We start from the raw sequence: 57,671 nt of genomic DNA on the forward strand, positions 1-57,671 counted from the left end.
GTGGTGGGAGGGTTGGAAAGGGGCTGAAAATAACAAAGCCCGTTGACGACCGCGTTATCCAATACCAGTGCCGCGTCGCCGTTTACTTTCGCGCTTGACGTAGCGGACCCCGCAGAGCCGTATATATTTATTCTAAATGAAGAGCCCTCTAATCTCTTGAAATTATTGCCTTGGAATTCAAGACGAACTCCGCCTGTATCGGCGGTTGAATTGTTTCCATATACACGTCCGGAGGGAGAACATGTACTGCCGATATTTATATCCCCAGACGAAGAGATAAATATAGAGGCGGCGGTGCCGTTGATATTGGCGTTAGAAGCGTCTCCATTTACATATCCGGACCCGCTGTATGACGTGATTGTACCGGACTCTATCGTCGTGGTTACATTTCCTTGGACCTCAGCGTTTGAAGAACCGGCGTTTACATATCCGGCCCCATAGTAGTACGAGATTGTGCCGGACTCTATCGTCGTGGTTACATTTCCTTGGACCTCAGCGTTTGAAGAATCGGCGTTTACATACCCGGCGCCAAAGCATGAAGAGATCGTGCCGGATTTTATCGTTGTACTCACGTCGCCTTGGACATCAGCACTTGAAGAACTCTCTTTTACATATCCGGCACCGTAGTAGTATGAGATTGTACCGGACTCCATCGTCGTGGTCACATTGCCGCGGACCGCAGCGTCTGAAGAACCGGTGCTTACATATCCGGCGCCGTAGTATGACTTGATCGTACCGGATTTTATCGTTGTGCTCACGTTGCCTCCCGCCGCCGAAGGATTGCCGTCGAGATCGAATCCCACGGTAGCTTTGCTGTTGGCTACACTAGCTCGTCCCGCGGCGTAAAGGCCGGTCCATGTCCCGTTCGTACCATCAACGATCGTCGTTATGCCGCCTCCAACGATACAGCTTCCAGCAGCGTAACCGCCGGCGCCTGTGTAACCGCCGCCGATAAAAGATGAAAGTTTCGCGTTTTTCCCTATGTGTGTCGTGATATCGCCGCCGATAAAAATAGCGCCGTCAAGAACATATCCGCCTGAGAAAAACCAGGAGCCGGAGAGCCCGTCGCCGATAGTTATTTTGAGGTCGTCGCTGATTTTTATAGAGGCTTCGCTGCTGTCAACGGTCTGACCAGTTCCGTAGAAATAGCCGTGGCTACTGGCCCCATTTAGGTGAAAATCATTCCCAATATCAATGCGGATGTTTCTGACGTTCAATTTTCCCTTAACGTAGCCAGCTCCGCAAAAAGGATTTATTGTGGACATCCTGTCGCCTGCGGTAATAGATATATCTCCGGATATATTAACCGAGCTATTTTCATTGTCTATGTTAACGCCAGTTATTCCGTAACAGGCAAAATCGTCGCCGATCTTTATCCTGACGTCGCCGCTGATATTTACGGTGCCCTTTGATGGATTTATGGAATTTTCGATGTCCGCGCAGCCGATAATAGAGGAAGATTGATTAAGCTCCGGATCCAGCATGGAACAACCATTTCCGACATTGACATCGATGTCTCCGGATATATTTGCCTCTCCGCCGCCCGAGGATATTTTTACGCCGCCGTTGACTCTTGCGTTGTTATGTTTGCTTGCCGCGCCGTCGTGAAGGTTGACCGTTATATTGCCGCCGATGTTGATTTTTCCGCCGTCAATCATCTCCCCGCCGCCGGTGACGCTGGTGACGTATGTCGTGCCGGTGGTTATTTTGTGAATATCCACCGTTATGTCGCCGGATATCTCCCCCGTATGACCCTGCCCATAGGCATAAGGGCCGCCGTTGATGCCGAATCCGAGGCTGTTGTCCACGCATCTGTTAATGTCCAGATGTACGTTCCCGATCACCCTTGATACCGTGCCGCCGTTTCTGTTCCAGTCGTCGTCTATACCCGTGTACGCATATCCGCCTCCGCGGATACCGTCTATGCGGTTTTCGTTTCTTGTGTCGGCAAAATCAGCGCTTGCCACTTCGATGTCTATGTTTCCGATGATCTCCTGTACGACGTCGCCGGAGGCCGCGGAATGGTATGGCCGTGAAACCATGCCGCCGCCGAAGATTAGGACAACGTCGGCGTTAGTCTCTCCGGCGAATGATTTTTTACCTGTCAGGATTTTTACGTCGCCGTACTCTCTGAAGGTTCCCACTGCGTTCACGACTTTGCCGCCGCCAAATATGCGGGGACTGCTGGATCGCATGTAGCCAGACCTGCCGGTGTCTCCGCCCTCAAGGTCGATGGTTACCGGTATCGGGTTTGCCTCCGTTCCGATGTTTGAGTTATAACCGCCGCCGAAGATATAACCAAGATTCCCCGTCTCCGTGAGGGTGATTTTGATCGCCGAACTGCCCTCGGAGGTCATGTCGGCGGAGTCGCATCCGCCGTATATCACGGCGCTCTTTCCTTTGACCGTAATATCGATGTTTTCTCCGTCTTTTAGGATGAGGTCCCTGGCGTGGGAGCCGCCATAGAGGGAGCCGTCGAAGTAGACTTTTTCACCGATCGTAATGGGGATGCCGTTGGCGTACAGATTGAGCGAGGCGTCACCGCTTGACGTGCTGATTTTGCAGTCGCCGGAGGCCGACTCGATTGAAAGCGAGGTTAGCCCTCTGTCTGTCGGCACGTTGATGTCGCTGCTGTCGGGCATAAAATTATCTCCCGAGAGAATGACCGTCAGGTCGCCGATGTCGCCGGCGGAGACTTTGTCAAGGTTTTTCAGCGCGCCTCTGAATGTCTCAAACGGGTCGCTGTCCGTTCCGGAACCTTTGTCGTCGCTTCCGTCACCGCCGCCGGAATAATGCACGTAAATGGTGGTATGCGCTGGAGTGGCTGCTGCGAAGCTATGCAGTAAAATTGATGAGGCTAAAATGAATAGTAGAAGCGGTAGAATTAAATAAACTTTGCTATATCTTTCTGGGGGGGGCAATCCGAGTTGATTTTTGTGGTACATCATGGGATTTAGCTAGACCAGGCATAATAAAACTCTCCTCTTTAAGTATCGGGGTATTTTATGAGTCCAATAATACACTCCTAAATTATCTTTTGCAAGTTTTGTGAAGGGTAAAAATAAGGATAAAATTTTATTTGAATTGTTTGGTTTTTGCCGGTTTGTTTTTAACCTTTTCGCTATACGAATCGTTTGGATAAAATGCCGCCGCTGCGGCGGCATTTTATCCGGAGTTTTTATTTTTTGTATATCATCGGTGTGTATCTCATACCATTGTTCGTCTGTTCTTCCGTCACGGCGGTAAATCCGAGCCTCTTATAAATGCCGACGGCAAAGGCTGAAGAATTTACGGTGATCGTCTCCGACGAGCTCTCGCCGAGGGCCGCCTCGAAGAGTTTTCTGCCGACGCCGCGCCGCTGGTGCCTTCCCTCGACGAAGAACAGCGTGACATGTTCTCCCTCATTGCCCATGGCGATCATGCCGGTGAGTTCGTCTCCCTCATACGAGCCGTACATTTCGAGGGCCTCTATCTTTTCTCTGTCCGCCAGAAAACGCCGGAATGTCTCTATGCCCTCTTTCGGGTAATCGTGTGCCTCGTACTGTATAAAGACATCCATCGCGAGCGCCAGCGCCAGCTCCCTTTCCGCGGGGAGAATCTTTTTTATAAGCATGACAGCCGCCCTATTCGCCGAAGCCGCGCAGATTCAGCTTTTCGGAGAGCAGCTCCAGCGCCTTTATCCCCGCGACGGAGTTGCCCTTCGCGTCGAGGGCGGGGGAGAAGACCCCGATCCCCATACGTCCGGGAACGGAGACGAGAATGCTGCCGGAGACGCCGCTCTTGCCGGGCAGGCCGACGCGCACCGCAAACTCCCCAGACTCGTTGTATAGCCCGCAGGCGCTCATAAGTCCGAGCACCGTGAAGACGGTTTCCCTTGTAAGGATCTTTTCTCCCGAGTGGATTGATATTCCGCCGGAGGCGATCATCGCGCCGATCTTCGCCAGGTCGCCGCTTGTGCAGCGCAGACTGCATAGTGTGAAGTAAAGGTCAAGGATCGCCTCGACGTCGCCGTGCAGCAGCCCCATGCTCTTCATAAAAAAGGCCAGCGCCCTGTTCCGGTCTGCGCTCCGTTTTTCCGAGGCGAAGACCCGTTCGTCGAAGCCGTTTTCCCTGCCGGTGATACTCTTCATAAATGCGATGAGCCTGCAGGCGGACTCATCTTTATATGCCTTGTAGATGAGCGAGCATACCGCGATCGCTCCCGCGTTCATGAAGGGATTTGACGGTTTGGAAGAGGTCATCTCAATACGCATGAGCGAGTTGAATGAGTCGGCGCTCGCCTCCATGCCGACATGACGAAATACGTTGTCCCTGCCGAAGTTCTCTATCGCGAAGGCTAAGGCAAGGATCTTGGAGATAGACTGCATGGTAAAAAACTGCCCGCTGTCGCCCGTCTCTATCATTTGGCCGTCAATGGGCTGACAGCTGAGCGAAAAAAGCTCCGGAGACATGAAAGACAGCTCCGGTATATAATCCGCGACTCTTCCGTCTGCAGACATGACGCGGGAGATATTTCCAATGTCGTTTAGAAGCTGCTCTTTTAATAAATTATCTTGTTTTTTCATGGATAGCTCTCCTTGACCGTTTTTTATAGCTTAGGGTTCACTTATAGCACATACAAATAATAGCGATAATCGCTGCCATAAATGGATATATTTAGACAATTATGGCTAGTCCGATACTAGAATGCGATATCCTAATAGTCCTACGCCGTGGTGAATGGCATGCTGACACACATTGTAGCAAATGCATCCTGTGCCGTATAGCATTTGCCAAACCCGGTATTGGTGATAACAGAAGATAATAACCTATTTGTATCTGCATACGGAAAGCGCCGCAATTCACAGTCAAACCTCAGTCCATTAAAAAGTCAAATGGAAACATTAAAAAAGCGCGCTGTATATTTCTAAATATTCACGCTATGCTGTAACTGTAAATTTCATAAAGGATATATTCGTTTGTAATTTTTGGAATTTACCCACAATAAAACTGTTTTTTAATCATAGGTATGTGGCTGAATGAATCCGCAGCAGTATTTGAGTTGGTCAGAGCCCCCTGTTCAACTTACTGTTGTTTTATTGTCCGAAGGGAGAGGATAGATATCAGTGCTCTGGCATAGATTACGGTCAGTGAATATTTAAATATGCAATTTAGTATAACAAGAAGCTAAATATTCCACAGATATTTTACTTGTGCTTATGGTAAGAGGGTGACGGTTATGATTTATGTCGATGATACAACAATAAGACAATGGCTTGAGAAACGAGCGAAAGATGAAGCGGATAAGGTTTTCTGCATTTATGAGGACGTACCTATCACGTATGGTGAAATAGAGGAAAAAGTTAACCGGCTTGCAAATGGTTTTCTCAATCTTGGTTTCCGGCGCGGAGATCGTATCGCTATAATGATCCCCAATCACCCGGACTTTTTCTTTATGGTATTTGCCTGCGCAAAAGTTGGTTTGACATATATTCCCCTCAATACCAACCTCAAAGGTGCCAACCTCGACCTGCTGCTGCAGCTTTCAGACCCTCGTGCTCTGCTCGTTGACGAAAGTTTTGCGGATATTATGGCGGAGAGTTTGGGCCGAGTCGGTTTGAATAATATTGAGTTTATCTTCACGCGCGGCAATGCCGATTTCTCTGAAACTGGTATTGCTCACCAACTACCTTTTTCTTCGGTAGGTGCGGATGCTGAAGCTACTCCTCCTATCGTTCCAGGCGCAGGACCTGAAGATGTACTGGCGATCTCCTATACATCAGGAACCACTGGTGTACCTAAGGGAGTCTTATTGACAGATAGAATGTTGCGCACGTGTGCTAAAGGCGCGGCGATTGCCAATGAGGCTGGTCCTGGTGAAGTAATGCTGATGTGGGAGTCATTCTGCCATATTGGCGGCGTGCAGATGATATGTGTATGCTTGATGTATCTTTCCGTTATGGCTTTGCTTCCTCGTTTCAGTGCGTCGCGTTTCTGGGATCAGGCCCGACATTACAAAGCGACTCGTGTGCACTATCTGGGAAGTGTATTGCCGATCTTATTAAAACAGCCGCCAAGAGCCGATGATAAAAATCACTCGGTAAAAATCGCCTGGGGGGCAGGTGCTGCCCGTCAAGTTTGGAAAGAGTTTGAGGATCGTTTTGGTGTGCAGATTCATGAGGCATATGGCATGACCGAATGTTCCAGCCTGACGACGGTCTGTCTTGATGGCAAAATTGGTTCTATCGGTAAACCACTGCCTTACTTTGAGGTACGCATCATGGGAGATGACGGCAAAGTCGTGCCGACAGGAGAACTTGGTGAGATTCAGGTTAGAGGTAAACAGCCAGGGCTCATTCTCAAAGGATACTTCCGAAATCCGGAAGCGACAAGTAAATGCCTGCTTCCCGATGGTTGGTTCGCCACTGGTGATTTAGCTTACATGGACGAGGAGGGGTATATCTTTTTTAAGGGTAGGTCAAAAGATAGCCTTCGCATTAACGGAGAAAATGTTTCGGCCTGGGAAGTGGAGCGGGTCATCAATGAATATCCAGATATTGAGGAATGCGCCGTTATAGGCGTTCCCGGTGAATTGGGCGGGGATGATATGAAGGTATTCATAAAGTGTGTTTCTGGCAGGAACAGACCGAATCCCGCCGACATTGCCAAATGGTGTGAACCACGGATGGCTAAATATCAAATCCCACGTTATTACACGTTTATAGATTCGTTCGAAAAAACAGAAAGCCAACGAACAAAGAAAAATGGACTTTCACGCTCTATTGACGATAGTTGGGACCGATATGCAAAGTAATTGATTTTTGTTCGTTGCTTTATGTTCGCAAATTATATTCAAATTATATTAAGGAGGTAATGCTATGAGTTCTGTAATTATCTATGAGAAGAGGGACAAAGTTGCCTATATCACAATTAATCGTCCTGAAGTGTATAATGCCCTCAATAACGAAACGAAGCATGAACTATTCCTGGCGATTAAGGATTATTCCAAAGACGATTCCTTGCGCTGCGCGGTATTGACAGGCGCAGGCAAAAATGCCTTTTGCGCTGGCCAAGACTTCAACGAAAGCCACGATATCAAGCCTGACAAAGCTAAGGAATGGATTGACTCATTCCTGCCATTCTATGATGAAGTCAGAGGGCTTGAGAAACCGATAGTTTGTGTGGTTAACGGCGCGTGTGCCGGCTCAGGTTTCCAGCTTCCTTTGCTTTGCGACATTCGCATTGCGACGCCCAATGCGCGTTTTGGTATGACGGAGATCGACGCAGGATTCCCCACAATCACTGGCAGCAGTCTCCTGTGGACAAACCTTGGAAAGAGCCTTACTGTAGATCTGTCTTTGACCGGACGTCTGATGAGTGCAGAGGAAGCTCTGCATCATGGTTTGATCTCAAAGATCATTCCTTGGGAAAAACTGGACGAAGAGGTTGCGGCGTATTGTGAAATGCTTTGCTCTAAGCCGCCGACGGCGATTCGCACGATGAAGAAGTGGTTCAATATGATTGAAGAGCCGCAGTATCGCGCCAGCTTCTATTACGCGGCGGAGGCTCATTTCCGTGGCTATGCATCGGGTGAACCTAAGATTTGGCAGGAACGCTTTATGGCTAAGCATAAGGCAAGAAAAGAGGCAGAGAGTAAAGATTGATGTCTGCTTATTTGTGTGAAGCCTTGTTATAACGGGCGGTATCTGTTATAGGTTGGGTATTTACCCTTTTGTTGGCGGTTGTCATCGCTTGATGCAATGGCAGCCGCCTTTATGAAAGTTAGCCTAAATAACATGATGACTATTTTTTTAAAAAGGGTGACGGATTAATGGGTAAACCTTTGGATGGTATATTGGTAGTAGATTTTACGATATATTTCGCCGGCCCGTCTGCCGGAAAAATTTTAGCAGACTGGGGGGCAAATGTCATAAAGGTTGAGCCGTTAGAGGGAGAACCTGGGCGTTATTCAGGTGCGGTTATGGGGTTGAGGGCGGACGATGGTTCCAACCCATATTGGGAGCTGTTAAACGGGGGAAAACGCACGATATCAATAAATATGAAGAGCACTGATGGACAAAAAATAATGGACCGCCTACTGGCGCGGGCTAATATTTTTATTTCTAACTGCCGGCTGCAGGCGTTATCTCGTCTAGGATTGGAATATGAAACAATGTCGGTCAAGCATCCTCACATTATCTGGGGTCACATATGCGGATATGGGCATAACGGAGACGAGTCTGGGAAACCGGGATTTGACGCTGCCGCATTTTGGTCTCGTTCTGGAGCGCTTTTGGATGTGGCGGATAAAGACGGCAATCCGCTGACTAATCCGTTTGCAATGGGGGATATAGCTACCGGTTGTTCACTTGCGGGAGGTGTTGCCGCCTGCCTTTATAAACAAGCGATGTCTGGACGGGGAGAAAAGGTGGTAACGTCGCTTTATGCGACAGGTATTTGGCATTCAGCATGTTTAGTCCAGTCAACATGGCATGGCGATGAATGGCCGAAAAGCCGCAGGCAGCCATTTAGCCCTCTGTGCAACTCATTCCGCTGTAAAGACGGCAGGTGGCTGTATATGTCTATTATGGAATATAAGCGTTACTTTAGTGTTCTTTGCCGTGTCGTTGGCAGGCCAGAGTTAATCGTTGATCCACGTTTTAACAATGAGCCGGCGCTGCGCGAACATTGTGCTGTTTTTACGAAAATACTGGATGAGGCTTTTATGGAAAAAGATTATGAGGAATGGGATCGTTTATTGATAGAGGCGGACATCGTACATGATCGTATCGGTCATTTCAAAGATGTGGCAAGTGATCTGCAGGCGTTAGCGAACAATTATGTCTACTTTACACATGACAGGGAAGGTACGGATGAATTGATCCCCGCAACCCCTGTGCAATTTGGCGAGTGGAACATGGAGCATAAGAACGCTCCACTGATGGGCGAAAATACAGATGAAATAATGACAGAACTAGGCTATTGCCAGGAGGATATTGAGCATTTTAAAAAAGGCGGTACTATTAGTTAGCCATTGCATATAAAAACTCTTACTTTTCAGAGAGATTATTTGTCAGTCTGTACCTGTTTTGTCTTTTGTTTTTTCACAACCATTTCAGCACATTCTATAAAGGATTTTGTGGCAGGGGACGCATCTGACAACAAAGGTACAGCCATTCCCAATGTGCGGTAACAATGAGGTGATAGCTCCCTTAAAACTACTCCGTCCTTTTCGTTTTCGGCAATTAGTCCAGGTACCAAGCAAACCCCCAAGTTTTGCCGCGCCATGCTTATCAGCGAATAATCAAAATTGGTGGTATAGACAACCCTTGGGGTTATCTGGGCTAGAATTTTTTCCACATCTAAATCTCGGCCCGTGGGTGCGACAAAATGTAGTATTGGAGCATTGTTAAGCATTTTAATCGGCAGTGGATCGTACTCAGCCAACTGGTTTTCCGGCGACATTGCAGCATAAATAGGATCTTGCAGCAGTTCAATAAAATCATAGCTATGGTAATCCTGCTGACTTAAAAACGCGACGTCAATAGTGCCTTCGTCAAGACATTTTTCCATATCGCTGCAATTGCCTTTCATTAGCGAGATGTCGATATTCGGGTGCTGTTTGAGAAATTCTTTTAAAATCTCCGGCAGATAAAATAAAGTTACGCTTGTATAACTGCCTATACGGATACTGCCCCGCGTCAAACCCTTAATCTGCATTATTTTGTGATTCATTTGATGATTAATATCTACTAAATCAGTAAAAAATTGTATCAGCTGTTCTCCATCGGGTGTCAAGGAGACGCCCGAATGACAACGTTTTAGCAGACGGAAGCCAACCTCTTTTTCTATCCCGTTTATAATGTGAGTTATTCCTGATTGAGTATAACCTAAGGATTCCGCAGCTTTCGTTAGGTTATTATGTTCTATAACTTTTAAAAATACCTGCAGCTTATTGATATCCATAGAAATCTCCCCTTATAAAAATTCTTTCCTTAATTTTATACAAAAATTCATAAGATGTTCATGAAAGAATGTAATGGAAAGATTAACAAATATAATTATCATCATAGGTACGTGCGTGTTAATATTTATTTAGATAATTCAGCCATATTAATAAAGCAAATGTGTATATTTATATTTTTTGCTAAACTTCACAAAGCATTAAATTACTACCTATGATTTTAAGTTCGCACGGCGAAGGGGCTCGCCGATTCGAACTACACAAGAAACAGTATTGTGCCGTACTCGATTAGTACCGCTGTTTTGTTTTTTGTACCGCATATTCAGAAAACCGAAAAAGGAGAATATAAAAATGGCTGAAAACAGAACATTCCGTAAACCTACATTGGCCGAAGCTATCATTGTCGTACTGGCACTTTTTCTTCCAATCACGATAGGTAATATAATATTGGGCTATAATATAATTTTAATGTTGTTAGTCGCAGGTTCCTTGGCATCTTTAATGGCCATGTGCATCGGCTGGCGATGGAAAAAAATTGAAACTTCCATCATCAAGCATTTGGACGGAGCCATGCCTTGTGTGTTCATACTATTTATGATTGGTGTCGTAGTCGCATCGTTTATTTTTGCCGGCTCCATACCGATGCTTATCTATTATGGAATGCACATGGTAAACCCTAAATTTCTGATGCTCTGCTCGCTGTTGATTTGCTCTGTGTTGTCCGTAGCAACAGGTTTGTCTTGGACTTCTGCCGGTACTGCTGGTGTCGCTCTGATGGGTATTGCCATGGGGCTCGAAGTTCCGCTTCCTCCCGTTCTTGGAGCTATCGTTGCCGGTGCAGTTATTGGTGACAAATTATCCCCTCTTTCCGATACTACGAATCTTGCCGCGATGGCCACCGGTGTTTATCTTTATGACCATATCAGAAGCATGCTGTGGACGACTGTTCCGGCTTTTATAGTTGCCGCAGTCATTTATACAGTCTATGGTTTAACCAGTATTTCCGGAGGTTCTCTAGAGTCTGAGAATGTTACGATTATGCTGCGGCAGATGGATCAAATATATAATTGGAATATACTTTTGATGATTCCGTTTGTCATTATGATCGGCGGAGCTCTTTTGAAATATCCCGCAGTTCCCTGTATGTTCGGGGCATCACTGGTAGCCATTGTTTTGGGAGTCTATGTACAGGGTTTCAGTTTTGCTGACGGCGTTAATTGCCTGATGTCAGGTTTCAAGGTAAGTATGGCCTCATCTTCAGGCATAGACCCGGAAGCTATTTCTCCCGCTGTTTTAAAGCTTCTACATCGCGGTGGTTTAAACAGCATGTTCTTTACAATTTGTATTGTCATCAGCGCATATACCTATACTGGAATTGCTCAGGGCGCAGGCTATTTTGATATATTGCTGGAACACCTTGTCGGTAAAAAGGCATCACAGGGTATGACCGTTCTTATAGCGGTTATTTCAGGAATATTTCTGACGATTTTTGGCGGTATCAGTTACATTCCGATCATTATGCTTGGCACGTTATTTAAAAAGCCATTCCTGCGTCACAATCTTGACCTCAGCAACTTATCGCGTACCTGCGAAGATACCGGTACGATGTTCATTGCCTGTGTTCCTTGGGCGTCCTCAGGGGTTTATTATCACGGAGTCTTTGGTGTCAGCGTGCTTACCTTTGCTCCCTGGATTATAATTTCTTTCATTTGTCCGGTTCTTGCCGTTATTTACGGGTACACTGGCTTTGGGATGAAAAAGATATCGCCAGAGGAGGCAAAACGTCAGTTAGCTGCATTAGAAGCAGAGGATTCCGTTATCGTGTAGGAGTTTTGTGAACGTTATGGATGTTAAGATTTATTAAATTAGCAGGATTTTAGGTGATGTAAAACAATTACATTTTGTAGGAAATATCGTTAGTTTTATTTATACCGACAAAATAGAAGGCGCGGTCATATTTTTGCCCGCGCCTTCGTCGCGTTGCTCGTATGCTTAAACCAGGCCGTAAAATGCCAGCCGTTTTTTCGTCTCTTCTTTTCCGAGCTGGCTTGCCACCTCGAAGACGCCGGGGCTGACTTTGCGGCCTGTGAGGGCCCAGCGCATCGGCGTAGCAGATTCTTTCATCGAACTTTCGTTGGCGGCGAAGATAGTCTGTGCCTGCTCGTGGAGGTGTTCAGGGGTGCCATCTCCCCACGCCGCAAGCAGTTCACCGTAGATTTTTTTGAGCTTCGGATGCAGCTCTTCTTTGATATCGTTCCCGTCGTAACGCTCCTGCACTTTGGCGAAGTCGAGGAAGTAGTCGCTGTATTCGGCGACCTGGATCGTCGTCTGGCCGCGTCCGCCCATCGTCTTTAGCGAGGCGGCGAGGTAGCCGTCGCCGAATTTGTCCACGGGCAACCCCATCTGTATCCAGAACGGGCGTATGACTTCCAGCAGTTTTTCCGGAGCCATGCGCTTCATCTGTTCCTGGTTTATGTGGTTGAGTTTGTCGATGTCAAGCACAGCGGGTTTTCTCGTGACGTTTTTGATGTCGAAGAGCTCCACCGCCTCGGCGCGGGAGAATATCTCCTCGCCGTTTCTCGGCGACCAGCCGAGCAGCGCGAGGAAGTTGAATACGCCGTCGGGGAGATAGCCCAGGTCGTTGTATTCAAATACGGAGGTCGCGCCCTGGCGCTTCGAGAGCTTTTTCTTGTCTTTGCCAAGTATCATTGGCAGGTGCGCGAATCCCGGCCTCTCAAAGCCGAGGGCGTCGTAGATTAGGAGCTGTTTCGGTGTGTTGATGACGTGGTCCTCGCCGCGGATGACCATGTTTATCCCCATCGTGTAGTCGTCGATGACGACGGCGTAATTGTAGGTCGGCATGCCGTCGCGCTTCATAATGACGATATCTTTTATGGTGCCGTCCTGATTGACGGAGGCGTTTTCACTCTCGACGTCGATGTCGCCGTAGACTTCGTCGTGGAAGTGGATATGTTTGCCCGGCAAAACTTTGAAGAAGACCGCGCCGTCCTGTTCGTAGGCCTTGCCCTCGTCGAGGAGCTGCTGCGTGTATTTTTTATAAAGGTGCATACGCTCCGACTGGCGGTAAGGCCCGTAATCTCCGCCCTTGTCGGGGCCCTCGTCCCAATCCAGTCCCATCCAGCGCATGCCGTCGAGGATGCTCTGTTCGTATTCCTTTGTCGAACGCTCCAGGTCGGTATCCTCGATGCGAAGCACGAAAGCGCCGCCAGTCCGGCGCGCGAGTAGCCAGTTGAAGAGCGCGGTGTGCGCTCCGCCGATGTGGAGCGATCCCGTCGGGCTCGGTGCGAATCTTACTCTTACCTTATCGGTCATTTATTATTTCCTCCCCTGAATTTTTACATATTCTATGTGGCGATAACAGAAACGATTCCTTTAAAATAGTCTTTGGAGTATTATAGACGAACCGCACTGGCGGCGTATAGACTCATTGCCACAAGTGAATATTATATCCTAAAGACTGCGAGGATGGGTTATGAAAAAACAAATGCTATTGATAGACGGACACGGGCTCGCGTATCGGGGCTTTTACGCGCTGCCGGAAAATCTCGCGGCGACGGACGGGACGCCGACGAACGCCATCCTTGGGTTTATGAATATGCTGATGAAGGCGCTTGAGGAGTGGCCCTCCGAAGGGCTGGGAATATTTTTTGACGCGAAGGGGCCGACGAAGCGCCACGAACTGTTTGAAAATTATAAGGAGGGACGCAAACCGATGCCCGATTCCTTCAAGGTACAGCTGCCGCTTATCGTGGAGCTCTGCGCCGGAATGGGGCTGCCGGTCTTCATGCGCGAGGGGGTTGAGGCGGACGACTGTATCGTCTCCACGGCGGTGGCCGGCGCACGTGACGGCTGGGGCGTGAAGATACTCTCCGCTGATAAAGACCTGTTTCAGGCGATAAACGGTGATATAGCGGTGATCCGCCCCTCGCGCGGCGTGACGGACTTTAACCTTTGTGACGAGGAGAGTTTCAGGGAGAAGTACGGATTTGAACCTATGCTGATGGCCGACTATCTCGCGCTGGTGGGCGACGCGGTGGATAACATCCCCGGTGTTCCCGGCATCGGCGACAAGACGGCGAAGGAGCTGGTCGGTAAGTTCGGCGCGCTGGAGGGGATTTATGAAAATCTCGATTCGGTGGCCAAGGCGCGCCGCGGCAGGCTTGAAGAGCATCGGGAGCTGGCCTTCCGCAGCCGCGAGCTGATCGTTCCGCAGCCGACGGCGCCGGTGCCTTTCGCAGAGCTGGCGGTGGGTGATCCGCGGATGGAGGAGCTTCTGCCCTTATGCCGCCGTCTGGGGCTGAAAAAGCTGTTGGAACGTTTCGCTGACGGCACGGAGCCCGCTGCCGGCGAGGAGGCGCAGAGTGTCATGACCCGGGAGATAAAGGCTGTTGATGTTTCGCTAGATGAGCTGCTTGCCTCGGACGATCTTGCGATAGCGCCGGCGGTGATTTTGCTCGGCGGTTTCGCCCTCGCCGACAGGGAGGGACGGACGGCTAACCTTGACCTTTCCTCTGCCGAAGATGTCGAAAAGTTCCGCGGCTGGTCTGAGCATGGGACGCTCACCCTCTATGGCTGCCGGACGCTGATGTCTCTCTCCCCGGAGCTGCCGCTGCCGCCATTTGAGAGGATACGCGACCTTGAGATCGCCAATTATCTGCTTCATCCCGACCGCGGCGGCTTAAAGGGCATCGCGCGCGCCATCGGCGGAGATCTGCCGGAGGACCGTGAGCTGGCGCTGCGTCTCTTCGACCTGTATGAGTTTTTTGAACCCGATATAAAGAGGTACGGTCTGGATAAGGTGATGCTGGAGATCGACCTGCCGCTCTCCAGAACGCTCGCCAAGATGTACCGCACGGGGATACACGCGGACGCCGAGATGCTTGCCGCAGTGGAGGATGAGCTTTCGCACAACATCGCCGCCGCGGAGGCGGATATCGAAAACTATGTTGGCGAGAGGATAAATCTTTCGTCTCCGAAGCAGGTGAGCCAGCTTCTCTTTGAGCGGCTGATGCTGCCGCCGATAAAGAAGAACCACAGGGGCTATTCTACCGACGCTTATGTGCTCGAGGAGCTTTCCAAGCTGCCCGAGCCGCTCTGTGTCGTACCGCAGAAGATAATAAACTACCGCGAGGAGTCTAAGGTGCAGACGGGGTTTGTGCAGCCCTTCCTGAAGCTGAGCCGCGAGGGCGACGGCCTCATCCATTCAACCTTCGACCACCTGGCTACCGGCACGGGCCGTCTTGCCAGCAAGGACCCCAACGTTCAAAATATGCCGGTCTTCGGCGACTGGGCAGACCGCTTCCGCGCCTGCTTCACGCCGCGCGACGGGGAATCTGTTTTTGTCGCGGCGGACTATTCTCAGATCGAGCTGCGTGTTCTGGCGGACCTGACCGGTGAGGAGAAGCTTATTCAGGCCTTCCACGACGGTCATGATGTTCACCTTGAGACGGCCTCATGGGTCTTTGGACTGCCCTCCGGCGATATCACCCCCGAGCAGCGCCGTTTCGCTAAGGTGGTAAATTTTGGCCTGATTTACGGCATGAGCGCCTTTGGCCTCGCGCAGAGGCTGGGTATTCCGCGCAACGTGGCGGCGCAGATGGTGGACAAATATTTCAGCGTGCTGCCGAAGGTGCAGAAGTATATGAGTGACAGCGTCTCGGAGGCGAAGGAGCGTGGTTACACGATGTCGCATTTTGGGCGGATACGGCCGCTCTCCGAGGTGGCGACCATCGATGGACGCGGCAATAATCCTATTAACCGCGTGGCGGTGAATACCCCGCTTCAGAGCACTGCGGCCGACATCGCCAAGGTCGCCCTCTTTCGCTTCGACGAGGTGTTGGAGAGGGAATTCCCCACGGCGAAGACTGTACTTCAGATACACGACTCCATCATCTGCGAGTGCCGCCGGGACGAAGCCGAGGCGGTGGAGAAGCTGCTGGTAAAGACAATGGAGGCCGTCGATATCCTCAAGGTGCCGCTCAAAGCGGAGCCGAAGCGGGGGCTCTCGCTGAAGGAAGTCTAGCCATTTGGACTATATCTGAGCGACCTGCGGGTTTATCGTTCCGCATATGCGGCGGGATGGCGGTTCCCTGCCGTTCTGCCGCTTAAAAGTATCTTATCGACGAAAGAGGGAATATAGGATGTTTGTACTGGACAGTCAGATCGCGTCGGAGGAGCTTGACAACGGTGTTGTGAGAAAGATCAAAGGTTACATTGACGATCTCATGCTTGTCGAGCTTACCTGGAAGGCGGGGCAGGAGGGCGTTCTGCACCATCATCCGCACCGTCAGTGCGATTATGTGGTGAAGGGGCGTTTCGAGGTAACCCTTGGCGGCGAAAAGAGGGCGCTTGGACCGGGGGACTGTTTTTATGTCAAGGCCGACGTCCCGCACGGCGTTAAAGCGCTTGAGGACGGTGGCGTATTGCTGGATATCTTCACGCCGATGCGTGAAGACTTTATAAAGTAGTAAGAGGGCCTTTATATTATGCAGAATTTTACCTATTACGCGCCGACGAAGATCGTCTTCGGCAAAGAGACGGAGAAAGAAACCGGCGCACTGATCCGTGAACAGGGATGCGAACGGGCACTTATCGTATACGGCAGCGGCAGCGTAAAGCGCAGCGGGCTGCTGGAGCGCATCTCCGCCTCGCTTGAGGATGCCGGAGTCTCCCATGTAGAGCTGGGGGGCGTCATTCCTAATCCGCGCCTTTCAAAGGTCCGCGAGGGAATAGAGCTCTGCCGCCGTGAGAAAGCCGACTTTTTGCTCTCCGTGGGAGGCGGCAGCGTTATCGATACCGCGAAGGCGATCAGTTACGGCGTTCCGTATGCGGGAGATGTGTGGGATTTCTTCGCGGGTAAGGCCGCAGCGCAGGCTGCCCTGCCGATGGGCTGCGTGCTGACGATCGCCGCCGCGGGCAGCGAGATGAGCAATTCAAGCGTCATCACGAACGAGGAGAACGGACTTAAGCGTGGATACCGGAGCGACCTCTCGCGGCAGCGTTTCGCGGTGCTGAACCCCGAGCTCACATACACGCTGCCGCCATACCAGACGGCGAACGGCGCCGTCGATATCATGATGCATACGATGGAGCGCTACTTTACCTCCGAATGCGACCTTCTCTTAACCGACGCGCTTGGCGAGGGGCTGATGCGCACGGTGATGGAGTGTGCTCGCACGCTGCGCGATGATCCCACGAATTACGCCGCCCGCGCCAACATGATGTGGGCCTCCAGCCTTTCGCACAACGGACTGACGGGCTGCGGTTCGGTCGAGGACTGGGCCTCTCATCAGCTGCAGCACGAGCTTGGCGGAATGTTCGACTGCTCGCACAGCGCGGGGCTCGCGGCGGTATGGCCCTCATGGGCGCGTTATGTGATGGACGCCGATTACGTGCTGTTCGCCCGCTTCGCCGTGAAGGTGATGGGGGCAGCTCCCGCAGCGGACGAGCGGGAGACGGCGGAGCGTGGCGTCGCCGCCGTTGAGTTCTTCTTCCGTTCGATAGGGATGCCGACAAATATTCGAGAGCTGGGTTACGAACTCAGCGAGGCACAGATCGCGGAGCTCGCCGAAAAGTGTACCAACGGCAGAACGCGCACCGTAGGCGGCTTAAAAAAGCTGGGTTACGGAGACATCGTAAAAATTTATGAGGGCGCGCGCGGTTGAGGACAGTGTTTTTTCGTAACGCGCTTATAATCAGGTAAATGAAATAAAAAACTTGCGTCTGCCGGCAATCTGGCATATAATACATTGCTGTATGTTAGACGTACTTGAACATCTGGAGGTGCAATAAATGAAGAAGGACATCCACCCGAAATACGAAACCTGCAAGGTCACCTGCGCCTGTGGCAATACATTTGAGACTAAGTCCACTGTGGGCGATATGAGAGTTTCGGTCTGCAGCGCATGCCATCCTTTCTACACTGGTAAGAAGGGCCGCGTCATCGAAGCGGGACGTCTTGAGAAGTTCCGTCAGAAGTATGCCGGCGTGAATTACGGACAGAAGAACGTCAGCGAGACCGCCGAATAGCTTTTCGATTTAAGAGGGGGGCGCTTAGGCGAACCCCTCTTTTGTTTAGCCAATAGTGGCAGCCCGCGTCATTTTAGGCCGCGGGCGGAATCGCCCCCCCGGCAGTCGTATCTGTGAAGTTTCGTATCTCCCGGCTTTATATGCCATGAGCGGCGGCATCCGACCGATATATAAGCGACTTGTACGAAGTCCAAGATTTAGACTTTTCGCTATTTATCGGCTGACCCAAATGCACGTATTTCTAAGCGTCTTTTATTTATGTGAGCTGAAACGATAATGAACGTCTTTTTATTTCGCGTTTGCGAGTGAAAATTAGCCTTAATAATAGTGACAATAACAGAGGAGTGGAGCCGGAATGAGCGTTTTTGTGAAACTTATCGCCGCTACGCCCGAGGCGGACAGAGTAGTCGCCGCCGCGGCAAAGATATGCTACAGCCCGTCGGGCGCGGCCGAGATATTTGACGGCCTCGACACGGCAAAGACCGCTTCGTTTTTAAAGATGCTGCGCGAGGCCGGACATCTCTCTCCCTTTGAACACGCCTCCTTTACCTTCGCGGCGGAGGGACTGAGCCGCGTAGCGACCCACCAGCTCGTGCGCCACAGGATGGCCAGTTATTCCCAGCAGAGCCAGCGTTATGTGGGGATGACCGGCAACGAATGTATTGTGCCGCCCACGGTCAAGTCTGACCCGCGCGCCCTCGCCCTATTCAAGGAGCAGACGGAGTCGGCCCAGCGCACCTACGACGAGCTTGTCGCCCTCGGCATCCCGAAGGAGGACGCGCGTTTTATCTTGCCGCACGGAGCGGAGACGCGTATCGTGCTGACGATGAACGCGCGCGAGCTGCACCATTTCTTCGCGCTCCGCCTCTGCCGCCGGGCTCAATGGGAGATACGCGAGCTGGCGAGGGAGATGCTGCGCGCTGTACGCACCGCCGCTCCCGTGCTCTTTGCCGCTGCCGGTCCCTCCTGTGTCACAGAAGGTTCGTGCCATGAGGCTCATTCCTGCGGGCAGCCCTACAAAGATATGGAGGATATGCTCTCGCAATGAGAACAACCGCACTGCTTCATGTGACGCTCTCGGCGCTCATGGATCTGCCTCCTAAAAGAATACCGGTAGGCGGACAGGCCGTCATCGAGGGCGTGCTCATGAAGGGGCCCGAACACTGGGGGCTTGCCGTCAGGGAGCCAGGCGGGGCTATCTGCCTGAAATCATGGCTCGGTTCGAATTGGCTGAAGGGCGGTTTTTGGAAATGGCCCGTCGTCCGCGGTTTTGCCACGATGGTTGAGATGATGCAGATCGGCATGCGCGCGCTCTCCCTCTCCGCGGATATCAGCCTCGGAGAAGAGGAAAAGATTTCTCCCTGGGAGATGGTGCTTTCTGTTGGGGCCGCGCTGCTTGGCGTGGTGGGGATATTCCTCGCGCTGCCGATGTTTATATCCGAATACATCACCACTCATTTCGCACTCTCTCACTTCGGCAAAAACATCGTCGAGGGATGCCTGCGCGGTGTGATCTTTGTCGGCTATGTGGCGGCGATCTCCATGTGGAAGGATATCGCCCGCGTCTTTGAATATCACGGCGCGGAGCACAAGACGATCAACGCCTATGAGCATGACGCGCCGCTGACGCCGGAGAGCGTGGCGCACTATTCGCGCATCCACAGACGCTGCGGAACCTCCTTCCTTTTGGTCGTAATCGTCGTGAGCATCATCGTCTTTTCCCTCATCGGCGGCGGTTCAGTGCTTTGGCGCGTGGGCAGCCGTGTCGTATTGCTGCCGCTAGTGATCGGGCTCTCCTATGAGTTCATCCGCGGCGCCTCAAATTCAGAGACCTGGGGAAAATACTGTATAATGCCCGCGCTTTCGCTCCAATATATAACGACGCGCGAACCATCGGCGGATCAGCTGGAGGTCGCGATAGCCGCGCTTGACATGGCGCTTGACCCCGATAAGGGGAACTCTGATTAATGGTAAATGACCGGCAGAAATAAAATGTTAGCTCCGCTGTCAGATGTACCGGATGCTAAATAGGCGGGCGGCCCTGCCTATGACGCAGAGGGGGCATATGATCAGCGGCTCATCTTACAGCAGGTGGTGCAGAATATGGAACTGATAGATAAACTTAAAGAGATAGAGGCCAGTTATCGGGAGCTGGAACAGAAGATGGCCGATCCCGCGGTGGCCAACGATCCTCAGGAGATGCAGCAGCTCGGTAAGAAGCATGTCGACCTCGCGCCGATCGTCGACGCCTTTTCTAAGTATGAGGCTGTGCTTCAGGGCATTGCTGACGCCAAAGAGATGATCGACGGCGACGACGAGGAGATGCGCGAACTGGCGAAGGAGGAGCTATCCGAGCTTGAGGCGCGCGTTCCCGAGCTGGAAAAGGATATCCGCGTGCTGCTCCTGCCTAAGGATATCAACGATGACAAGAGCGTTATCATTGAAATACGCGGCGGCGCCGGCGGCGAAGAGGCGGCCCTCTTCTCGGTAAACCTCTTCCGCATGTACACACGCTTCGCCGAACGCCAGCACTGGAAGACGGAGATCATCTCCGGCAGCGAGACCGGTATCGGCGGGTACAAGGAAATAATCTTCCGCGTCGACGGAATCGGCGCCTTCAGCATGCTGAAGTTTGAGAGCGGCGTCCACCGCGTCCAGCGCGTACCGGAGACGGAGGCCAGCGGACGCATCCACACCTCGACGGCGACCGTCGCGGTGCTGCCGGAGGCGGCAGAGGTAGACGTAGAGGTCCGCACGGAGGATCTTAAGATCGACACCTACCGCTCCAGCGGCGCGGGCGGGCAGCACGTCAACATGACGGACTCCGCGGTGCGCATTACGCACCTTCCCTCCGGGATCGTCGTCACCTGTCAGGACGAACGCTCACAGATAAAGAACCGCGCGAAGGCGATGCAGTTCCTGCGCACCAAGCTTTACGACGCCGAACTCCAGCGGCAGAACGCCGAGATGGCGGCAGAGCGCAAGGGGCAGGTGGGGACCGGCGACCGCGCGGAACGCATTCGTACCTATAATTTCCCGCAGAACCGCCTTTCGGACCACCGGATAAACCTCACCCTCTACAAGCTTGACCAGATACTTGACGGTGATCTCTACGAGCTCATCAGCATGTTGTCCGAGGCCGACCAGGCGGAGAAGATGAAGCTTCTCTCGGTATAAAATATTGAAACTGCAGGAGCTCCGCCGCCGCTGCCGCGAGACGCTCGTCCTTTCGGCGGCGGCCCGTCCGGAATACTCGGCGGACCTCATCATCTCCCGGCGTCTTGGCATCGGCCAGGCTGAACTTGTATACAAGGACGACGAAATCCCCGCGCAGGCCTGTGAGGGGATTTTCTCTATGACAGCAAAACGCGCGGGGGGCGTGCCGCTGTCATACGTGCTCCACGAAGCGGAATTTTACGGCTACCGCTTCAAGGTGGGGCGCGGCGTTCTCATTCCGCGTCCGGAGACGGAGCTGCTCGTAGAAGCGGCGCTTGAATACTTTCCCTCGGGCCGCGCGGCGTTTTTTGCCGACTGGTGCACGGGCAGCGGCTGTATCGCCCTATCCCTGCTGCTGGAGAATGAATCGCTTACTGGTATCGGCGTGGACAAGAGCCCGCAGGCGCTTCGCTGGGCTTCGATTAACAGAGGGCTTCACCGCCTCGAAAAGCGCCTTGTCCTGCTGCGCAACGCCGAACCCGCGGAGGCGCCCGTCGGCGAGGGCAGCCTTGATTTCATAATCTCCAATCCGCCGTATATACCGGAGGCGGAAATAGCGGGGCTGATGCCGGAGGTGCGCGACTATGAGCCGCACATGGCCCTTGACGGCGGGGCTGGCGGCCTATTTCTATACCGGAAATTTTTTGAGTCGTTTCCCCGTTTACTGAAAAGCGGCGGACTGCTATTGTTAGAGACGGCGGGCGAGGCGCAGATTTGTGCGCTAGAGGATATGGCACCAAGTGAATTTGTTCTCATGAATAAAATTTTAGATTATAATGGAATAATTCGTCATATTATATGGCGTAAAAGATAAAATTTAATATAATCATATCTATAAGAAAACTTATAAAGAATAATATTCTTTGAGGAAGGATGTTAATCATGGAAAAGAGAGAACTTGTAATAATCGGAGCCGGCCCTGCGGGTCTTGCGGCGGCGGTATACGGACGCCGCGCCGGACTTGACACGCTTATCCTTGAAAAGGGTATTCCCGGCGGTCAGATCAACATCACGGACGAAATTGAAAACTGGCCCGGAACGATCCACTCGACAGGCTCCGAGCTCGGCGAAACATTCCGCAAGCACGCGGAGCACTTCAAGGCCGAATTCAGAAGCTGCACGGTACAGAAGATAGATCTCAGAGACGGCAGCAAGTTTGTCGTCACCGACAGCGGCGAGATCGAGGCCGAGGCGATCATCCTCGCCACCGGCGCCAGCTTCAGGAAGCTTGGATGCCCCGGCGAAGCCGAATTCACCGGCGCGGGCGTCAGCTACTGCGCGGTCTGCGACGCGGCCTTCTTTGAGGGCGAGACGATCGCCGTCGTCGGCGGCGGCAACGTGGCCGTCGAAGAGGCCGGTTACCTCACACGCTTTGCCGATAAGGTCTACATCATCCACCGCCGTGACGAGTGGAGGGCCGACCGCCTTGCCATCGAGCAGGCGCTCGCGAACCCGAAGATCGTCCCCGTCTGGAATTCCGTCGTCGAGTCGATAGAGGGCGAGGGTGTTGTGGAGAAGCTCGTGCTTAAGAACGTCAAGACCGGCGAGATCTCGGATCTCCCCGTCGCCGGCTGCTTCGTATTTGTCGGCACGGAGCCGAACGTCGCCTACCTCCAGCCCGAGAGCTCGGTCGTCAAGCAGACCCGCGGCGGCTGGATCGATACCAATGACAAGATGGAGACCTCCGTCGAGGGTATCTTCGCCGCGGGCGACATCCGTGACAAGTACCTCCGTCAGGTTGTAACCGCCGCCGGCGATGGCGCGGTGGCAGCGATGGCCGCCTACTCATACATCACCGAGCAGCTTCACCTCCGCTCAGTGCTCATCGACCCCGAAGAGGTGATCGCCCTCTTTACCTCCAGCATCGACCAGGATCAGGTCAAGCTGCAGGTCGAAGCCGAAAAATACGCGAAGGAGAGCGGCAAGCAGATCGCCTTCATCGACGGCTACCGTAACGGCAAGATGGTGGAAAAGCTCGGAATCGCGAAGCTCCCGACGATCGTTGAGATGAAAAAGGGCACGATGGTTCGCTCCGCGGAGCCCACAACGGTAGAGGACATCAAAAAGTTTATCGCGTAAGATCACGCGAAAATAACTTTAATCAAAAACAGCGGGAGGCGTCATTGACGTTCTCCCGTTATTTTTATCTTCTAATTTGTGGATTGGTCACCTTCGCCGCGTGTTAAGAGTCATTCCGTCATCATCCTGATGATCTCTTTATCGGTCTCATACATCCCGACCCTGCCAAGCCTGCCTATGTTCTTGATCGTATTCTCAACACCTTTGAGGATAACACCGTCGCCGCCGTAAAATTGCTGCCCGTTTTTGTACATCTCATAGCCGATGATGCCTGCGTCGACGGCGACGGCAATTTTTGCCGCGCAGGAGGATTTAGCTCCGTCGCAGATGATTCCTGAAGTCACGGCGAGCGTGTTAACTATTGTGTGAATGATCGTTTCGTAATCGCCGCCGCATAGGTAGGCGATACCTGCCCCTGCCCCTGCTCCGGCGCTGACCGCGCCGCAATAGGCCGAAAGACGGCCGATGCCGGTCTTCTGGTGTAGCGTAACGAGGTTTGATATTAGCAAAGCTCGGTAAAGCTTTTCTTTGTCAGCTTTAAGCTCCTTTGCGTATTCTATTACCGGAATGGAAGCCGTTATGCCCTGGTTGCCGCTGCCGGAATTGATCACCACGGCAAGCTCGCAGCCGTTCATACGAGCGTCGGAGCCGGCTGCCGCCATTGCCCTCGCTCTGACCTTGACGTTATCTCCATATACCTTAAGTATAACTTTGCCGATATTGGCCCCGTAGTCTTTTTTCAGTCCCTCGTTGGAGATTGCCGTATTGAGTGTTATTTGTCTATCTAATATTGACTTCACGTCCTGGATGAAGGCAGTCTCAGCGAAATCATAGATATCTTTTACGGTGAGCAATGTATAATCTGGACAGTCGGTGTCTTCTACATCTAATATCTCTTTGTTTTTCAGCACCTTGCCGTCTTTTTCTATAAGGACAATATTTGTGTGTTCATTTACCGTCCGTACTTTCGCCCATGAATTGTCTCTGTATACCGTTACGGTAATATCGAGAAGATGATCAGAATTGGCGGAGCTGGTTATGATCTTGGTATTCTCTAAATATTCTCCTAGGTTGGTTTTAGCCTCAACTGAGATATCCGCGATGACTTCTAGGCCATTTGTTGCATCTCCTGCCAGTGCGCCAAGGGCGGCGGCGACGGCGATGCCACGCCTGCCGCCGGTATTCGGGACAACGACACTCTTGACGTTTTTAATGATGTTGCCGCTTGCTTTAACCTCTATATGGTTGGGAAGCGCTCCAAGCACCGCTCTGGCCTTTGCTGCACAGTAGGCGATGGCTATTGGTTCTATGCAGCCCATGGCGGGAACGAGTTCTCGCGTAAGTATTTTTAGATAGCTCTGATAGGTCAAACTATTACGTTGCATGTTGATACTCCTTTGCTTGAATCCTTTGCCGCTGCCTATGTCGGCTGTATGCTATTGACCATTCGCAGAGATGTTGGAAGCGACCCTGATAATGCAGTAGTCGTCTCCGTCCAAAGTATTCCTATCGTGGAAGCAGAGATAACCCTTCCCATAGGCCCTGAATTTTGCCTGGTCGACCCAGCAATAGAGCCTGCCTAGGCGTTCTGCCTCTTTGCCGAGCTTCTTCCAGTTGTCGGCAAGGGGACAGTAGGTGATTTTGCTGATTTTTTCGCAGGGCCTGTCGTTGGGTTTATCGATGGGAGCCGTCTGCCAGCCCATTGAGGGCAAGTCTTTGCCATGCTTGAAATTGAGCAGCGTTGTCTCAAGATCCTGGCTCTCGATCTTCTTCATAGCGCTCTCAGCGGCGAGTTGTCCGTATTTGTCGATTGCTTTGCGGGTCAGTTTATCGGCCTTCTCCGGAGACAGCTCCTCTTCAAGCGTTTTAGCGAAGGCATAATGGAGAAAGGCCAACCGCTCCGCCATGATTAATACATTCTCAACCGCTAGTTCTTTGGATACTGTTGTTTCACACATTCTCTATCCCTCCATGGTTACAGTATTAAATTGGTTCAAGAGCGATGGCACTATATTATCTTCATAATCATTTGTCCTGCCCATTTGAAGCTATTTTATCAAAGAGCAGGCAGAGGCTGCGGATCGCATTCCTGAAATCTTTGACGTAGAAGCATTCGTTAGGTGAATGGGAGCCGTTTTCCGGCCTGCCCCAGCCAAGAATCAGCATCGAAGGAATTTTCAGCGAATCTTTTATCTCACTTATAATATGGATCGTTCCACCTGAGCGTATGAAGGCCGGGGCCTTTCCAAAAGCTTCCTCAATGGCCTCTGCCGCCATTCGTACATTAGGGTCGTCTATCTCGGTGACGACAGGTGTTGCCCCAAATAGAAAGCGGATATCCGTCTCCACTCCCGCTGGAATATTTTCGCGGATGAAATTTTCAAAGCAGCGAAATACTTTTTCAGGGCTTTGGTTAGGAACCAAGCGAGAACTGATTTTAGCAAAGGCCCTTGCCGGTATCACTGTCTTTGGGCCCTCGCCGGTGAAGCCGCCCCATATACCGTTTATGTCCAGCGTTGGGCGCGCGCTTTTTTTCTCAATGGCTGAGCAGCCCTTTTCTCCATGCAGCATGGCCATTCCAAGCGATTTGGCCACGGCGGCCTCGTCATAGGGCAGATGTGCCATTGCCTCGCACTCCCGTGAACTGAGTGGACGCACATCATCGTAAAACCCAGGTATTGTTATGTGCCCATCCTCATTTTTCATTTTTGCAAGCAGCGTGGTTATGACCTCTGTAGCATTTAACGCGATACCTCCGAATAGGCCGGAATGAAGGTCTTTTTTCATCGTTTGCAGGGCAATCTCAAAGGAGACTATCCCACGAAAGCCGCAGGTTACGGCGGGAATGTCTTTTGACAGCATTGAGCTATCCGAAACGAAGAAGATATCACTGCGTAACTTATCGCCATTTTCCTTGAGAAAACGCAGCAGATTCTTACTGCCGATTTCCTCCTCTCCCTCGGCGAGGAAGATTATATTTAGAGGTAATTCTCCGCGCACCCGCTGATAACTTTCCAATGCTTTGACGTAGGTGTAGAGCTGCCCTTTGTCGTCGTTTGCCCCCCTGGCGAATATTGCCCCGTTTCTGATACTTGGTTCAAATGGTGGTGTTTTCCATTCCTCAAGCGGTACCTCCGGCTGCACGTCATAATGTCCGTAAATCAGCAGAGTTGGTGCCTCTTTGCGGTGTTCATGTCTGGCAAGCATGATAGGCCAGCCATTTGTTTCTATGAGGTCGCCGTGGAAACCAATATCTAGGAGTCTACCCAGTAACCACTCTGCCGAACACCGCATAGCGTCGCTGTTCTCTGAATAGGCGCTGACACTTGGAATCCGTAGGAACTCGCAAAGCTCCTGCTGATAGCGTTCTAACGAGTCGTCTATGTCTTTAAAAAATTTGTTTTCGGCCATCTTTTGTTTGTTATACCTCCTGCTGCGATTTAAGACAACGCGATAGAGTTGCAGCTTAGATTTTTTAGCTAAGGAGCCGTGCTATCCCAGTTCAGTTAGGGCATTACGGCTCCCAGCCATGTTACTTCGTGTTGCCGATAGGAGTTTTTACATAAAGATTTCCCTAGGATGCTCTGTGCCTCTACTTATCTATCTCTTTGGCCGTCCATCCGTAGTGGCCGATGAGCGAATCCAGAGTCCAATATTCCTGTGCGTTATAGCAGAAGGCAAATGGTTTGAACTTGTCGATCATGACCTTGTTTTTGTCGTTCAGCACTTCTTCATCAGCGTGCGTCGCCACGATCTCTGCGAGGAATATGTCATGTGAGCCAAGGGCGATGATATGTTTAATCACGCACTCAATGTTTACAGGACATTCCTTTATCATCGGTACTTTGACAATCGAGGCTTCTACCGGCGTCAGCTTTGTAGCCTCCCATTTATTGACCTTCCTTGCGCTGAGTATCCCACATAGGTCGGTCTCTTTGGTGAGGTTACCTCCAGGGATGTTGATGACGAACTCTCCCGTCTCTTTCAGCATATGATATGAGTAACGTGTGTCGCGGACTGAAATGTAGGCCATTGGCGGAACGGCGTTGATGATACCGCCATAGGAGATCGTGATGATGTTTGAATTGCCGTTTTTGTCGGCGCAGGTGGCCATAAAGGCTGGAATGGGTGAGATCGCGGAAACTGCGCCTATGTTCTTTTTTGCCATGGTAATATCCTCCTTTTAAATAACGTCAGTTTACTTGCAGGGCTCGTCGTTTACGACCCAGAGACGGGTCTTAGCCTGCCAGGTAGCGATACCGCCCATAAGGCCCCAGCATGTCTCGGGGATGCGCAGGAAGGTTATATAAGTGCGGTAGGGTGAGACTCCCAAGACCCTTGTCATAATCGAAGTAAGCGCTGCGGAGATGTCGTTGTTGGTCTTATGCTCGATACCGACCATACTGCGTACATCGATCAGGGCCATCGGTTCCGAGCTATTGCCCATCATACCGTCTACCTTCTGGAGTATTACCATTACAGCCTCCTCGTTTTTGTGTGCCTGTTCGACCATTACCTTTGTTGCCTCGCGCAGGATAGTCTCCCTATCGCTTTCGTTATATGCTACGTTTGTCTGAATCTGTACACAGGGCATGAAAATTCCTCCTTAATATATATTTTTATTGGCTACTTTATTAGTTTTCCGCTTCGGTCGTTTTGAGCGAAGTCAGAAGGCTAACCACGATAAGTGTAAGAATTGAGAGCGGAACGGCAATCAGCGCACCGTCGATATTGTTAAAGCCGCTCTTAAGCCAAAGCTCCCAAACGAGCGCTGAGCTGCCGCCGATAATGATAGAACAAATGCCTCCGGCTGGAGTGACGCGCCTCCAAGTAAATGCTGCTACGAGTGCGGGAGTGATGGCCGCTGCGTATACGGTGTAAGCGTACATGATGATACCTAGCACATCTGTAAATTTGGCAATCAATATATAGGCCAGTATTCCGCAGGCGACTACTAAGAACCGTACCATCTTTAGCTTATGCGCTTCGTCGTTATTCTTTGTAATATAGGGCGTGACGATGTCGTGTGCAACGCTAGTCGCGGCCGAGAGCATAAATGAATCTCCGGTGGTTATCATGAACGATACCGCCGCTGCAAGAATAAGGCCGCCGACGGCGAATGGTAGATGGTGCATCGCGATCATCAACAGGGCGGTATCCGGACGGATGCCCTTAAGGTAGGGAATGGAGAAGGCTTCAATCAACACCGTCATTGTTCCGAGTATGACGGCCCCTACGATAAATAGAGCGCAAGATTTTGTAGCTTCTTTTCTATTCTTCGCAGCATTGAACCTTATGAAGAGGTTCTGGTCCCCCATCGCGAGAAAGGCGGTTGCTACAAGTACACCCCAGTTGGTAAGGCTGTTGTTGTTGGCTCCCGACCATGTAAAATACTCGTGGGGGATCTGTGCGATCAGCCCAGAGAAGCCGCCGCTTTGGAAGAGCAGGCATGATATGGCGATGAGAAATGATACAAAGACGAAAAGTGCGCTGATTGCATCTGTGTAGGCGACGGAAGCCAGACCGCCGGTGACAGTCAGCAGGATTATGATTACGGCGGAGATGATAGTTCCCGTTTCAACGGGCAGCCCTGTCACGATATTGATGACGTAGCCGGCACCCTTGAACTGATATGACGTGATGCCTATATAAGACAGGACGATGAAAACGGTGGCTAAGACACTGGCTGTCGTGCCGTATTTGTCTTTAAACAACGCAGGAATGGTAGTATTTTCCGCCGCTCTGATCTTTCCGGCAATCAAGAAAACGACAAGCAGACCGATTGGCGTGGAATACTGATAGATGAGCCCGGCTAGGATGCCGCGGGAATAGACGATATTCGCGCAGCCGGTAATGCTGCCGCCGCCAAACCAGGTGGCGATCAGCGTACCGATAACTATCCAAAGTGGGAGGCTTCTGCCAGCTGTGACAAAACCTTCACTGGTCTTGACCAATTTTTTGCTAATGTAAAGTCCATAGGCTACTACTACAACGAGATATGCCACAATGAACCAAAGGTAGCCGGAATGCATTAAATATCTCTCCTTTATTAGTTAATCAAATATTTATTAGATTAAAATATAGCTAACAAAAAATACCGTAATGGTATAAGCCTGGGAAGGATAAAAGAAATGGCTTAGATATACCGTATTTTACAGAACTATGCTCTCTTGGTTGTTAGTATTGACAGCCGTTTTTTGTACAGATTCTTACAATTTCCATCGCCCCTTTTATACTTTGTATTTTCATGCCGGTTCCTCCCGGATATCAGTCGCGCGCAGACCTGTTTCCTTGGAGTATGGCAATAAAACATCTAGCGGATATCTGCTAATTAGATTAGATATGACATCCGAATAAAAGTATGCTGCTATATTCACATTCTTTTTGCGGCGATGTAGTATCAATTAAGAAGGCATAAAACAACAGTAGGTCACTTTGTCAGGAGACCTATTAAATGTCGGCTTGCGGTACTATCGTAAAATTACGTCCTAACTATCTATTTATTATCCGTCCCAAGTTAATATTGGCTCGTTTCTCTCACGACCTATTGGTTGTTAGCATAGTAGGTTGTTTTATGTGACCAGTAATCGGTTCGTACATGATACAGACTCATATAAACAGACCTGTCATTCTCCGTGTAGTAAACGCGTTTTCCGCTGAGGAGCGGAAAGCCTACCGGTATTTGCATTTCTTCGGCCATTTTGTCGTCCGCGGCGGCTGCGCGGATATCTTCTTCTGCCCGGTACAGCGTGATCTGGAAATCTCTTTCCAGGACTTCGCTGATGATGAAAAAGTCCCCAGCTCGTTTGAATGCCTCAATATTAAGAGAATCCCTCACGTAATTGTGCATAGAGAAGATGGGGATGTCTTTGAAATAACGCAGTCTGTGAATGTGAATCACCTGCTGATCTTCGTCAAGCATAAGTATCTCCCGCACATCGTCGTCAGGTTTCTCCATTTTGATCCATAGAGTTTTGCTGCTCAGTTGGTTAAAATCTCTCTCCATATCCTTGGAGAAACCGCTTTGGAGCAGCCAGTGGCTCTCCTTCTTTCTGTCACAGACAAAAGTACCTCTGCCCTGGCAACGGAGCAGGAAGGTCTCCTGTTCAAGCATTGTTAAGGCCTGTCTGACAGGAGCCCTGCTGGCGCTATACAGCTTTTCGAGCTCTGCCTCTGTCGGGAGCTGGTCTCCAGGTTTTAGCTCTCCTTGGAGTATCCGTTTTTTGATATCAGCGTAGATACTATAATAAAGAGAATTTGTTTGTGTCTGTATTTTTGTTCTCTCCTCTCTAATAAATAAACTTTAATGTATTGTTTATAATCTTTATACTCAATCTATTGAGAGGATTATATACCGTAAGCTAATTTTGTCAAGCTATGGAAACCAAATATATTATGATGGCAGCTCTTCCTGAAATACAAATTTAAAATCCGTATAAAGAGCGGAGTTAAACAACCGCGGGCAAAAACGAACAGTCCTTTTTTCGGTATAATAATATAGAACGCTCTCGCAGCGAAACGTACATGGGAAAGGGAGGGGCGACCGATAATGAAAAAGACAGTGCTGCTGATGATGTTGATGGTATTACTTTTACCGGCTGTGGCCGCGCACGCGGCCGCGTCGCCGGAGCCCAGCGATAAAACGATAAAGCGCGAATTGAAGATCGGACGCAAGGGGTCGGAGGCGATCGAAAAACAGGTGCCGCGTGTCCTAGACCCTGTGGCGGAGGCGAAACTCGCGATGATCGCCGCGAAGCTTACGCCGTTTCTTCAGCGTGACCTTGATTATAATGTGCGCATCCTTGAGATGAAAGAGCCCAATGCCTTCTCACTGCCCGGCGGCATGACCTATTTCACGACCGGTATGCTTGAATTCCTGAAGAGCGAGGACGAGATCGCGGCGGTCATGTGTCACGAATTTATCCACGCCGACCGCGCTCACGGGATCGTACAGGCGAAGCGCAACAATAGGCTCACGCTGCTGACGATCGCGGGGCTGGTCGCCGCGACGCAGGCGGGCGACTCCGGCGCGGGGGTCGCGGCGATGGCGAGCGGACTGCAGACGGCTCTGATGAACAGCTACAGTATCGAGCTGGAGAAGGAGGCCGACGCGAGGGGGATAGACATCCTCTACAAGGCCGGCTATAATCCCGCGGCGATGCTGACGATGATGGAGCGTATGAAGGTGGAAAAGCTAAAGCGCGCTCAGTATCAGCTCGGCATATTCCAGACGCACCCCGAGGAGGAAGAGCGCGTAGAGGCGGCTCTTCAATATCTGCGCGATAAGGGCATCGAGATACAGCGCAAGGATGTGGTGCAGTCGCTGAAGATCAAGACCGACACCGTATCCGGCAATGTGCGTCTATATGTGGACGACGCCGTGCTTCTGTCAGCTCCGGCGACGGAGGAGTCGTCCAGGCTTTTCACGGAGCTTGGCGAGCGTTTGGATAGCACCCTCGAGCTTGAGCTTGCCCCATACGATATAAAGATACTCGGAGAAAAGGGAGAACAGTCTCTGGTGATAAGGCGCAAGACGATCCTCACGGAGAGCGAGCTGCTCCCGGGAATGCCGCCGCTTGCCGAACTTCGCGACCGGATAAACGACGCGCTCAACAAGTCGCGCCGGGGAAATATGCTGACGGATTATTTTCAGTAGGGGTCAAGAGCGGTTTTTTCCTGTAGAATGTGTAAGGATTGATCGAGGAGGGGAAACATGTATATTTCACTATACCGCAGATATAGGCCCCAGACATTTTCCGACATGGTCGGACAGAGCGCGGCCGTCGGCGTATTGCTGGAATCCCTGCGCGAGGGCTCGCTTGGGCACGCCTATCTTTTTTCGGGACCGCGCGGATGCGGCAAAACCTCTGCCGCGCGCCTTGTAGCTAAGTCACTTGACTGCCTGAACCGCGGCGAGGACTGCGAACCATGCGGCGTGTGCGAGAATTGCCGCGCCATCGCCGCCGGCGAACATCTCGACGTCATTGAGATCGACGGAGCCTCAAACCGCGGGATAGGGGAGATACGCGACCTTAAGAGCCATGTGAGCCTCAAGGCGCTCTCCGCATCATATAAGGTCTACATTATAGACGAGGTCCATATGCTTACCGACGCCGCCTTCAACGCGCTGCTGAAGACGCTGGAGGAGCCGCCCGCGAACGTCGTATTTCTGCTGGCGACGACCGAGCCCCATAAGGTGCCGGTCACTATACGCTCGCGCTGCCAGCACATACCATTTCACCGGATAACGATCGCCGATACTGTGAGCCGCCTTAAGCACGTCTGCTCTCAGGAGAATATCGAGGCCGACGAGGAGGGGATCTGGGAGATAGCCCGCCAGGCCGACGGAGCCCTGCGCGACGCGCTGTCGCTCACGGAGCAGGCCGTGGCCCTTGGTCGCGGTAAGCTTTCTTTGGAGAGCGTCCGCGAGCTGACGAGCGGAAGCAGCCGCGCCGAGCTGGAAAAGTGGGTGACGATGCTGCGCACCGACCCGCGGGGAGCGGCTGCGGCTCTGCATTCGATAATGGCAAGAGGCATCTCTTCGGAGCGGCTCTGCGAGGCGCTCTTTGTGCTCTTTCGGGATCTGTGGCTCTTCTGCCTGTGGAAGGACAAGGCTCTGGAGGCGCTCGAAACTTCGAGCGCGGAGCGTGATTATCTTGCCGCGGAGGCCCAGCATTGGGACAAGGATAAACTGCAGGCGGCCTGTATGCTGTGCAGCCGGCTTTTGCCGCGCACGCATTACGGAATGAAGGGCGATATATTCAGCGGCCTGATATTTATGGAACTGCAGAATATACTGGCGGGAAACGTCCAGCCAGCGCCGCCTTCCCGCAGCAGGGAGCCGGAACGCGCCGCGGCGCCGCAGCCGGCGGCACGTACGCCGCGTGAGGAAATTTCACCCGCGCCGGCGCGTCAGGAGCGGCCGGCGGAACCGCTTCCGCCCGAGGATGATTTCTGGATGCCGCCGGAGGAGGAGCTGCCTCCGGTACGGCAGGAGCGCCCCGCCCAGAGGCGAGTCCAGGAACCTGCGCCGCTCTTTGCGGGACAGCCTGATATGATCTTTGGCAATGAGGCGCCCGCCGCTTTTGACGTCGCGGGGCTTTGCGCCAGACTTGGAGATAACGAATTTTCGCGGCTGGTGGGGAATCTTTCCTCTGACTGGCTTCCAATTGCCGCCGCGCTGCTGAACGCGGAGCTTTCGCGCCGCGACGGTACGCTGGAGGTGACCTTTGAGCGGCAGATGCCGGCGAAGAACTTCCTCTCGATCCCGCATAACCGCAAGACGCTCACCTGCGCCGCGGCAAAGCTGTGGGGGATCGCGGGCGGAGATACGCAGCCGCAGCCGCAGCATGTAAGCGAGCCGGACGAACCGGCTCCAGAAAAACAGTCCGCCGCCGCGCCGGAGGCTGAGGAGAACGAACCGACCGCTGCGCAGTCGCTCACATCTCATGTGTTGAGGCTGGCGGGGGCGGAGGTGCTCTATGTTAAGAGCATCCACGCAAATGAAGATGAAACTGAGGGAAATGAATAAATATGGATAAGCCTTTCGTACACCTTCACGTACATAGTGAATATAGTCTGCTCGACGGGGCCAATAAGTGTTCCGATCTCGCGGTGGCGACGCGCAGCATGGGGATGGATTCCGTCGCTTTGACGGACCATGGAGTGATGTTCGGCTGCGTGGAATTTTATAATAAATGCAACGAGGCTGGCGTAAAGCCGATAATTGGCTGTGAGGTCTACGTGGACCCCAACGGTCATACCTGCCGCGAGGGAAAGAATCAGAACCACCTGATACTGCTCGCCGAGAATGAAGAGGGATATTATAACCTCACCAAGCTCGTTTCGATCGCCAACACCGACGGCTTTTACTACAAGCCGCGAATCGACCATGAACTGCTCGCGCGGTACAGCAAAGGGCTGATCTGCTCCTCCGCCTGTCTTGGCGGCGAGATACCGCAGTTTATCATACAGAACAATATCGATGCCGCCTACGAGCGCGCTCAGCTTTATCTGGACATTATGGGCAAGGACAATTTCTTTCTGGAGATACAGTCGAACATCATTCCGGAGCAGGCCATTGTGAACAAGACGCTTGTCGAGATGTCTAAAAAGCTCGATATACCGCTTATCGCCACAAACGACGCGCACTATCTGAAACGCGAGGACGCGGAATGGCACGATATCCTGCTCTGCGTGCAGACAGGGAGCATCGTCACTGACGAGAAGCGTTACCGCTTCACGGGCAGCGACTATTACTTCCGTTCGCCGGAGGAGATGTGGGAGATATTCGGCGGCGAACTGCCGGATTCTCTGATCAATACACAGAGGATAGCCGACCGCTGCGAAGTCAAACTGAAGACGGGCCATTACTACCTGCCTGAATTTCCCCTGCCACCGGGAGAGACGCTCTCGACGCACCTGCGCAAGCTGGCCGCTGAGGGGCTTCGCCGCAGGCTGAAGACGGAGGAGCCGCCGCGGGAGTATCTGGAGCGCCTCGAATATGAGCTGGGGATAATAGAGCAGATGGAGTTCCCAGGCTATTTCTGCATCGTCTCCGATATCATCGTGGCGGCCAAGGCCCGTGATATACCGATCGGGCCCGGACGCGGTTCTGCGGCGGGATCGCTTGTCGCCTATTCCCTGGGGATAACCGACCTTGACCCGATAAGATACAATCTGCTCTTTGAACGTTTTCTCAACCCGGAACGCATAAGCATGCCCGATATCGATACCGACGTCTCCGATAAGGGACGTGAAGAGCTGATCGCCTATATTGTTGAGAAATACGGCACGGACCATGTCTCACAGATCATAACCTTTGGACGGATGAAGAGCCGCGGCGCGATAAAAGACGTCGGCCGCGCGCTGAATATTCCGATCGCCGAGGTAAACGCGATAGCGAAGCTGATCCCCGCGATGCCGACGCCGGAGATAAAGAATATCAAGGGGGCGCTTGAACATGTGCCGGACCTCAAGACTGCTTACGAGAGCAAACCGGAGATAAAAAAGCTCGTCGATACGGCAATGCACATCGAGGGGCTCGCGCGCCACTGTTCGCAGCACGCCGCCGGCGTGGTCATCACGCCAAAACCGACGAGCGATATGGTGCCGGTGCGTAAATTCGGCGAAAATCAGGTCGCGACGCAGTATTCTATGGAGCCCGTTGAAAAGCTGGGGCTCGTAAAGATGGACTTCCTCGGCCTCCGCACCCTCTCGGTGCTTGACGGCGCGGTGAAGAATATCGAGGCCAACGGCAAGGGCAAGATCGACCTCAACGAAATACCGATCGACGACGCCAAGACCTACGACATGCTGCAGCGTGGGGATACGCTGGGGGTATTCCAGCTTGAATCCTCCGGCATGACGGCTCTGGTGCGCCGTCTGCGCCCGGACTGCTTCGAGGATATGATCGCGCTTGTCGCGCTCTACCGCCCCGGTCCGCTGGAGAGCGGCATGGTCGACACCTACGTCAAGTGCAAACACGGCGAGGACACGGTGCACTATCTGCACCCGAAGCTCGAACCATACATGAAGGACACCTACGGAGTCATCCTCTACCAGGAGCAGGTCATGCAGAGCGCGCAGGCGCTCGCGGGCTATACGCTCGGGGAGGCGGACCTGCTGCGCCGCGCGATGGGTAAGAAGAAAAAAGAGGTCATGGAACAGGAGCGCGTAAAGTTTGTCGACGGAGCCGTGAAAAACGGCGTCGACGCCTCGAACGCTGGCAACATCTTCGACATCATCGAAAAGTTCGCCGGCTACGGCTTCAATAAGTCGCACAGCGCCGCCTACGGGCTCATCGCCTACTGGACCGCCTGGCTCAAGGCGAACTACGGGCCTGAATACCTCGCCTCCTACCTTTCGAGCCTCATCGGGTCGAAGATGGATGTCCTCGGCCAGTACATACGAAGCGTAAGGAATGCCGGGTATCCGGTCCTTCCCCCGGACATAAACGAATCACGCGAGGACTTTACCGTCGTCGGAGAGGTCATCAGGCTGGGACTCTCAGCGATCGCGAAGGTCGGCGACGCGGCCGTCGCGAACATCATTGAGAGCCGCGCAAAGGCGGGAAATTTTACCTCCTTCTGGGACTTCCTCACAAAGATAGATACGCGGCAGGTCAACAAAGGCGTTATCGAAAATCTCATCAAGTCGGGGGCCTTCGACAGCCTCGAACCAAACCGCGCGCGGCTTCTGGCCGCGGTGCCGCAGTTTGTCGAGCAGGCTTCACGCCAGGCGCAGAACACGAATCAGGCCTCGCTCTTCGGCGAAGAGGACGAAGAATACCTCATGCCGGAGATGCCGGAGGTCGAAGATTTCAACGAACGCCAGAAACTCGACCTTGAGAAGGAGAGTATGGGGCTCTATATTTCCGGCCACCCATTCGACCATTACGAGGGGCAGGTTTCGCCCTATATTACCTGTCCGATAAGCGAACTGGGCCGCTGGCAGTCTCACCAGCCCGCGGTGACCGCTGGGCTTCTCTCAAGCGTCGCGGAAAAGTTCAGCAAGACTTCGGGCAATCCGTACGGCACCGCCGTCTTTGAGGACAACAACGGCACCGTCGACGTGCTGATCTTCGGTAGCCGCTGGCCGCAGTTCAAACCGATATTGCAGGTGGGCTCGCTCTACTTCCTGAAAGGCAAGCCGCGCGAGGACCGCGGAATATCCATAATGGCCGATGACATCTTCACGGAGGACGAGTATAAGGATAAGCTGGAGCGCCGCGCGATCGTGACGGTCGAGTGCGACGGCCTCTCCGATAAATTTTACGAGGGGATGTTCCGGGTACTGACGAAACACCAGGGAAAGAGCGAGATCATCCTCAAACTGGTCGGTTCCGAAGAGACTACCGTCTCGCTTATAAAGAGGATAAAGATAAACGTGACGAAGGAGTTAAAAGAAGAGCTGACCGAGTATTCAAACGGATTGGTAAGCTGCATTTGATAAAGGGAATGCGGTTATAGGCGGCAGCCGGTCTTGTTGAGACGAGCTGCCGCTGGATAAGAAAAGAGGAGAGAGTGAGATGGCTGAGAACGGACAGACGGTGGGAGAATATATCGCCGTGAAGGCGCTGGAAAACGGGGTCACCGTCACCGGCGTTACCCGCGGCGCGGAAAATAGATTTCTTCACACGGAGAAGCTTGAAGAGGGCGAGGTTTGGATCGCCCAGTTCACGGAACATATATCGGCGATGAAGATACGCGGTCACGCAAAGGTGATAACGGCTCACGGAGAGATAGAGAGCGGAAAGAATTAAGGAAGGTAAGACAAATGGATAAAATGGAACGCAAGGTAAAAATAGTATGCACGATCGGCCCCGCCTGTTGGGAATATGAAACCCTCATCAAGGTGGCGGAGGCCGGAATGAACGTTGCACGTCTCAACTTCAGCCACGGAGATTATGACTCGCACGAGCGGACGCTGAATAACGTCCGCGCCGTGGAGCAGGAACGGCAGATGCCGATCGCCGTGCTGCTCGATACAAAAGGCCCCGAGATACGCACGGGAGAAGTGCCCGGACATGGTAAGGTGACGCTGGAGGCCGACGACCTTTTTACCCTCTTCTTTGACAAGCGGGAGGGCGACGAGCACGGCGTATATGTCGATTATCCGCCGCTCGCCAATGAGGTGAAGAGGGGACAGTCCATCTTCATCGACGACGGTGCGATAAATCTAGAGGTCGAAGAGGCGACGCCGGAGGGCGTCGTCTGCCGCGTGATCGTCGGCGGCGAACTTGGAGAACACAAGGGCATCAATGTTCCGGGAGCAAACCTCTCCGTTCCGACGCTTACGGAGAAAGATGTCGCGGACCTGCGCTGGGGCGCGGCCCACGAGGTGGACTATGTGGCGGTCTCCTTTGTCCGCAACAAGGAGGACATCATCGAAGTGCGCCGTATCCTCGAGGGGGCTGGCGCGAACGCGAAGATAATCGCGAAGATGGAGACGCGTCAGTCGGTGGAAAATATCGATGAGATACTTTCGGTCGTCGACGGCATGATGGTGGCGCGCGGAGACCTCGGCGTTGAGATGAATACGGAAGACGTGCCGATGGTCCAGAAGGAGATCATCGAGAAGTGCCGCGTGCAGGGCAAGCCCGTGATCGTCGCGACCCAGATGCTTGATTCGATGATACGCAACCCGCGCCCGACGCGCGCCGAGGCGAACGACGTGGCCAACGCGGTAATCGATGGAGCGGACGCCGTCATGCTCTCCGGTGAAACTGCGGGAGGAAAGTATCCCGTCGAAGCGGTTGAGACGATGCAGCGGATAATTATCCGCACCGAGAGAGACACCGAGCTCTGGCGCAGAAAGCCGCGCACGATCCCGCAGGTCTGCGAAACGGCCGACGCCGTGAGCCACGCGGCGCGCGACATCGCGAAAGAGGTCCGGGCGGCGGCGATAGTGTCGCTGACTTCGAGCGGCGGCACCGCGCGGATGGTGAGCAAGTACCGTCTGCCCTGCCCGATAATCGCAATGACGCCCTCGCTCTCCATTTGGCGGCAGCTCTCCCTTATTTGGGGCGTGACTCCCTGCATCTGCCCGATAACCCCTGAACTTGAAAAGTCGGTCGAGAACGCCATATCGCTAATAAAGAGGGAGGCGCTGGTCGAGAGCGGAGACAATATCGTCATCACCTCCGGCGTACCTCTCGGCGAGCCGGGAAGCACAAACATGCTGAACGTCCTGCGGATCGGTAACGTCATCGGCAAGGGGATGTCCCTCGTCCGTAAACGGCTGACGGCGCCGGTCTGCCGCGCTGAGACGCCCGAAGAGGCGGTCGCGAAGATCAGCGAGGACAAGATCCTGGTAATAAAGAAGAGCACGAAGGAGTATATCCCAGCGCTTGAAGTGGCGGGAGCGATAATCACGGAAGAAAACGGCCTGACCTCTCATGCCGGCGTCATATCGCTGAACAGGGGCGTACCCTGTATCACTGGTGTCTCCGACATCATGGACCGGGTGGAGGACGGCATGATCATAACGGTGGACGGGATACCGGGATTGGTCTATATGGGAAGAGCCTACTGATGGCCCGTATCGGGACCCACGTCTCGGTAGCCGGCGGACTGGACAAAGCCTTTGCGCGCGCGGACGCCCTGGGCTGCGAGTCGATGCAGATATTCACGCGCAGCCAGCGCCAGTGGCAGAGCCGGCCGGTCTCTCTCCAGGAGGCGGAGGACTTCTACCGCGCCTGGCAGGGATCCTCCGTGGAGACCGTCGTCTCCCATGCCTCGTATCTGATAAATATCGCCTCCTTGGACGCGGAGATGCTCGCCAAAAGCAGGCGGGCCCTGCGCGAGGAGACGGAGCGTTGTCACCAGCTGGGAATAACGGATATCGTGCTCCACCCCGGATTTGCGAAAGAGGCGACCATGGAGGAGGCGATCGGCGGCATAGTCGATTCGCTGCTCTGGCTCTTTGAAGATACGCAGGGTTACAGGGTGCGCATACTGCTTGAGACGATGGCGGGCCAGGGCACGGTGATCGGCGCCGATTTCGCCCATTTCGCGCGGATCGGCGAGATGATGAACTGGCATCCCCGCCTCGCCTTCTGCGTGGACACCTGCCACGTATTCGCGGCTGGCTACGACCTTCGCTCCGCGGAGGCCTACGAGCGGTTTATCTCGCTCATCGACAAGCATATCGGGACGGATAACGTTCTCTGCTGGCATCTCAACGACAGCAAGGCCGCAAAGGGGACGCACCTTGACCGCCACGCCCATCTGGGCGAGGGCGAGATCGGTCTGCATCCATTCGCGCTGCTGATGAACGACGACCGTTTTGAGAATATCCCGACCATTCTTGAGACGCCAAAGGAGGGCGTCGGGGACGTTGGAAATCTCGCGTTCCTGCGAAAGGTCCGCGGCGAATGATTGTCGCTGCCGAATATGGTACCGTATGATTAATAGGACGTCATTGTGAAATTTGCGCTATAATTTAATTTATAACAGATAAACGAAAAGGGGTGAGCCCTTGGCTTTTTTTGACCTGCGATGGCAGGATTTTCTTGACATCCTGATAGTCGCCTTTTTGATCTACAGAGTCCTTATGCTGCTCGTCGGCACGCGCGCGATGCAGCTTCTGCGCGGAGTGCTTATCATCGGCTTTATCGGCGCGGTGGCGAATATCCTTGAGCTGCGCAGCCTCTCCTGGATCATCGGGAAGATGCTTGGCGCCTTTATAATAGTCGTGCCGGTACTATTTCAGCCGGAGCTGCGCCACATGCTGGAGGAACTCGGCAAAGGCCATCTCTGGAAGGTGGGCAGAAATGAAGAGGACATCGACCTGCGGGCCGAACAGCTCTCAAAGGCGCTGACCTACTGCAAATCGCAGCGCATCGGCGCGCTCTGCGTGCTCCAGCGCGATACGAGCCTTAAGGAGGTTTGGCGTACCGCCGTTATGCTCAAGGCCGATATCACGGAGGAGCTGCTTATATCTATCTTCTGGCCCGGCACGCCACTCCACGACGGCGCGGTGGTGATGGACCAGCAGAGTATCGTCGCCGCCGGCTGCTATCTGCCGCTGACGGAGAAGACGGATATTTCCCGGTGGTACGGCACGCGTCACCGCGCGGCGCTGGGCGTCACCGAAATGTCCGACGCGATCGCCCTTGTAGTCTCGGAGGAGCGCGGAGAGATAACGGCCGCCGTCGCGGGCCACTTCTCCAAGCCGCTCAGCGAGGCGCAGCTGAAAAAGATCTGCAACCACTATTTCAGCTTTGAAAGCAAAGAGAGCAATTTTATGGACCGTCTGCGGGAAGAGATACAGCAGCAGTGGGCGGGAGGCGATAAAAATGTCTGACAGAAGAAGAATGATCGAAGCGTATATAATCAGGAAACTGCGGGCCGTAAACGATAGGCTTGTAAGCCTGAGCGATAAATTCGACTACAAGGGAGAGTCCGTCTTTCAGTCGAAGATATTCCTTGTCGGCGTGTCGATCTTTATCTCCGTCCTGCTGTGGGCCTTCGTCGCTCTTGACGGAAACTCGGACGCGGCGCGCACCGTAAGCGCAAATATCAAATATATAAACCTTCCGCGGGGCTTTTCTATCTACGCACCGACGAGGAAGGTTGAGCTGCGTATCGTTGGCAAGATAAATATGCTCTCCAGCGTGCAGGCCTCGGATATTGTCGCCGAGGTGGACCTCGCGAATCTGCAGGCGGGAAAATATAATCTGCCGATCCGGCTTGAGGCGCCGTCGTTCGCGCGTATCCGCAGCTGGCAGCCTTCGGTAGCGGAAGTGGAGATATACCGTCATGTCGAACGTACTCTCGCCATTACCCCCAAGACGGAGGGAACCGCTCCCGAGGGGATGGTCGTAAGTTCGGTGAAGCTCGATCCTGACAATGCGGTGATCAGCGGTCCAGAAAACGAGGTGCTTGCCGTGCAGGGGCTGGAGGCGGCTGTGCCGCTGGACAAGCTGGATGCCGATGGCAAGATGAGGGCTCAGATCGTTTTCAAGACAGCGGGAGATATGCAGTCTGTTCCCCTATCTCAGAACCGCAGGCTCACAGTCTCCCCGACTGAGACTAACGCCGTCGTTGCCTTCGAGAACGAGATAGTGGGTGAGAGAATCCCCGTCAAGGTCTCTGTCGTCGGACAGCCCCAGGAGGGGCTGCAGGTGGAGTCGATAAAGGTGATCCCGGACAGTGTCTCCATCCGCGGCAGAAGCACCGCGGTCAAAAAGATGCAGTCGTTGGTGCTGCCGCCGGTAGATATATCGGGGCTGGATCAGAACATCCAGCTCATGATACCGATGCAGCCGGCGGAGATCGACCCCGATGTTGAAATAACCGGTACTGACCGCGCGCGGGTCGAGATCCGCCTCTCAAAGAAGATGGGCGTTAAGACCTTTACGAACGTTCCTCTCATCGTTGAGGGAGCCGAGCCCGGCAAAGAATGGAAGGTCTCCCCGCACAGCGTCAGCGTAACGATCGAGGGGCCGCAGATCGCGATAGATACGCTTGGCGGTTCTTCCGTCGCTCCCTGCGAGCTCTACATAGACGTCTCAAATATAGTCTCGAAGCAGATGGAGCTGCCGGTGCTCGTAAAGAACCTTAAGAAGGATTTTCAGGTGGTGCAGATAGAGCCGGAACAGATACTGGTGACGGCCGTAGACGAACAATAGTGATCCGCCGGCTGCCGTAGCGGCATACGCGCCGTGGCATGTGCCGTACGCGGTTTTCGATATGCCGGTACGCGGTGGGGATACGCTCCCTAATCATGAGACAGGCGCAGATAGGTTGCATGTTGATGGATAGACCTGATATATCCCAGCGGAAGCCTTAGATTTTTCGCCCGCTTTCTAGTGTAAAGCCGGAGATTTTGGTTCTTAATTTGCTGCCAGCATAATGGACTGCTGGTTTTCCCAAATCTTCGCGGATCGAAGGATTATAAGTTTTTTATTTCACATATAAGTTTCATATAACTTTTAGAGGGGAGTTTTTACACAAGATGCCAGAGGGGGAAAAAAGACAATTTTTCGGAACAGACGGCGTCCGAGATATTGCGAACAGCGGCATGATGCGGCCTGAGCCGGCGATGAGGCTGGGAGCCGCCTACGCGCTCTTTTTGAAGGGGCAGGGTGTGGAACATCCCGTCATCGCGGTGGGCCGCGATACGCGCCGTTCCGGCGAGATGCTGCAGTCGGCCCTCATGTCGGGGATCGCCTCGGCGGGCGGCAGCGCCGCCGATTTAGGCGTTATACCGACACCGGGAGTCAGCAGCGTAGCCGCCCGCAATAAATTTGACGGCGGCGCGGTTATCAGCGCTTCGCACAATCCCGCCGAATACAACGGTATAAAATTCCTCGACAAAGATGGTTTCAAACTCACCGACGATGACGAGGCCGATATCGAAGAGCTCTTCCTCAATGAAAAACACCTTCGCTTTGCCGCGCCCGCGGAGATCGGCGGCGTCAGCAACGGTTCCGAGTACCGTGAGCAATACGCGGGGCTTCTGAAAGAGGTCATCAAGGAGATAGAAGATACCTCTTATCCGATCGTGATCGACGCGGCGAACGGGGCGGCCTCGGCTTTCGTCGAGCCGCTCTTCTCCGGCTGGCGCGGCGGCGTGACCTTCATCGGCAACAACCCGGACGGCGTCAACATCAACAGGGAGGTCGGCGTAACCCATATCGGTACGCTCGCCTCCGAGGTTACAAAGCGCGGAGCCTCGCTCGGCATCGCCTATGACGGAGACACAGACCGTGTGCTGCTCTGTGACAGCCGCGGGCGTACCCTTGACGGAGATATCATGCTCTGGGTCATCGGCCGCTGGCTGGCGAAGCGCGGCATGCTCGGTACGGGGGTGACGGCGACGGTGATGTCCAACATGGTGCTTGAAGACCTCCTTGCGGAGGAGGGAATCAAGGTATTCCGCTGTCCCGTCGGTGACCGCTACGTCTTGGATACGATGAGGCGTGAGGGCGGACGCATCGGCGGCGAGCAGTCAGGCCACATTATCGCTCTGGAATATGCCAACACGGGAGACGGGCTATGCTCCGGTATCCTCTTCCTCAAGGCCGTTACGGAGCTTGGAGAGGATATCTCCACACTGGCCGACCGTTTCGAGCGCTACCCGCAGGTGCTCCGCAATATGAAGGTCGATGATAAAGATAGGATAATGAACAGCTCCGAGGTGGCCGCCGCCGCCGCCGAGGCGGAAAGGCTTCTCGCCGGCAGGGGGCGGATGCTGCTGCGTCCCTCCGGCACAGAACCATTGATAAGAATATTTGCCGAGTCGCGCGATGCCGGGCTGATGAACAGCGCCGCCGACATCATGGAGACGGCGATAAAAAAGGCGGTCGCCAGCCATGGCTAAGACGGTGGAATATACTCCGGTCCGCAGGGCGGTATTCCCCGTAGCCGGTCTGGGGACGCGCTTCCTTCCCGCGACGAAGGATGTTCCGAAGGAGATGATGCCGCTCGTCGACCGGCCCCTCATTCACCACGGTGTTGACGAGGCCGTCGCCTCCGGTTGTACGGAGATCATATTTGTTACGGGACAGGGCAAGGAGAGCATCCGGCGCTACTTCGATCCCTCCCACGAGTTGGTCTCTATGCTGCGCGAGCGCGGAAAAGACGAGCTTGCGGAGGTCGTGGAAAATATCCACGGCCTTGCCGAATTCCACTACGCCTTCCAGGAAAAACCGCTTGGCCTCGGTCATGCGGTGCTCTGTGCGGAGGAATTCTGCAAAGACGAATATTTTGGTCTTTTGCTGCCGGACGACGTGATGATCGCACATCCGACGGTGCTCTCACAGCTTGAGGCGGTGAGGAAAAAATATAACGCCTCCGTCCTCTGTGTCGAAAAGGTCGCGGAGAACGAAGTCTCCCGTTACGGCATCGTCGATGCCGAGGAGGTGGAGCCTGGTATTTACCGCGTGAAAGGGCTTGTTGAGAAACCGAAACGCGAAGAGGCCCCCTCTAACCTCGCGATCATGGGGCGCTACCTGCTGTCGCCCGCCATCTTCTCACATTTGAAAAATCTCAAGCGCGGCGCGGGCGGGGAATACCAGCTCACCGACGCCATCTCATCGCTGCTCGGCGAAGAGCCGGTCTACGCGGCGCTCTACGAGGGGAAACGCCTCGACTGCGGCGTTAAAGAGGGCTGGATAAAGGCGACGGTGGTCAAGGCGCTCGACGATCCCGAGCTTAGGGAGATAGTGCTTGCGGCGGTGCGCGAGAGCGGTCTCATATAGCGGCTGTCATAACGCCAATAAAAAATGAGCGGGAAGCCCCGCTCATTTTTTATTGGCGTATCTATCGTTGCTTCTGTATCTCTTCCGTGAATGGATAATAGATGCGCAGCTCGGTGATACCCTTGAGGCCGTTGTCGCTGCGTCCGTCGACCTCTTTCAGCCGCTGCCACTTTCCGTTGTCATAGCGCGCGAGCACTAGTGATTTTCTTCCGTATGTGGACCAGGGGTTCCAAAGTTTTTCGCCCGTAGCGGGTCCGGAGACAAGTCCCTTTTTAAAGAGCGGCGGCGTGCCGCCCATCATCGACTTCCCGTCGGCGGGGCCGATAACGAGCCACTGCGTCATGTTCCAGACATTCTGCATCTCCTTTGACTTAAGCGCGTGGTCCCAGGGGATGATCTGGAAACCGCCCGTTTTGCCGCGCGGCGTCGTCGAGACGTCGATCACGCCGCTGTGGTTGGCGCGGATCGCCCCCGTGCGCTGGAAGAGCGTTCCCTCAAAGCGTCCCGTGCCGCCCAGCGGTCTGATGACGCGCCCGAGCAGCTCGTAGCCGCCGCGGTTCCAGGCGATGACGCGTCCGCCCGGACGGTTTTCGATATTAACCATATAGGGTAAAGAGTCGTCCTCGTTCGCGATGATGATCAGCGTATCCTTGGCCTTCGGCAGACTGCCGGCGGAGAGCGGAGCCTCGCTGCCGTCGGGCTTGCGCACAAAGACGGCGGAGCCTACTGGCGGAGCCCAGGCGCCGAAGAGGCTTTCTCCGGCCTTTGAAGATATCACGACGGAGGCCCCGGGACCGGCGGCGGGGGCGATCGTCTCCTGCGGGATGACGCTCATCGTGCGCCCTTTATCCTTTTCTACGGAGACGAGCATGTGTATCGCGTTTACGGCTGAGGCGCAGACGGTCCCCGGAGTGCTCCAGGCGCTGGCCGTATAGCTGGGCCAGCGGGTCTTTGTCGGCAGAGCCTTTACCGTTCCGACTTCCCGTACCGTGCCGTCAGCGGTTGTCACCGACACGGGCGCGCCCTTTTCCATAGGGATATTGATCTCGAATAATTTCTTTTCCGCGGCGCCGGAGTAGCGCGGCAGAGCCAGCATGGCGGCACACAGCAACAGCATCAGGTAAATAACACTCTTATTGAATCTCATCATTCTCACCTCATACTTTATATATCATTAAAGGGTGTCGATATCAAGTTAAAAGGCGCTTAAAAGTTGACCGGCATGGGGAAGAACCATATCGACCATATATTGCCGATGAAATGGAAAAGCGCCGGCGGGAAGAGGTTTTTGTAGCGGTATTTGAGCCAGCCCATGATCAGCCCAGGGAAAAATGTGCAGAGCGATATCCAGTAGGGGGCCACGATCAGGTGGATCGGCGCGAACACCAGATTGGTCATCACGATAGCCGTAAAGGGGGAGAAATGCCGTTCTAAAACGGGCTGGAGCCAGCCGCGAAAAAATGTCTCTTCTATTATCGCCGCGGCGAGTCCCGAAGCGCCCATATTCAGCACGGTCCAGAGGCCGCGTTTACGCGGCAGCGCCTCCCAGGGCCAGTTCATCGCGACGACTGTGAGCGCCAGCAATATAAATGCAGACACGGCAAGTGTCTGCATAAAATCTCTCGCGCGGAACTCCCAGCGTAAGCCATACTCGTCGGGGTCCTCTTTTCTGTACCAGCACCATCCGTATGGCCAGTAGAGCAGGAATACTCCCGCGCAGAAGGATATGAACGTACTCATATATGAAAGACTATATCTTCAGGCAATCGGTGCATAGTCCGTAGAAAAATATTTCCGTGCGTTCGATCTGCGCGATATTTTCACGTACCGATGAGGCCGACTTAAATATTTCGTCTTCGTCCACCGGAATGTCGAAGAGCTTACCACATCTGCGGCAGAGAAAGTGTCCGTGTGTCGTAGTCGTCGGGTCAAAATATACCCTCTTATCGTCGATGCTGAGTATTTTTATGAGTCCGGCATCCGCGAGAAGCTGCGCGGTGCTGTAAAGCGTGGCGACGGACATCGTAGAATATTCGGCAGAGAGCTCACGGTAGAGAGTGTCGGCAGAGGGATGGTCGGTGCGGCCCTCCAACTGCTGTAAGATCGCGATACGCTGTGCCGTTATCTTGGCGCCTCTCACCCTAAGAACTGCTATTCCATCGTCTACGGTCCACATTTTATCCATTCCTCCAAAAAATGTATTTTTAAATCATTTCAATTTCATTTCAATTATTATAAATCATAACTTTTGATTTGTGTACAGTAAAACAAAAAACACTTTTTAGGCTTGCGGATTTGCGTAATTTAACGTTATAATGTCCGTTGCACATAATGGGGTGTAGCCAAGCGGCCTAAGGCATCGGACTTTGACTCCGACATCGATGGTTCGAGTCCATCCACCCCAGCCATGTTATGTATAAAAGCTGGTCATATCATCGAAAACGTGTTTTTGAAGGGAGCCGGAAAAGTGAATCAGCCAAAAAAACCGTTTGGGGTTCTGCTCTTGGCTGCGGGAAAAGGCACGCGGATGCGCAGTAAAACTCCCAAAGTCCTACATCTGATGCTCGAAGAACCTATCCTCTATTATCCTCTAAGATCGGCGCTGGATGCCGGTTTTGGGGATATTGCCGTTATGGTTGGTTTCGGGGGCGAGTTGGTGGAGAGCTGGACGAGAGACAACTTTCCCGGCGCTGAGATAATATGGCAGCGTGAACAGAGGGGCACCGGACATGCGGCAAAGCTGGCGCAGGAGTGGTGGCAAAATTTCGAGAACGTGATGGTCCTCGCCGGCGACGCGCCGCTGATAAAGCCCGAGACGCTCTCATTCTTTGCCGAACGCCACGCGGCGGGCGGTAACGCCTGCAGCTTCCTGAGCTTCGACCTTGAAGACCCCGCCGGATACGGCCGCGTCCTCCGCGAAGAGGGGCGGGTGCGCGTCGTAGAGCATAAGGACGCTACGGAGCGGCAGCGGGAGGTAAAAGAGGTCAACAGCGGCATGTATATCTTCGATACCGCGGCGCTCGCCGGCGTGATAGACAAGATATCGTGCGCCAACGCGCAGGGGGAATATTATCTGCCGGATACGCTTGCTCTGATAGAATCGTGCGGCGGCCGGGTAGAGGCCGTGAAGGCCGACCATGCCGAAGAGTTCCTCGGAATAAACGACCAGATGCAGCTGGCGGCGGCGGCGCGGATAATGCGCGACCGTATCGTCAGCGGTTTTATGATAAACAACGGGCTGCAGTGCATGGACCCCGCGAGCCTGTGGATCGGCCCGAAGGTAAAGATCGGGCGCGACGTCGTCATCCACCCCTCGGTGCAGCTGTGGGGAGAGACGGTCATCGAAGACGAGGCCTTTATCGGCAGCTTCACGGTGCTGCGTAATTCGGTGGTGCATGCAAAGGCGAACCTCAAAGGTTCCGTGCGCCTTAACGATTCAACGATCGGGCCGAGGGCCTCGGCAGGCCCCTTTGCCTTTATGCGCGAACACGGCGAGCTGCTGGAAAACGCCCACATGGGCCGCTTTGTCGAGATAAAGAAGAGCCGCGTCGGCGTCGGCTCAAAGGTGCCTCACCTGTCGTATATCGGCGACGCCGAGATAGGTGAGGAGACTAATATCGGCGCGGGGACGATCACCTGCAACTATGACGGCGAGAAAAAGAACCCGACGAAGATCGGCCGCGGTTGTTTCATCGGCAGCGATACGATGCTCGTAGCCCCCGTCACACTGGGCGACGACGTGACGACCGGGGCCGGTTCGGTGATCACCAACGACATACCGGACGGCGCGCTCGGAGTGGGCCGCGCGAAGCAGTCAAACATCGAAGGCTGGAGCCGCCGCCGCCGGGGCAAAGGTAAAAAGTAAGTTATCAATTTTAATATATTATTCTTCACGGAATTATACTAAGGAGGAGAATGAAATGTCCGCAGGATTACGAGAGGTAAAAATATTTTCGGGCAGCGCAGACCCGCAGTTCGCGGAAAATATCTGCATGAATCTCGGCGTACCTCTTTCCGCATCAAAGTTGTTCAGATTTTCCGACGGCGAGATCGGTGTCTCTATTGAGGAGAGCGTACGCGGCGCAGACGTATACGTCGTTCAGCCAACCTGCGAGCCGGCCAACGAGCATCTTATCGAGCTGCTCATCATCGTGGACGCGCTGAAAAGGGCTTCGGCTTATCACGTCAATCTTGTCATGCCCTACTTCGGTTACGCGCGTCAGGACAGAAAGACCCGTTCCCGCGAGCCGATCACGGCTAAACTGATCGCCAACCTTCTGGAGAAGGCCGGCGCAGACCGTGTGATCGCGGCGGACCTCCACGCGGGACAGATACAGGGATTTTTCGACATTCCCGTCGACCACCTTACCGGCATTCCCCTCCTTGCCTCATACTTCCACCGCATCCTTGCGAAGGAGATCGAACAAGACCTTGTGACCGTCGTATCTCCCGACATCGGCGGCGTTGTGCGCGCGAGGAAGTTCGCGGAGCAGCTTAACAACGCCGACCTTGCCATTGTCGACAAGCGCCGTTCGCACGAGGTCGCGAACCAGTGCGAGGTGATGGAGATCATCGGCAATATCGACGGCCGTACCTGTATCCTCGTCGACGACATCGTGGATACCGCCGGCACGATCGTGAAGGCCGCGGAGGCTCTCAAAGAGCGCGGCGCGAAGGCGGTCTACGCCTGCGCCACCCATGGAGTACTTTCTGGACCGGCGATCGACAGGATCAAGGGCTCCGTGATCGAGGAGATGGTCCTGACGGATACGATCCCGCTCAAAGAAGAAAAGCAGACCGCAAAGATCACTGTGCTTTCGATAGCCCCTCTCTTCGCCGAGGCGCTGAGACGGATCCATTCGGAGCATTCAGTAAGCATTCTCTTCCGTTAAGTACGGAGTGAGATATGATTTAGAAAAACAGAAGTGTAAAAAATACTGAGGAGGAAACACCCATGGCTAAGAATCAGATAGTAAAACTCGACTTCACGAAAAGAGAAGTCACCGGAACGGGAGCCTGCCGTAAGATCCGTTCGAAGAACCTCATCCCCGTAGTACTCTACGGCCCTGACTACAAGAGCGGCCTTGCCGGTACGGTATCGGCGAGAGCCATTGCGCCGCTGGCAAACAGCGGCCATAGAGAGACGACGCTCATCGAGCTTGCGATCAGCGACGGCACTACAGTCTCCGCGCTTATCCGCGACGTGCAGCGCCATCCGCTCACCCGTCAGATCCGCCACATCGACCTCTATCAGGTCCTCAAGGGCCATAAGCTGAAGGTGGAGATTCCTATCCGTATCGCCAACGTCGATACGGCGAAAGGCGTCAAAGAGGGCGGTCTCCTTACGCACAGCACGCGCCTCGTTCTTGTCGAAGTGCAGCCCAGCGATATCCCCGAAGAGATCGTCGTCGACGCGAAGGATCTCGAAATGGGCGCCGAAGTATTTGTGAAAGACCTCCCCGTTCCCGAAGGCGTCGTCATGCTGACGGACCCCGAGGTCCTCGTTCTTCACATCTCGGCTCTCAGATCATCGGACGACGAAGTTGCCGAAGGAGAAGAGGAGAGCAAGGAAGTCGAAGTCGTTGCCAAGGGCAAGGCGGCCAAGGAAGAGGAATAATAGCTTTACCGACTATATATGCAGTGAGCGCGGCAACTTGGCGTCGGCCCTTGACGGCGGATGTCAAGTTGCATCGTTGTCTTATGCCTGTGCTCCTGTCGGAGGATATTGTGGCTTTTCGTTAAAGACGCTTAGTATATATTACGCGTCTTTTGTTTTATTTATGGGATGATAGATCATGAAACTTATCGTTGGCCTGGGAAATCCGGGATATGAATATGTATGGACGCGCCATAACGCCGGATGGACGATCGTCGATTCTTTTGTGGCAAGGCTGGGGCTGCGGGAGCCGCAGATAAAGTTCCGCGGAGCCTATTGGGGCCCCGTCATCTGTTGCGGCGAACGCGTCTCATTTCTTGAGCCTCACACCTACATGAACCTGAGCGGCCTCTCCGTCGGCGAGGCCGCGCGCTACCAGAACCTGGAGCCCGAGGATATTCTTGTGATATCCGACGACGTCGCGCTGCCCTTCGGGCGTATACGTATGCGCAAAAGCGGTTCGGCGGGCGGACAGAACGGTCTTAAATCCATAATCGGCGCGCTTGGGACTCTCGACGTGCCGCGTCTGCGCGTTGGTATCGGCTCTCCCGAGGGGCGGATGGACCTCAAAGATTGGGTGCTCGGCAAGATACCGCAGGAACAGCGCCGGGAGTGGCACAAGATCGAGGATGCCGCCTGGGAGGCGCTGGAGCTCTGGCTCTCGGGAGACGTGGACAGGGCGATGTCGAAGGCAAACGGCTTCCGGTTAAATGTCGGAGAATAAAGATCTCTGCCAGGGAAGCTCCCTGGCGGCGCTGGACGAAGATCTGTGGCTGCGCAACAGGGGAGTGCATCTCGCCTCAAAGGGGGCGATGCGCCCCTGGGTCTGCCGTGATATAAAACATCCCCTGCTCGCGCTGCTGCCGGACGCGCGTCAGGCGCGCGATTTCGCGGCGGACGCCGAGGAGCTTGGCGTCCTTGATAATGTGAAGATACTGCCGGAGATGATACTCGCCGAGGATGATTTGAAGAGCGAGGCTCAGCGAATCGTGCGCGGCGACATCCTGGAGAATTTCCGATATAAAGGCGGCGTTCTCGCCGCCACCCCCGCCTCCCTGATGGCGCCCTTCTCGACCGGCGGGGACTATATGGAGCTGGAGTGCGGCAGGGAGGCCGGGCGCAGCCGTCTTATAGACTGGCTCGCGCAGAAGGGCTACGAGCGGAGCGACCTCGTCTGGACCCCCGGTCAGTTCGCCGTCCGCGGCAGCATCGTCGATATTTTCAGCCCCTCTGACATGTACCCCGTCCGCGTGGAATTTTTCGACGACGAGGTGGAGAGTCTCCGCTTCTTTGTCCCGGAGACCCAAAAGAGCCTGCGCACCATCCGCAAAAGCTCGGTGCAGAGTCTTGTCTCAAAGTCCGACAACCGGCTGGAAAACTATTTCCCGGATAATATGCGGATACTCTTCTTTGATCCGCACGGGCTCGATACGACTGCGGAGAACGCCGTCTGGCTGTGGCAGAGCCTCGACCGCGAAGACAGCGTGCCCTGGGAGGCATGGGAGAAGCTCTGCGCCGGTTTCACCGTCTACAGGCGGCTGCGTATCCTGCCGGACGTAAAAAACTGCGCCGCGCGTATGGCGGTGATGCAGTTTCCCAACTTCCGCGGCAAACTAAAAGAGGTAGAACTCTACTGTCTTTCCATGAACAAAGACGGTTACAGGATAAAGGTCGTCTCTGAGGCGGAACGCAACCTCCAGTGGGCGCGGATCAACGGCTTCGAGGCCTGCGAGGGAATATTGAGCGAAGGTTTTATCGACAGCAGTTCCAAGTACGCTGTGATGACCGACCTTGAACTCTCCGGTATCACCGTCGCCCGTCGGCGGATAGAAAACCGCGCGCCGAGCGACTGGGGTGCGGGGCTTATTCCGGGACAATGGGTCGTCCATGACGAATACGGCGTCGCCGTCTACCAGGGGGCGGAGCAGGTAAAGACCGCCGACGGCGAACAGGAATATCTAATTCTGCAGTTTGCCGAGGAGCGGCGGCTGCTTATCCCGGTGATGCAGTTCCATAAAATTTCGCCGTGGTCGCCGCTGCCGGGGCAGGAACCCACCGCCGACAACCTCAAGGGCTCACACTGGAAGCGGGCCGCTTCGCGGGCGAAGCAGATGGCGGAGCAGGCCGCGGCGGAGCTTATCAAAATATACGCCGAGCGCGAGGTGAGCAAGGGCTTCTCCTTCCCCGACAACCGGGAGATGATGCGCGAACTTGAGGAGAGCTTTACCTATAAGGAGACCATCGATCAGCTGCGCGCGATCGAGGATGTGGAGCGTGATATGGAACGCCCCGTGCCGATGGACCGCCTTATCGTCGGCGACGTCGGTTTTGGCAAGACCGAGGTCGCGATCCGCGCGGCGGGGAAGGCGGTATTTGCGGGAAAACAGGCGGCGATCATGGCGCCGACGACGCTGCTTGCGCAGCAGCACTTTGAGACCTTCACCGCCCGCTTCGCGAATACGCCGATACGCGTCGAGGTGATATCGCGTTTCGTCCCCGTGGGACAGCAGAAGCGCATATTGCAGGATCTCAGCGATGGCAAGGTGGACATCCTCATCGGCACCCACCGGATATTGACAGACGACGTGAAATTCAAGGACATCGGCCTCATAATCGTAGACGAGGAGCACCGCTTCGGCGTCATGCATAAGGATCACCTTAAAAAATCGATGCCGGGCGTCGATGTGCTGATACTCTCGGCGACGCCGATACCGCGTTCGCTCTCGCTTTCCATCAGCGGACTGCGCGACATGTCGATATTGCAGACGCCGCCCCAGCGTCGGCTGCCGGTAATCACCGTGGTGCGTCCCTTCTCCGAGGAGCTTCTGAAGAGCGCGGTGCTGCGCGAGAAGAACAGGGGCGGGCAGATATTCTTCGTCCATAACCGTATAAACGACCTGCAGGAGCGCGCCGTCATGCTAAAGCGCCTCTTTCCAAAGCTCAACATCGCGGTGGCGCACAGCAAAACGACGGAATCGGCGCTCGAAAAGACGATGTCCGAATTTGCCGTGGGAAAGATAGATATCCTCGTCTGTACGACGATCGTCGAAAGCGGGCTGGACATACCGGCAGCGAATACGCTGATCGTCGATGACGCGCACGAGCTGGGGCTCGCCCAGATGTACCAGCTCCGCGGACGTGTCGGACGCCGTGAGGAGCAGGCCTACGCCTTTTTGTTCTATCCCAGCAATGTCCACATCTCCGTTGAGTCCAGCGAACGGCTGGAGGCCATCGCCGAGCTTGACGAACTGGGGGCGGGTTACCAGCTCGCGCAGCGCGACCTTCAGATACGCGGCGGCGGCGACCTCATAGGCATCTCACAGCATGGCAACTCAAGTAAGATCGGCTACCAGAAATATTGCGACCTGCTCGCGGAAGAAATTTCCAAGATAAAGGGTACCTACAGGCCGCAGATGGAGCTGGAGATCGGCTTTCCCGTCTCCATTCCCGGCGATTATCTGCCGCAGGAGAATCTGCGCGTCACGCTCTACAGACGGCTGCTCAAAACCGACTCTCTGGCGGAGGTCCGCGAGCTGCGGGAAGAGACGGAGGACCGTTTCGGCAGGATACCCAACGAGCTGGATTTTCTCTTCAATGTCGCGGCGGTCAAAGGCGCCTCCTGCGATCTGGGGCTCACGAAGATGATCTGCAGCCGCTACGAGCTGGTATTGCAGGGCAACCCCGACGGCGCCTGGGAGCGGCTGCAGCTGCCGCCCAAATGGCGCCGCCGTCTTGACGGTTTCATCGGCCCCGGCGGGTTTGCGGGAATTAAGGATATCGCGCGGATAATTCAGGAACAAAATCCCGCGTCAATCTGATAGAATAGAGCAGGCGGGAGGGATTTGCCATGCAGGAAGAAAAGTCAATGTCGGAAAAATTTGTCAGGCTGGTCGAAGTGATGAAGCGCCTGCGCGCGCCGGACGGCTGCCCCTGGGATAGGGAGCAGGACTACATGTCGCTGCGCCGCTACATAATCGAAGAGGCCTATGAGCTTATCCAGGCGATAGAATCGCAGAATATCCCGAATATGTGCGAGGAGTGCGGCGACCTCATGCTGCAGGTGGTCTTTATCTCCTGTATGGCCGAAGAACGCGGCGACTTCACGATCTCGAACGTGATGGATGGGCTTATCAACAAGCTCGTCAGGCGCCATCCCCATGTTTTCGGCGATATAAGCGTCAAAGATTCCGACGATGTGCTGCGCAACTGGGAGCAGATAAAAACGGCGGAGCGCAAAGGCAAGGATGAGGATTCCTCTTATATGGCCGGTATCCCCCGCGGAATGCCCGCCCTGCTGCGCGCCTACCGGATACAGGAGCGTGCCGCGAAGCCGGGATTCGACTGGCCGAAGGGCGATACCGCGCCGGTATTGGCCAAGGTCGAGGAAGAGGTCGCGGAGCTGAAAGAGGCGATGGCCTGCAAGGGCAAAGAGGATGTCGCGGAGGAACTTGGAGATCTCATCTTCGCCGCCGTCAACCTTTCTCGCCATCTGGGGATAGATCCTGAGATCAATCTCCACCGGGCCTGTGAAAAATTTGACGCCCGTTTCAGGGATGTGGAAAAGTCGGTTGAAAAATCAGGCCGGCCGTGGAAAGATTATACCTTGGACGAGCTGGACGAATTTTGGAAAGAAGCAAAAAACAAATAAATTTGGAGGAATTCTTATGACGACAGAGGAAAAAATCAAGGAAGTACTTGCGAACCACGTATCACCCGCGCTTCAGTCACACGGAGGCGACTGTTCTTTCGTAAAATACGACGAACCCACCGCCACGCTCTATGTAGCGATGGAGGGCGCCTGCGGCAGCTGCCCCTTCGCGCTTGAGACGCTGCGCATGACCGTCGAGCAGGCGGTCATCGCGGAGGTGCCCGAGGTTAAGGCGGTAGAAAGGGTATAGGCGAATTCTAAAGTAATGAAAGAAACAAAACAGGAGGCCGAAAATCTCCTCTCGCTTACCGACGCCTCCGTCGTGAAGCTGCTCGCCGAGCACGAAGAGATACTGCGCCTTGTAGAGCAGAGCTTCCCCGTCAAGGTATACGCGCGGGGCAGCTCGCTCTCTATTAAGGGCGACGACGAAGCGCTGATAAAAAAGCTTGAGAACCTGCTCGTGCAGTATGCCGAGCTCTCGCTCTCCGGCCATAAGTTCAACAGCGCCGAGATACGCTACGGGCTCCACAGCATCCAGAACGGCGAGACGGTAAATCTGCGGTCGCTCTACAACGACATTGTCTGTATAAGCAACCGGGGCAAGGCCATCCGTCCATATACGAACGGACAGAAGGGCTACATCCAGGCCATTCGCGACAACGATATAACCTTCGGCATCGGCCCCGCGGGCACCGGAAAGACCTATCTTGCCGTCGCCCAGGCCGTCGCCTATCTGAAGTCCGCGAAGATCAGCCGCATCATCCTCGTGCGTCCGGTAGTCGAAGCGGGGGAGCGCCTCGGTTATCTTCCCGGCGATATGAACGAAAAGGGCGCCCCCTACCTGAGGCCGCTCTATGACGCATTTTATGAGCTGCTTCCGGCGGAGAGGTTCGACCGTTACTTTGAAAAGGGCGTCATCGAGCTCGCGCCGCTGGCCTATATGCGCGGGCGCACGCTCAACGACAGTTTCATCATCCTCGACGAGGCGCAGAACACGACGCCCGAGCAGATGAAGATGTTCCTTACGCGCCTCGGCTTCGGCTCGAAGGCCGTAATAACGGGGGATATCACGCAGGTCGACCTGCCCGGCACAAAAGAATCAGGGCTAAAGGTTGTGCAGGATATCCTGAAGGGTGTCCCCGGCGTCTCCTTCATCAAGCTCAACGACGGCGACGTGGTGCGCCATGAGATAGTACAGAGAATAGTGAGGGCCTACGAAGACTATGACAGACGGAGAGCAGAAAAACAGGCTGAAAGATAATTTAAAGGCCGTATTCGGCAAATTTTCATTCAGGCGCGAAAACAGGCAGTATATCATTTTTCGGGCTATCCTCCTCTGTGTCGCGACGCTGCTTGTAAGCGTCAACTGGTACATGTTTGACCGGAGGGAGAACTACCAGATCGGTATCCCCTCCGAAAGGACATACTTCGCCCTCACCTCCGCTCGCTATGAGGACCGGGCGGCGACGCTCGAACTGCGCCAGCGCGCGGCGTCGCGTATTATCGACGTCATGGTGCAGGATGAAAAGATCGCCTTTGAGGTCTCGCGGCGTCTTGAACTGCTGGAAAAGGGCGAACTCAAACAGCTATTCAACGCGCCGCTGCTCAGCATCTACAACAGGCAGAGCGCCGCCTCGCAGAGAGAGATCGTCGAAGCCGCCCTCGATATTGGCCGGAAGGTCCGCGACGAATCGACGGATCGTGAGCAGCAGACCACCCTCATCTGGAAATACCTTAAAGAGACGAAGCTCTCGCAGTCCGAGCGCAATGTCGCCTTTCAGATGCTTGACGTGGTTCTCAACCCCTCGCTGCAGTCCGACGGGGAGATGGTCCAAAAACTGCGCGAAGATGTCGCCGCGCAGATACCCTCCGTCATAAAGGAGATACGTCCTGGCTCCGTGCTGGTACAGAAGGGGCAGGTCGTCACCCCTTCGCTGGCGAAGCTGCTTGCCTCGCAGGGTTATCCGGACGCCACCTTTCCCTGGAAACACCTTATCTTTATCCTTGGCGCGATCACCATCTGGAGCTTCTGGCCGGTGTGGATCGCCAGTGGCCTGCGTGAAAAACTTTCGATGCGCGAGTGGATATACATCGCCGTCGTGCTTTCCGTCGTCTGGACCCTCGAGGTCGTCTTCGCCCGCTTCGGCGGCTACTCGATGGCGGTACTCGGCCTTACCGGCTGGCTCTGCCTTACACTGCCCGTATCGCTTTCATTCCATATCATCTTCGGCGGCGGCGTGATCAGCGTCATCATCGCCTTTGGCACCAACCCCGGCATCGTATGTCTCGGCTGTATCCTCGCGGCCTTCTCCGCGGGTATTGGCCGTATCCTCTTTATTGACCCGCCAAACCACCGCATCACCATCTGGCG

Annotated in this window: 47 protein-coding genes and 1 tRNA gene (1 of these 48 running past the window's edge); 33 read left to right on the forward strand and 15 right to left on the reverse strand. The window is 54.1% G+C overall.

The window, feature by feature from the left end:
• The 3 genes from LIO98_RS02935 to glsA all read right to left on the reverse strand — a co-directional run.
• Positions 1-2,798: hypothetical protein (locus LIO98_RS02935; protein WP_291953188.1), on the reverse strand; the 2,798-nt coding region annotated here is incomplete at its 3' end.
• Between the two features lie 380 nt (positions 2,799-3,178).
• Positions 3,179-3,613: a GNAT family N-acetyltransferase gene (locus LIO98_RS02940; protein ID WP_291953190.1), complete on the reverse strand. Its 435-nt coding sequence runs from the start codon at positions 3,611-3,613 to the stop codon at positions 3,179-3,181.
• A 10-nt stretch (positions 3,614-3,623) separates the two neighbouring features.
• Positions 3,624-4,565, reverse strand: a complete 942-nt coding sequence (gene glsA, locus LIO98_RS02945; RefSeq protein WP_291953192.1) for a glutaminase A — start codon at positions 4,563-4,565, stop codon at positions 3,624-3,626.
• A gap of 653 nt (positions 4,566-5,218) precedes the next feature.
• Here glsA and LIO98_RS02950 point away from each other — a divergent pair.
• From LIO98_RS02950 to LIO98_RS02960, 3 genes are all read left to right on the forward strand, one after another.
• Positions 5,219-6,793 carry an AMP-binding protein gene (locus LIO98_RS02950; RefSeq protein WP_291953194.1) on the forward strand — a complete coding sequence of 525 codons (1,575 nt, stop codon included), beginning with the start codon at positions 5,219-5,221 and terminating at the stop codon, positions 6,791-6,793.
• A 64-nt stretch (positions 6,794-6,857) separates the two neighbouring features.
• Entirely contained in the window at positions 6,858-7,643 is a 786-nt protein-coding gene (locus tag LIO98_RS02955) for an enoyl-CoA hydratase/isomerase family protein (protein ID WP_291953196.1), read from the forward strand.
• A gap of 167 nt (positions 7,644-7,810) precedes the next feature.
• Positions 7,811-9,010 (forward strand): CoA transferase, encoded by a 1,200-nt coding sequence (locus tag LIO98_RS02960; RefSeq protein ID WP_291953198.1) that lies wholly within the window; start codon positions 7,811-7,813, stop codon positions 9,008-9,010.
• 35 nt (positions 9,011-9,045) lie between these two features.
• Here the strand turns inward: LIO98_RS02960 and LIO98_RS02965 are convergent, their stop codons facing one another.
• Positions 9,046-9,945: a LysR family transcriptional regulator gene (locus tag LIO98_RS02965; RefSeq protein ID WP_291953200.1), complete on the reverse strand. Its 900-nt coding sequence runs from the start codon at positions 9,943-9,945 to the stop codon at positions 9,046-9,048.
• Positions 9,946-10,294: 349 nt separating this feature from the next.
• Between LIO98_RS02965 and nhaC the strand changes: the two genes are divergently transcribed.
• A complete protein-coding gene (gene nhaC / locus LIO98_RS02970; protein WP_291953202.1) occupies positions 10,295-11,770 on the forward strand; it encodes a Na+/H+ antiporter NhaC in 1,476 nt (491 codons plus the stop codon).
• A 165-nt stretch (positions 11,771-11,935) separates the two neighbouring features.
• Here the strand turns inward: nhaC and LIO98_RS02975 are convergent, their stop codons facing one another.
• Positions 11,936-13,276 (reverse strand): glutamate--tRNA ligase family protein, encoded by a 1,341-nt coding sequence (locus LIO98_RS02975; RefSeq protein WP_291953205.1) that lies wholly within the window; start codon positions 13,274-13,276, stop codon positions 11,936-11,938.
• Between the two features lie 160 nt (positions 13,277-13,436).
• On the opposite strand from LIO98_RS02975, the gene LIO98_RS02980 reads away from it, so the two are divergent.
• From LIO98_RS02980 to trxB, 9 genes are all read left to right on the forward strand, one after another.
• Positions 13,437-15,986 carry a DNA polymerase gene (locus tag LIO98_RS02980; protein ID WP_291953207.1) on the forward strand — a complete coding sequence of 850 codons (2,550 nt, stop codon included), beginning with the start codon at positions 13,437-13,439 and terminating at the stop codon, positions 15,984-15,986.
• Between the two features lie 118 nt (positions 15,987-16,104).
• Complete coding sequence (locus tag LIO98_RS02985) at positions 16,105-16,431, forward strand: cupin domain-containing protein (RefSeq protein WP_066744233.1); 327 nt, start codon at positions 16,105-16,107, stop codon at positions 16,429-16,431.
• A gap of 18 nt (positions 16,432-16,449) precedes the next feature.
• A complete protein-coding gene (locus LIO98_RS02990; protein ID WP_291953210.1) occupies positions 16,450-17,628 on the forward strand; it encodes an iron-containing alcohol dehydrogenase in 1,179 nt (392 codons plus the stop codon).
• Between the two features lie 127 nt (positions 17,629-17,755).
• Entirely contained in the window at positions 17,756-17,992 is a 237-nt protein-coding gene (gene rpmE / locus LIO98_RS02995) for a 50S ribosomal protein L31 (protein ID WP_066744235.1), read from the forward strand.
• A 355-nt stretch (positions 17,993-18,347) separates the two neighbouring features.
• Positions 18,348-19,040, forward strand: coding sequence for an FAD-dependent thymidylate synthase (thyX, locus tag LIO98_RS03000; RefSeq protein WP_291953214.1), 693 nt, complete (start codon positions 18,348-18,350; stop codon positions 19,038-19,040).
• Positions 19,037-19,960 carry a DUF1385 domain-containing protein gene (locus tag LIO98_RS03005; protein ID WP_291953216.1) on the forward strand — a complete coding sequence of 308 codons (924 nt, stop codon included), beginning with the start codon at positions 19,037-19,039 and terminating at the stop codon, positions 19,958-19,960. The genes thyX and LIO98_RS03005 overlap by 4 nt, the downstream gene beginning before the upstream one ends.
• 135 nt (positions 19,961-20,095) lie before the next feature.
• Positions 20,096-21,169, forward strand: coding sequence for a peptide chain release factor 1 (prfA, locus tag LIO98_RS03010; RefSeq protein WP_291953218.1), 1,074 nt, complete (start codon positions 20,096-20,098; stop codon positions 21,167-21,169).
• Between the two features lie 4 nt (positions 21,170-21,173).
• Positions 21,174-22,022, forward strand: coding sequence for a peptide chain release factor N(5)-glutamine methyltransferase (gene prmC, locus LIO98_RS03015; RefSeq protein WP_291953220.1), 849 nt, complete (start codon positions 21,174-21,176; stop codon positions 22,020-22,022).
• A gap of 68 nt (positions 22,023-22,090) precedes the next feature.
• A complete protein-coding gene (gene trxB / locus LIO98_RS03020) occupies positions 22,091-23,287 on the forward strand; it encodes a thioredoxin-disulfide reductase (protein ID WP_066744240.1) in 1,197 nt (398 codons plus the stop codon).
• 110 nt (positions 23,288-23,397) lie between these two features.
• Here the strand turns inward: trxB and LIO98_RS03025 are convergent, their stop codons facing one another.
• The 7 genes from LIO98_RS03025 to LIO98_RS03055 form a co-directional block, all read right to left on the reverse strand.
• Positions 23,398-24,672 (reverse strand): L-serine ammonia-lyase, iron-sulfur-dependent, subunit alpha, encoded by a 1,275-nt coding sequence (locus LIO98_RS03025; RefSeq protein ID WP_291953224.1) that lies wholly within the window; start codon positions 24,670-24,672, stop codon positions 23,398-23,400.
• Positions 24,673-24,723: 51 nt separating this feature from the next.
• Positions 24,724-25,245 (reverse strand): L-2-amino-thiazoline-4-carboxylic acid hydrolase, encoded by a 522-nt coding sequence (locus LIO98_RS03030; protein ID WP_291953226.1) that lies wholly within the window; start codon positions 25,243-25,245, stop codon positions 24,724-24,726.
• 67 nt (positions 25,246-25,312) lie between these two features.
• Positions 25,313-26,698: a dipeptidase gene (locus LIO98_RS03035; RefSeq protein ID WP_277002081.1), complete on the reverse strand. Its 1,386-nt coding sequence runs from the start codon at positions 26,696-26,698 to the stop codon at positions 25,313-25,315.
• 181 nt (positions 26,699-26,879) lie between these two features.
• On the reverse strand, positions 26,880-27,455 hold the full coding sequence (locus tag LIO98_RS03040; RefSeq protein WP_277002085.1) for a flavin reductase family protein: 576 nt from the start codon (positions 27,453-27,455) through the stop codon (positions 26,880-26,882).
• Positions 27,456-27,485: 30 nt separating this feature from the next.
• A complete protein-coding gene (locus tag LIO98_RS03045) occupies positions 27,486-27,881 on the reverse strand; it encodes a phenylpyruvate tautomerase MIF-related protein (protein ID WP_291953231.1) in 396 nt (131 codons plus the stop codon).
• A 40-nt stretch (positions 27,882-27,921) separates the two neighbouring features.
• Entirely contained in the window at positions 27,922-29,319 is a 1,398-nt protein-coding gene (locus LIO98_RS03050) for a sodium:solute symporter family protein (RefSeq protein WP_291953233.1), read from the reverse strand.
• Positions 29,320-29,831: 512 nt separating this feature from the next.
• On the reverse strand, positions 29,832-30,581 hold the full coding sequence (locus tag LIO98_RS03055; RefSeq protein ID WP_363303882.1) for a GntR family transcriptional regulator: 750 nt from the start codon (positions 30,579-30,581) through the stop codon (positions 29,832-29,834).
• A gap of 255 nt (positions 30,582-30,836) precedes the next feature.
• Here LIO98_RS03055 and LIO98_RS03060 point away from each other — a divergent pair, with 255 nt between their 5' ends.
• The 10 genes from LIO98_RS03060 (at position 30,837) to galU (ending at position 44,996) form a co-directional block, all read left to right on the forward strand.
• Positions 30,837-31,943 (forward strand): M48 family metallopeptidase, encoded by a 1,107-nt coding sequence (locus LIO98_RS03060; RefSeq protein WP_291953235.1) that lies wholly within the window; start codon positions 30,837-30,839, stop codon positions 31,941-31,943.
• A gap of 57 nt (positions 31,944-32,000) precedes the next feature.
• Positions 32,001-33,818 (forward strand): DNA polymerase III subunit gamma/tau, encoded by a 1,818-nt coding sequence (gene dnaX / locus LIO98_RS03065; RefSeq protein ID WP_291953237.1) that lies wholly within the window; start codon positions 32,001-32,003, stop codon positions 33,816-33,818.
• A 2-nt stretch (positions 33,819-33,820) separates the two neighbouring features.
• Positions 33,821-37,237, forward strand: a complete 3,417-nt coding sequence (gene dnaE / locus LIO98_RS03070; protein WP_291953239.1) for a DNA polymerase III subunit alpha — start codon at positions 33,821-33,823, stop codon at positions 37,235-37,237.
• A 79-nt stretch (positions 37,238-37,316) separates the two neighbouring features.
• Positions 37,317-37,550, forward strand: a complete 234-nt coding sequence (mtrB, locus tag LIO98_RS03075; protein WP_066744248.1) for a trp RNA-binding attenuation protein MtrB — start codon at positions 37,317-37,319, stop codon at positions 37,548-37,550.
• A 14-nt stretch (positions 37,551-37,564) separates the two neighbouring features.
• Positions 37,565-39,322, forward strand: coding sequence for a pyruvate kinase (gene pyk, locus LIO98_RS03080; protein WP_291953241.1), 1,758 nt, complete (start codon positions 37,565-37,567; stop codon positions 39,320-39,322).
• Complete coding sequence (locus LIO98_RS03085; RefSeq protein ID WP_291953242.1) at positions 39,322-40,167, forward strand: deoxyribonuclease IV; 846 nt, start codon at positions 39,322-39,324, stop codon at positions 40,165-40,167. The genes pyk and LIO98_RS03085 overlap by 1 nt, the downstream gene beginning before the upstream one ends.
• 100 nt (positions 40,168-40,267) lie before the next feature.
• A complete protein-coding gene (gene cdaA, locus LIO98_RS03090; protein WP_066744250.1) occupies positions 40,268-41,095 on the forward strand; it encodes a diadenylate cyclase CdaA in 828 nt (275 codons plus the stop codon).
• Positions 41,088-42,422, forward strand: a complete 1,335-nt coding sequence (locus LIO98_RS03095) for a CdaR family protein (protein WP_291953244.1) — start codon at positions 41,088-41,090, stop codon at positions 42,420-42,422. The genes cdaA and LIO98_RS03095 overlap by 8 nt, the downstream gene beginning before the upstream one ends.
• A 326-nt stretch (positions 42,423-42,748) precedes the next feature.
• The gene (locus LIO98_RS03100; protein ID WP_291953246.1) at positions 42,749-44,116 is read left to right on the forward strand and encodes a phosphoglucosamine mutase; all 1,368 of its coding nucleotides are present in this window, start codon (positions 42,749-42,751) and stop codon (positions 44,114-44,116) included.
• On the forward strand, positions 44,109-44,996 hold the full coding sequence (galU, locus tag LIO98_RS03105) for a UTP--glucose-1-phosphate uridylyltransferase GalU (RefSeq protein ID WP_291953248.1): 888 nt from the start codon (positions 44,109-44,111) through the stop codon (positions 44,994-44,996). The genes LIO98_RS03100 and galU overlap by 8 nt, the downstream gene beginning before the upstream one ends.
• A 61-nt stretch (positions 44,997-45,057) precedes the next feature.
• On the opposite strand, the gene LIO98_RS03110 is transcribed toward galU, so the two are convergent.
• The 3 genes from LIO98_RS03110 to LIO98_RS03120 are packed head-to-tail and all read right to left on the reverse strand — an operon-like array spanning position 45,058 to position 47,172.
• Positions 45,058-46,143, reverse strand: coding sequence for a hypothetical protein (locus LIO98_RS03110; protein WP_291953250.1), 1,086 nt, complete (start codon positions 46,141-46,143; stop codon positions 45,058-45,060).
• 59 nt (positions 46,144-46,202) lie between these two features.
• Entirely contained in the window at positions 46,203-46,736 is a 534-nt protein-coding gene (gene mrtS, locus LIO98_RS03115) for a Synerg-CTERM system glutamic-type intramembrane protease MrtS (RefSeq protein ID WP_291953252.1), read from the reverse strand.
• 10 nt (positions 46,737-46,746) lie between these two features.
• Positions 46,747-47,172 carry a Fur family transcriptional regulator gene (locus LIO98_RS03120; RefSeq protein WP_291953254.1) on the reverse strand — a complete coding sequence of 142 codons (426 nt, stop codon included), beginning with the start codon at positions 47,170-47,172 and terminating at the stop codon, positions 46,747-46,749.
• Between the two features lie 156 nt (positions 47,173-47,328).
• Between LIO98_RS03120 and LIO98_RS03125 the strand changes: the two genes are divergently transcribed.
• The 10 genes from LIO98_RS03125 to LIO98_RS03170 all read left to right on the forward strand — a co-directional run.
• Positions 47,329-47,404 (forward strand) — tRNA-Gln (locus LIO98_RS03125).
• Positions 47,404-48,861: a bifunctional UDP-N-acetylglucosamine diphosphorylase/glucosamine-1-phosphate N-acetyltransferase GlmU gene (glmU, locus tag LIO98_RS03130; RefSeq protein WP_291953256.1), complete on the forward strand. Its 1,458-nt coding sequence runs from the start codon at positions 47,404-47,406 to the stop codon at positions 48,859-48,861. The genes LIO98_RS03125 and glmU overlap by 1 nt, the downstream gene beginning before the upstream one ends.
• A gap of 55 nt (positions 48,862-48,916) precedes the next feature.
• On the forward strand, positions 48,917-49,888 hold the full coding sequence (locus tag LIO98_RS03135) for a ribose-phosphate pyrophosphokinase (protein ID WP_291953258.1): 972 nt from the start codon (positions 48,917-48,919) through the stop codon (positions 49,886-49,888).
• A gap of 62 nt (positions 49,889-49,950) precedes the next feature.
• On the forward strand, positions 49,951-50,613 hold the full coding sequence (locus tag LIO98_RS03140) for a 50S ribosomal protein L25 (protein WP_291953260.1): 663 nt from the start codon (positions 49,951-49,953) through the stop codon (positions 50,611-50,613).
• A gap of 178 nt (positions 50,614-50,791) precedes the next feature.
• On the forward strand, positions 50,792-51,376 hold the full coding sequence (gene pth / locus LIO98_RS03145; protein ID WP_291953262.1) for an aminoacyl-tRNA hydrolase: 585 nt from the start codon (positions 50,792-50,794) through the stop codon (positions 51,374-51,376).
• Complete coding sequence (mfd, locus tag LIO98_RS03150) at positions 51,363-54,470, forward strand: transcription-repair coupling factor (protein ID WP_291953265.1); 3,108 nt, start codon at positions 51,363-51,365, stop codon at positions 54,468-54,470. The genes pth and mfd overlap by 14 nt, the downstream gene beginning before the upstream one ends.
• A 29-nt stretch (positions 54,471-54,499) precedes the next feature.
• The gene (mazG, locus tag LIO98_RS03155; RefSeq protein ID WP_291953267.1) at positions 54,500-55,300 is read left to right on the forward strand and encodes a nucleoside triphosphate pyrophosphohydrolase; all 801 of its coding nucleotides are present in this window, start codon (positions 54,500-54,502) and stop codon (positions 55,298-55,300) included.
• Between the two features lie 16 nt (positions 55,301-55,316).
• The gene (locus LIO98_RS03160) at positions 55,317-55,550 is read left to right on the forward strand and encodes a NifU family protein (RefSeq protein WP_066744287.1); all 234 of its coding nucleotides are present in this window, start codon (positions 55,317-55,319) and stop codon (positions 55,548-55,550) included.
• 15 nt (positions 55,551-55,565) lie between these two features.
• Positions 55,566-56,561 (forward strand): PhoH family protein, encoded by a 996-nt coding sequence (locus LIO98_RS03165; protein ID WP_291953270.1) that lies wholly within the window; start codon positions 55,566-55,568, stop codon positions 56,559-56,561.
• Positions 56,524-57,671, forward strand: partial view of an HDIG domain-containing metalloprotein gene (locus tag LIO98_RS03170; RefSeq protein WP_291953272.1) — the 5' portion only. Its footprint extends 1,024 nt past the window's final position; the window shows 1,148 of its 2,172 coding nt (coding positions 1-1,148); it begins with the start codon at positions 56,524-56,526; its stop codon lies beyond the right edge, outside the window. Before LIO98_RS03165 ends, LIO98_RS03170 begins: the two co-directional genes overlap by 38 nt.

The sequence above is a fragment of the Cloacibacillus sp. genome, from assembly GCF_020860125.1.
Taxonomy (GTDB): domain Bacteria; phylum Synergistota; class Synergistia; order Synergistales; family Synergistaceae; genus Cloacibacillus.

Excerpts from the sequence above, each read along its gene's own strand:
- LIO98_RS03045 (WP_291953231.1), bottom strand. The coding sequence starts at position 27,881 with ATGCCCTGTGTACAGATTCAGACAAACGTAGCATATAACGAAAGCGAT.
- LIO98_RS03095 (WP_291953244.1), top strand. The coding sequence starts at position 41,088 with ATGTCTGACAGAAGAAGAATGATCGAAGCGTATATAATCAGGAAACTG.
- dnaX (WP_291953237.1), top strand. The coding sequence starts at position 32,001 with ATGTATATTTCACTATACCGCAGATATAGGCCCCAGACATTTTCCGAC.
- galU (WP_291953248.1), top strand. The coding sequence starts at position 44,109 with ATGGCTAAGACGGTGGAATATACTCCGGTCCGCAGGGCGGTATTCCCC.
- LIO98_RS02960 (WP_291953198.1), top strand. The coding sequence starts at position 7,811 with ATGGGTAAACCTTTGGATGGTATATTGGTAGTAGATTTTACGATATAT.
- LIO98_RS03035 (WP_277002081.1), bottom strand. The coding sequence starts at position 26,698 with ATGGCCGAAAACAAATTTTTTAAAGACATAGACGACTCGTTAGAACGC.
- trxB (WP_066744240.1), top strand. The coding sequence starts at position 22,091 with ATGGAAAAGAGAGAACTTGTAATAATCGGAGCCGGCCCTGCGGGTCTT.
- LIO98_RS02955 (WP_291953196.1), top strand. The coding sequence starts at position 6,858 with ATGAGTTCTGTAATTATCTATGAGAAGAGGGACAAAGTTGCCTATATC.
- LIO98_RS02990 (WP_291953210.1), top strand. The coding sequence starts at position 16,450 with ATGCAGAATTTTACCTATTACGCGCCGACGAAGATCGTCTTCGGCAAA.
- LIO98_RS02985 (WP_066744233.1), top strand. The coding sequence starts at position 16,105 with ATGTTTGTACTGGACAGTCAGATCGCGTCGGAGGAGCTTGACAACGGT.
- LIO98_RS03030 (WP_291953226.1), bottom strand. The coding sequence starts at position 25,245 with ATGTGTGAAACAACAGTATCCAAAGAACTAGCGGTTGAGAATGTATTA.
- LIO98_RS03005 (WP_291953216.1), top strand. The coding sequence starts at position 19,037 with ATGAGAACAACCGCACTGCTTCATGTGACGCTCTCGGCGCTCATGGAT.
- LIO98_RS03120 (WP_291953254.1), bottom strand. The coding sequence starts at position 47,172 with ATGTGGACCGTAGACGATGGAATAGCAGTTCTTAGGGTGAGAGGCGCC.
- LIO98_RS02980 (WP_291953207.1), top strand. The coding sequence starts at position 13,437 with ATGAAAAAACAAATGCTATTGATAGACGGACACGGGCTCGCGTATCGG.
- LIO98_RS03100 (WP_291953246.1), top strand. The coding sequence starts at position 42,749 with ATGCCAGAGGGGGAAAAAAGACAATTTTTCGGAACAGACGGCGTCCGA.
- LIO98_RS03165 (WP_291953270.1), top strand. The coding sequence starts at position 55,566 with ATGAAAGAAACAAAACAGGAGGCCGAAAATCTCCTCTCGCTTACCGAC.
- glmU (WP_291953256.1), top strand. The coding sequence starts at position 47,404 with ATGTTATGTATAAAAGCTGGTCATATCATCGAAAACGTGTTTTTGAAG.
- nhaC (WP_291953202.1), top strand. The coding sequence starts at position 10,295 with ATGGCTGAAAACAGAACATTCCGTAAACCTACATTGGCCGAAGCTATC.
- mfd (WP_291953265.1), top strand. The coding sequence starts at position 51,363 with ATGTCGGAGAATAAAGATCTCTGCCAGGGAAGCTCCCTGGCGGCGCTG.
- LIO98_RS03140 (WP_291953260.1), top strand. The coding sequence starts at position 49,951 with ATGGCTAAGAATCAGATAGTAAAACTCGACTTCACGAAAAGAGAAGTC.
- LIO98_RS02975 (WP_291953205.1), bottom strand. The coding sequence starts at position 13,276 with ATGACCGATAAGGTAAGAGTAAGATTCGCACCGAGCCCGACGGGATCG.
- LIO98_RS03060 (WP_291953235.1), top strand. The coding sequence starts at position 30,837 with ATGAAAAAGACAGTGCTGCTGATGATGTTGATGGTATTACTTTTACCG.
- LIO98_RS03050 (WP_291953233.1), bottom strand. The coding sequence starts at position 29,319 with ATGCATTCCGGCTACCTTTGGTTCATTGTGGCATATCTCGTTGTAGTA.
- pyk (WP_291953241.1), top strand. The coding sequence starts at position 37,565 with ATGGATAAAATGGAACGCAAGGTAAAAATAGTATGCACGATCGGCCCC.
- dnaE (WP_291953239.1), top strand. The coding sequence starts at position 33,821 with ATGGATAAGCCTTTCGTACACCTTCACGTACATAGTGAATATAGTCTG.
- LIO98_RS02950 (WP_291953194.1), top strand. The coding sequence starts at position 5,219 with ATGATTTATGTCGATGATACAACAATAAGACAATGGCTTGAGAAACGA.
- LIO98_RS03110 (WP_291953250.1), bottom strand. The coding sequence starts at position 46,143 with ATGAGATTCAATAAGAGTGTTATTTACCTGATGCTGTTGCTGTGTGCC.
- LIO98_RS03135 (WP_291953258.1), top strand. The coding sequence starts at position 48,917 with ATGTCCGCAGGATTACGAGAGGTAAAAATATTTTCGGGCAGCGCAGAC.
- LIO98_RS03160 (WP_066744287.1), top strand. The coding sequence starts at position 55,317 with ATGACGACAGAGGAAAAAATCAAGGAAGTACTTGCGAACCACGTATCA.
- mazG (WP_291953267.1), top strand. The coding sequence starts at position 54,500 with ATGCAGGAAGAAAAGTCAATGTCGGAAAAATTTGTCAGGCTGGTCGAA.
- mrtS (WP_291953252.1), bottom strand. The coding sequence starts at position 46,736 with ATGAGTACGTTCATATCCTTCTGCGCGGGAGTATTCCTGCTCTACTGG.
- LIO98_RS03040 (WP_277002085.1), bottom strand. The coding sequence starts at position 27,455 with ATGGCAAAAAAGAACATAGGCGCAGTTTCCGCGATCTCACCCATTCCA.
- thyX (WP_291953214.1), top strand. The coding sequence starts at position 18,348 with ATGAGCGTTTTTGTGAAACTTATCGCCGCTACGCCCGAGGCGGACAGA.
- mtrB (WP_066744248.1), top strand. The coding sequence starts at position 37,317 with ATGGCTGAGAACGGACAGACGGTGGGAGAATATATCGCCGTGAAGGCG.
- pth (WP_291953262.1), top strand. The coding sequence starts at position 50,792 with ATGAAACTTATCGTTGGCCTGGGAAATCCGGGATATGAATATGTATGG.
- LIO98_RS03085 (WP_291953242.1), top strand. The coding sequence starts at position 39,322 with ATGGCCCGTATCGGGACCCACGTCTCGGTAGCCGGCGGACTGGACAAA.
- glsA (WP_291953192.1), bottom strand. The coding sequence starts at position 4,565 with ATGAAAAAACAAGATAATTTATTAAAAGAGCAGCTTCTAAACGACATT.
- LIO98_RS02965 (WP_291953200.1), bottom strand. The coding sequence starts at position 9,945 with ATGGATATCAATAAGCTGCAGGTATTTTTAAAAGTTATAGAACATAAT.
- rpmE (WP_066744235.1), top strand. The coding sequence starts at position 17,756 with ATGAAGAAGGACATCCACCCGAAATACGAAACCTGCAAGGTCACCTGC.
- LIO98_RS02940 (WP_291953190.1), bottom strand. The coding sequence starts at position 3,613 with ATGCTTATAAAAAAGATTCTCCCCGCGGAAAGGGAGCTGGCGCTGGCG.
- prfA (WP_291953218.1), top strand. The coding sequence starts at position 20,096 with ATGGAACTGATAGATAAACTTAAAGAGATAGAGGCCAGTTATCGGGAG.
- LIO98_RS03025 (WP_291953224.1), bottom strand. The coding sequence starts at position 24,672 with ATGCAACGTAATAGTTTGACCTATCAGAGCTATCTAAAAATACTTACG.